56 protein-coding genes and 4 tRNA genes (2 of these 60 running past the window's edge) are annotated in these 55,413 nt (G+C 72.5%); 23 read left to right on the top strand and 37 right to left on the bottom strand.

The genetic code is table 11. The annotated features are described in order from the left end of the window. Positions 1-448, top strand: the 3' end of a protein-coding gene (locus AC3A3L_RS20320) for a hypothetical protein (protein ID WP_487641855.1). 638 nt of this gene lie to the left of the window's left edge; the window shows 448 of its 1,086 coding nt (coding positions 639-1,086); its start codon lies beyond the left edge, outside the window; the stop codon is at positions 446-448. A 7-nt stretch (positions 449-455) separates the two neighbouring features. On the opposite strand, the gene AC3A3L_RS20315 is transcribed toward AC3A3L_RS20320, so the two are convergent. Together AC3A3L_RS20315 and AC3A3L_RS20310 are read right to left on the bottom strand one after the other, a co-directional pair. Then, positions 456-620, bottom strand: coding sequence for a hypothetical protein (locus AC3A3L_RS20315; RefSeq protein ID WP_268111464.1), 165 nt, complete (start codon positions 618-620; stop codon positions 456-458). 198 nt (positions 621-818) lie between these two features. After that, entirely contained in the window at positions 819-1,022 is a 204-nt protein-coding gene (locus AC3A3L_RS20310; protein ID WP_045548871.1) for a cold-shock protein, read from the bottom strand. A 283-nt stretch (positions 1,023-1,305) separates the two neighbouring features. Here AC3A3L_RS20310 and AC3A3L_RS20305 point away from each other — a divergent pair, with 283 nt between their 5' ends. Then, the gene (locus AC3A3L_RS20305) at positions 1,306-2,832 is read left to right on the top strand and encodes a M81 family metallopeptidase (protein ID WP_487641854.1); all 1,527 of its coding nucleotides are present in this window, start codon (positions 1,306-1,308) and stop codon (positions 2,830-2,832) included. On the opposite strand, the gene AC3A3L_RS20300 is transcribed toward AC3A3L_RS20305, so the two are convergent. Next, on the bottom strand, positions 2,815-3,543 hold the full coding sequence (locus tag AC3A3L_RS20300) for a copper homeostasis protein CutC (RefSeq protein WP_487641853.1): 729 nt from the start codon (positions 3,541-3,543) through the stop codon (positions 2,815-2,817). The genes AC3A3L_RS20305 and AC3A3L_RS20300 overlap by 18 nt on opposite strands. A 23-nt stretch (positions 3,544-3,566) precedes the next feature. Beyond that, positions 3,567-4,733 (bottom strand): enolase C-terminal domain-like protein, encoded by a 1,167-nt coding sequence (locus tag AC3A3L_RS20295; RefSeq protein ID WP_487641852.1) that lies wholly within the window; start codon positions 4,731-4,733, stop codon positions 3,567-3,569. Between the two features lie 85 nt (positions 4,734-4,818). Here AC3A3L_RS20295 and AC3A3L_RS20290 point away from each other — a divergent pair, with 85 nt between their 5' ends. Beyond that, a complete protein-coding gene (locus AC3A3L_RS20290) occupies positions 4,819-5,481 on the top strand; it encodes a GntR family transcriptional regulator (RefSeq protein ID WP_487641851.1) in 663 nt (220 codons plus the stop codon). 1 nt (position 5,482) lies between these two features. Here the strand turns inward: AC3A3L_RS20290 and AC3A3L_RS20285 are convergent, their stop codons facing one another. After that, positions 5,483-7,261 carry a thiamine pyrophosphate-requiring protein gene (locus AC3A3L_RS20285; RefSeq protein WP_487641850.1) on the bottom strand — a complete coding sequence of 593 codons (1,779 nt, stop codon included), beginning with the start codon at positions 7,259-7,261 and terminating at the stop codon, positions 5,483-5,485. A 174-nt stretch (positions 7,262-7,435) separates the two neighbouring features. Here AC3A3L_RS20285 and AC3A3L_RS20280 point away from each other — a divergent pair. Next, a tRNA-Lys gene (locus tag AC3A3L_RS20280) sits at positions 7,436-7,511 on the top strand. Between the two features lie 12 nt (positions 7,512-7,523). On the opposite strand, the gene AC3A3L_RS20275 is transcribed toward AC3A3L_RS20280, so the two are convergent. From AC3A3L_RS20275 to AC3A3L_RS20265, 3 genes are read right to left on the bottom strand one after another with little or no spacing between them, the layout of a single operon-like run. Continuing rightward, entirely contained in the window at positions 7,524-8,180 is a 657-nt protein-coding gene (locus AC3A3L_RS20275) for an RES domain-containing protein (protein WP_487641849.1), read from the bottom strand. Continuing rightward, positions 8,177-8,764, bottom strand: a complete 588-nt coding sequence (locus AC3A3L_RS20270) for a hypothetical protein (protein ID WP_487641848.1) — start codon at positions 8,762-8,764, stop codon at positions 8,177-8,179. Before AC3A3L_RS20270 ends, AC3A3L_RS20275 begins: the two co-directional genes overlap by 4 nt. Positions 8,765-8,783: 19 nt before the next feature. Further along, positions 8,784-11,504: a hypothetical protein gene (locus AC3A3L_RS20265; RefSeq protein ID WP_487641847.1), complete on the bottom strand. Its 2,721-nt coding sequence runs from the start codon at positions 11,502-11,504 to the stop codon at positions 8,784-8,786. Positions 11,505-11,721: 217 nt separating this feature from the next. Here AC3A3L_RS20265 and AC3A3L_RS20260 point away from each other — a divergent pair, with 217 nt between their 5' ends. After that, a complete protein-coding gene (locus AC3A3L_RS20260; protein WP_487641846.1) occupies positions 11,722-12,789 on the top strand; it encodes a phosphatase PAP2 family protein in 1,068 nt (355 codons plus the stop codon). A gap of 18 nt (positions 12,790-12,807) precedes the next feature. Here AC3A3L_RS20260 and AC3A3L_RS20255 read toward each other — a convergent pair whose 3' ends face one another. Next, positions 12,808-14,295, bottom strand: coding sequence for an NAD(P)/FAD-dependent oxidoreductase (locus AC3A3L_RS20255; protein WP_487641845.1), 1,488 nt, complete (start codon positions 14,293-14,295; stop codon positions 12,808-12,810). A gap of 224 nt (positions 14,296-14,519) precedes the next feature. Between AC3A3L_RS20255 and AC3A3L_RS20250 the strand changes: the two genes are divergently transcribed. The 3 genes from AC3A3L_RS20250 to AC3A3L_RS20240 are packed head-to-tail and all read left to right on the top strand — an operon-like array spanning position 14,520 to position 16,199. Further along, on the top strand, positions 14,520-15,455 hold the full coding sequence (locus tag AC3A3L_RS20250; RefSeq protein ID WP_487641844.1) for an ATP-binding protein: 936 nt from the start codon (positions 14,520-14,522) through the stop codon (positions 15,453-15,455). After that, positions 15,452-15,853, top strand: a complete 402-nt coding sequence (locus tag AC3A3L_RS20245) for a fluoride efflux transporter FluC (protein ID WP_487641843.1) — start codon at positions 15,452-15,454, stop codon at positions 15,851-15,853. Before AC3A3L_RS20250 ends, AC3A3L_RS20245 begins: the two co-directional genes overlap by 4 nt. A 10-nt stretch (positions 15,854-15,863) precedes the next feature. After that, positions 15,864-16,199 carry a fluoride efflux transporter FluC gene (locus AC3A3L_RS20240; protein ID WP_487641842.1) on the top strand — a complete coding sequence of 112 codons (336 nt, stop codon included), beginning with the start codon at positions 15,864-15,866 and terminating at the stop codon, positions 16,197-16,199. Positions 16,200-16,203: 4 nt separating this feature from the next. On the opposite strand, the gene AC3A3L_RS20235 is transcribed toward AC3A3L_RS20240, so the two are convergent. The 3 genes from AC3A3L_RS20235 to AC3A3L_RS20225 all read right to left on the bottom strand — a co-directional run bounded on the left by AC3A3L_RS20235 (position 16,204) and on the right by AC3A3L_RS20225 (position 16,909). Continuing rightward, positions 16,204-16,557, bottom strand: a complete 354-nt coding sequence (locus AC3A3L_RS20235; RefSeq protein ID WP_487641841.1) for a metallopeptidase family protein — start codon at positions 16,555-16,557, stop codon at positions 16,204-16,206. Between the two features lie 103 nt (positions 16,558-16,660). Then, a tRNA-Asp gene (locus tag AC3A3L_RS20230) sits at positions 16,661-16,737 on the bottom strand. Positions 16,738-16,836: 99 nt separating this feature from the next. Then, positions 16,837-16,909 (bottom strand) — tRNA-Glu (locus tag AC3A3L_RS20225). 172 nt (positions 16,910-17,081) lie between these two features. Here AC3A3L_RS20225 and AC3A3L_RS20220 point away from each other — a divergent pair. The 7 genes from AC3A3L_RS20220 (at position 17,082) to AC3A3L_RS20190 (ending at position 23,712) form a co-directional block, all read left to right on the top strand. Then, entirely contained in the window at positions 17,082-17,471 is a 390-nt protein-coding gene (locus AC3A3L_RS20220; RefSeq protein ID WP_487641840.1) for a response regulator, read from the top strand. 212 nt (positions 17,472-17,683) lie between these two features. Further along, a complete protein-coding gene (locus AC3A3L_RS20215) occupies positions 17,684-18,802 on the top strand; it encodes a cytochrome P450 (protein ID WP_487641839.1) in 1,119 nt (372 codons plus the stop codon). Next, positions 18,799-20,133 carry a sensor histidine kinase gene (locus AC3A3L_RS20210; protein ID WP_487641838.1) on the top strand — a complete coding sequence of 445 codons (1,335 nt, stop codon included), beginning with the start codon at positions 18,799-18,801 and terminating at the stop codon, positions 20,131-20,133. The genes AC3A3L_RS20215 and AC3A3L_RS20210 overlap by 4 nt, the downstream gene beginning before the upstream one ends. 46 nt (positions 20,134-20,179) lie before the next feature. Then, positions 20,180-20,253: transfer RNA gene (locus AC3A3L_RS20205), tRNA-Phe, on the top strand. A gap of 110 nt (positions 20,254-20,363) precedes the next feature. Further along, positions 20,364-21,158 carry an alpha/beta fold hydrolase gene (locus tag AC3A3L_RS20200; RefSeq protein WP_487641837.1) on the top strand — a complete coding sequence of 265 codons (795 nt, stop codon included), beginning with the start codon at positions 20,364-20,366 and terminating at the stop codon, positions 21,156-21,158. A 30-nt stretch (positions 21,159-21,188) separates the two neighbouring features. Beyond that, positions 21,189-22,502: a hypothetical protein gene (locus AC3A3L_RS20195; protein WP_487641836.1), complete on the top strand. Its 1,314-nt coding sequence runs from the start codon at positions 21,189-21,191 to the stop codon at positions 22,500-22,502. Positions 22,503-22,614: 112 nt separating this feature from the next. Then, positions 22,615-23,712 (top strand): Glu/Leu/Phe/Val family dehydrogenase, encoded by a 1,098-nt coding sequence (locus AC3A3L_RS20190; protein ID WP_487641835.1) that lies wholly within the window; start codon positions 22,615-22,617, stop codon positions 23,710-23,712. 184 nt (positions 23,713-23,896) lie between these two features. On the opposite strand, the gene AC3A3L_RS20185 is transcribed toward AC3A3L_RS20190, so the two are convergent. From AC3A3L_RS20185 to AC3A3L_RS20135, 11 genes are all read right to left on the bottom strand, one after another. Beyond that, entirely contained in the window at positions 23,897-24,085 is a 189-nt protein-coding gene (locus AC3A3L_RS20185; RefSeq protein ID WP_268113867.1) for a DUF3073 domain-containing protein, read from the bottom strand. A gap of 153 nt (positions 24,086-24,238) precedes the next feature. Then, complete coding sequence (purM, locus tag AC3A3L_RS20180) at positions 24,239-25,324, bottom strand: phosphoribosylformylglycinamidine cyclo-ligase (RefSeq protein WP_487641834.1); 1,086 nt, start codon at positions 25,322-25,324, stop codon at positions 24,239-24,241. Between the two features lie 33 nt (positions 25,325-25,357). Next, positions 25,358-26,896, bottom strand: a complete 1,539-nt coding sequence (gene purF, locus AC3A3L_RS20175) for an amidophosphoribosyltransferase (RefSeq protein WP_487641833.1) — start codon at positions 26,894-26,896, stop codon at positions 25,358-25,360. A 61-nt stretch (positions 26,897-26,957) separates the two neighbouring features. Further along, complete coding sequence (locus AC3A3L_RS20170; RefSeq protein ID WP_487641832.1) at positions 26,958-27,998, bottom strand: NAD(P)H-binding protein; 1,041 nt, start codon at positions 27,996-27,998, stop codon at positions 26,958-26,960. Continuing rightward, positions 27,995-28,468, bottom strand: coding sequence for an SRPBCC family protein (locus tag AC3A3L_RS20165; protein WP_487641831.1), 474 nt, complete (start codon positions 28,466-28,468; stop codon positions 27,995-27,997). The genes AC3A3L_RS20170 and AC3A3L_RS20165 overlap by 4 nt, the downstream gene beginning before the upstream one ends. A 107-nt stretch (positions 28,469-28,575) precedes the next feature. After that, positions 28,576-29,922 carry a M20/M25/M40 family metallo-hydrolase gene (locus AC3A3L_RS20160; protein WP_487641830.1) on the bottom strand — a complete coding sequence of 449 codons (1,347 nt, stop codon included), beginning with the start codon at positions 29,920-29,922 and terminating at the stop codon, positions 28,576-28,578. Between the two features lie 23 nt (positions 29,923-29,945). Beyond that, positions 29,946-30,752: a GNAT family N-acetyltransferase gene (locus tag AC3A3L_RS20155; protein WP_487641829.1), complete on the bottom strand. Its 807-nt coding sequence runs from the start codon at positions 30,750-30,752 to the stop codon at positions 29,946-29,948. Between the two features lie 9 nt (positions 30,753-30,761). Beyond that, complete coding sequence (locus AC3A3L_RS20150) at positions 30,762-33,179, bottom strand: phosphoketolase family protein (RefSeq protein ID WP_487641828.1); 2,418 nt, start codon at positions 33,177-33,179, stop codon at positions 30,762-30,764. A gap of 73 nt (positions 33,180-33,252) precedes the next feature. Continuing rightward, positions 33,253-33,585, bottom strand: coding sequence for a sterol carrier family protein (locus tag AC3A3L_RS20145; RefSeq protein WP_487641827.1), 333 nt, complete (start codon positions 33,583-33,585; stop codon positions 33,253-33,255). Positions 33,586-33,594: 9 nt separating this feature from the next. Then, positions 33,595-34,422, bottom strand: a complete 828-nt coding sequence (locus AC3A3L_RS20140; RefSeq protein ID WP_487641826.1) for an alpha/beta hydrolase — start codon at positions 34,420-34,422, stop codon at positions 33,595-33,597. Further along, entirely contained in the window at positions 34,419-35,030 is a 612-nt protein-coding gene (locus AC3A3L_RS20135; RefSeq protein WP_487641825.1) for a winged helix-turn-helix domain-containing protein, read from the bottom strand. The genes AC3A3L_RS20140 and AC3A3L_RS20135 overlap by 4 nt, the downstream gene beginning before the upstream one ends. A gap of 68 nt (positions 35,031-35,098) precedes the next feature. On the opposite strand from AC3A3L_RS20135, the gene AC3A3L_RS20130 reads away from it, so the two are divergent. After that, on the top strand, positions 35,099-36,355 hold the full coding sequence (locus AC3A3L_RS20130) for an MFS transporter (RefSeq protein WP_487641824.1): 1,257 nt from the start codon (positions 35,099-35,101) through the stop codon (positions 36,353-36,355). A gap of 86 nt (positions 36,356-36,441) precedes the next feature. Here AC3A3L_RS20130 and AC3A3L_RS20125 read toward each other — a convergent pair whose 3' ends face one another. Next, the gene (locus AC3A3L_RS20125) at positions 36,442-37,389 is read right to left on the bottom strand and encodes a helix-turn-helix transcriptional regulator (RefSeq protein ID WP_487641823.1); all 948 of its coding nucleotides are present in this window, start codon (positions 37,387-37,389) and stop codon (positions 36,442-36,444) included. Between the two features lie 62 nt (positions 37,390-37,451). On the opposite strand from AC3A3L_RS20125, the gene AC3A3L_RS20120 reads away from it, so the two are divergent. Together AC3A3L_RS20120 and AC3A3L_RS20115 are read left to right on the top strand one after the other, a co-directional pair. Next, entirely contained in the window at positions 37,452-38,486 is a 1,035-nt protein-coding gene (locus tag AC3A3L_RS20120; RefSeq protein ID WP_487641822.1) for an ATP-binding cassette domain-containing protein, read from the top strand. Then, positions 38,483-39,229 carry an ABC transporter permease gene (locus AC3A3L_RS20115; RefSeq protein ID WP_487641821.1) on the top strand — a complete coding sequence of 249 codons (747 nt, stop codon included), beginning with the start codon at positions 38,483-38,485 and terminating at the stop codon, positions 39,227-39,229. Before AC3A3L_RS20120 ends, AC3A3L_RS20115 begins: the two co-directional genes overlap by 4 nt. A 115-nt stretch (positions 39,230-39,344) precedes the next feature. Here AC3A3L_RS20115 and purL read toward each other — a convergent pair whose 3' ends face one another. Beyond that, positions 39,345-41,642, bottom strand: coding sequence for a phosphoribosylformylglycinamidine synthase subunit PurL (gene purL / locus AC3A3L_RS20110; RefSeq protein WP_487642024.1), 2,298 nt, complete (start codon positions 41,640-41,642; stop codon positions 39,345-39,347). Positions 41,643-41,761: 119 nt separating this feature from the next. Further along, the gene (locus tag AC3A3L_RS20105) at positions 41,762-42,310 is read right to left on the bottom strand and encodes a TetR/AcrR family transcriptional regulator (protein WP_487641820.1); all 549 of its coding nucleotides are present in this window, start codon (positions 42,308-42,310) and stop codon (positions 41,762-41,764) included. A gap of 120 nt (positions 42,311-42,430) precedes the next feature. Between AC3A3L_RS20105 and AC3A3L_RS20100 the strand changes: the two genes are divergently transcribed. After that, entirely contained in the window at positions 42,431-43,906 is a 1,476-nt protein-coding gene (locus tag AC3A3L_RS20100; RefSeq protein ID WP_487641819.1) for an MFS transporter, read from the top strand. A gap of 82 nt (positions 43,907-43,988) precedes the next feature. Here AC3A3L_RS20100 and AC3A3L_RS20095 read toward each other — a convergent pair whose 3' ends face one another. Then, entirely contained in the window at positions 43,989-45,215 is a 1,227-nt protein-coding gene (locus AC3A3L_RS20095) for a hypothetical protein (protein WP_487641818.1), read from the bottom strand. A 2-nt stretch (positions 45,216-45,217) separates the two neighbouring features. After that, complete coding sequence (locus AC3A3L_RS20090; RefSeq protein ID WP_487641817.1) at positions 45,218-45,598, bottom strand: hypothetical protein; 381 nt, start codon at positions 45,596-45,598, stop codon at positions 45,218-45,220. Between the two features lie 146 nt (positions 45,599-45,744). Between AC3A3L_RS20090 and AC3A3L_RS20085 the strand changes: the two genes are divergently transcribed. The 3 genes from AC3A3L_RS20085 to AC3A3L_RS20075 all read left to right on the top strand — a co-directional run bounded on the left by AC3A3L_RS20085 (position 45,745) and on the right by AC3A3L_RS20075 (position 48,720). Then, a complete protein-coding gene (locus tag AC3A3L_RS20085) occupies positions 45,745-46,833 on the top strand; it encodes a WXG100 family type VII secretion target (protein WP_487641816.1) in 1,089 nt (362 codons plus the stop codon). A gap of 9 nt (positions 46,834-46,842) precedes the next feature. Beyond that, the gene (locus AC3A3L_RS20080; protein ID WP_487641815.1) at positions 46,843-47,235 is read left to right on the top strand and encodes a hypothetical protein; all 393 of its coding nucleotides are present in this window, start codon (positions 46,843-46,845) and stop codon (positions 47,233-47,235) included. A gap of 150 nt (positions 47,236-47,385) precedes the next feature. Next, positions 47,386-48,720 carry a glycoside hydrolase domain-containing protein gene (locus tag AC3A3L_RS20075; RefSeq protein WP_487641814.1) on the top strand — a complete coding sequence of 445 codons (1,335 nt, stop codon included), beginning with the start codon at positions 47,386-47,388 and terminating at the stop codon, positions 48,718-48,720. 100 nt (positions 48,721-48,820) lie between these two features. On the opposite strand, the gene AC3A3L_RS20070 is transcribed toward AC3A3L_RS20075, so the two are convergent. The 3 genes from AC3A3L_RS20070 to purS are packed head-to-tail and all read right to left on the bottom strand — an operon-like array spanning position 48,821 to position 50,210. Next, complete coding sequence (locus AC3A3L_RS20070) at positions 48,821-49,264, bottom strand: DUF3817 domain-containing protein (protein ID WP_487641813.1); 444 nt, start codon at positions 49,262-49,264, stop codon at positions 48,821-48,823. Then, positions 49,261-49,929 carry a phosphoribosylformylglycinamidine synthase subunit PurQ gene (gene purQ / locus AC3A3L_RS20065; RefSeq protein ID WP_487641812.1) on the bottom strand — a complete coding sequence of 223 codons (669 nt, stop codon included), beginning with the start codon at positions 49,927-49,929 and terminating at the stop codon, positions 49,261-49,263. The genes AC3A3L_RS20070 and purQ overlap by 4 nt, the downstream gene beginning before the upstream one ends. Further along, positions 49,926-50,210, bottom strand: coding sequence for a phosphoribosylformylglycinamidine synthase subunit PurS (gene purS / locus AC3A3L_RS20060; protein WP_487641811.1), 285 nt, complete (start codon positions 50,208-50,210; stop codon positions 49,926-49,928). The genes purQ and purS overlap by 4 nt, the downstream gene beginning before the upstream one ends. 138 nt (positions 50,211-50,348) lie before the next feature. Here purS and AC3A3L_RS20055 point away from each other — a divergent pair, with 138 nt between their 5' ends. Next, complete coding sequence (locus AC3A3L_RS20055) at positions 50,349-51,179, top strand: DUF72 domain-containing protein (protein ID WP_487641810.1); 831 nt, start codon at positions 50,349-50,351, stop codon at positions 51,177-51,179. A gap of 106 nt (positions 51,180-51,285) precedes the next feature. Here AC3A3L_RS20055 and AC3A3L_RS20050 read toward each other — a convergent pair whose 3' ends face one another. The 6 genes from AC3A3L_RS20050 to AC3A3L_RS20025 all read right to left on the bottom strand — a co-directional run. Then, positions 51,286-51,471 carry a hypothetical protein gene (locus tag AC3A3L_RS20050; RefSeq protein ID WP_487641809.1) on the bottom strand — a complete coding sequence of 62 codons (186 nt, stop codon included), beginning with the start codon at positions 51,469-51,471 and terminating at the stop codon, positions 51,286-51,288. Continuing rightward, positions 51,471-53,036, bottom strand: a complete 1,566-nt coding sequence (locus AC3A3L_RS20045) for a long-chain-fatty-acid--CoA ligase (RefSeq protein ID WP_487641808.1) — start codon at positions 53,034-53,036, stop codon at positions 51,471-51,473. Before AC3A3L_RS20045 ends, AC3A3L_RS20050 begins: the two co-directional genes overlap by 1 nt. Before the next feature lie 62 nt (positions 53,037-53,098). Next, positions 53,099-53,536, bottom strand: coding sequence for an SRPBCC family protein (locus AC3A3L_RS20040; protein ID WP_487642023.1), 438 nt, complete (start codon positions 53,534-53,536; stop codon positions 53,099-53,101). Next, on the bottom strand, positions 53,533-54,429 hold the full coding sequence (locus AC3A3L_RS20035; protein WP_487641807.1) for a phosphoribosylaminoimidazolesuccinocarboxamide synthase: 897 nt from the start codon (positions 54,427-54,429) through the stop codon (positions 53,533-53,535). Before AC3A3L_RS20035 ends, AC3A3L_RS20040 begins: the two co-directional genes overlap by 4 nt. Continuing rightward, positions 54,414-54,911, bottom strand: a complete 498-nt coding sequence (locus AC3A3L_RS20030; protein WP_487641806.1) for a hypothetical protein — start codon at positions 54,909-54,911, stop codon at positions 54,414-54,416. Before AC3A3L_RS20030 ends, AC3A3L_RS20035 begins: the two co-directional genes overlap by 16 nt. A 21-nt stretch (positions 54,912-54,932) precedes the next feature. Beyond that, positions 54,933-55,413, bottom strand: partial view of an antibiotic biosynthesis monooxygenase gene (locus AC3A3L_RS20025; RefSeq protein WP_487641805.1) — the 3' portion only. Its footprint extends 68 nt past the window's final position; 481 of the gene's 549 nt are visible here — the last part of the coding sequence; its start codon lies off the right edge, out of view; it ends in the stop codon at positions 54,933-54,935.

The following is a 55,413-nucleotide window of genomic DNA, read 5'->3' as shown; positions in this document are numbered from 1 at the left end:
GGGCGACGGAGCCCCCGACGACCTGGGCGACCTCGCTGCGTCGCTGGACGACCCGCTGGCCGCGGCGGTGTACGACGGCGACTACGCCTGCGAGCAGCTCGCGATGGCGCAGGCCGACGACGACGCGCAGGCCGAGGCCGAGCAGCTCGTCGCGGCGGCGGGCGAGGTCCACCCCCTGACCGGCTACGCGATGGGGGTGCTGCCCGGGGGCGACGTGCGCGCGGTGATGCAGGTCGAGGACGCGGACGACGCCCGGGGCGATGCGGAGACGCGGGCCCGGCTGGCGGCGGGACCGGCGCCCGGGCAGGGCGGCGACTTCGCCGACCGGTTCTCCGTGGAGCGGGCCGGCTCGGAGGGGCGCGAGGTCGTGCTCGACCTCCGCCCGACGGAGGGCAGCTACGTGCTCTCGGACCTCACCAGCGGACCGGTGCTCTTCGCGACGTGCTGAGCCGCGCTCAGTCCTCGGAGGGGCGGCGCGGGGTGACGCCGAGGAGACGGTCGATCTCCTCCTGCGACAGGTGGTCGTCGGACTCGCTCGCGGCGATGATCAGCGTGGTCGTCAGCTCGACCTCGCCGAGGAGGTCGCCGTCCTCGAGGGTCACGTCGAACTGGTCGTGCATCCGTCACCCTCCTGACATCCTCGGTTATTAGTTGGGCCACCCGACTTTATGCGCGCACGCCAAGTCTGACGGACTCGCGGGCTCCGGAAAATGACCCGAATGTGTCAAGTGTGCCCCGAAATCGAGTCTGGCCCCACCCCACTGAGGGGGAGGAGCCAGACTCTTGATCAGATCTGGAACAGGTCCAGCGTCAGCCGATCAGAGCGGACGGACGTTCTCCGCCTGCGGGCCCTTGGGGCCCTGGGTGACGTCGAACTCGACCTTCTGGTTCTCGTCCAGCGACTTGTAGCCGTTGGTCTGGATGGCCGAGTAGTGCACGAAGACGTCGTCGCCGCCGTCCTCCTGCGCGATGAAGCCGAAACCCTTCTCGGCGTTGAACCACTTAACGGTGCCCTGAGCCATGGTGCTCGTTACTCCTCTGTAGGGGCGGGAGTCGCCACTTCGACGACCCGCACCAGATGCGGTGACACGCCGCTTGAGACTCACGAGCTGGCAGGGCCCGAAGAACAAACGCCGTTGGATCACAAACTCCGCGGGCGTCGACCTGCTGGAACTTGCACCTGTTGCACGGCAGACACTACCAACAAATCGCCGCTCGTCACTGGTCGAGAACCACGTGCTGGTGAACAGTCGGCCAACGGGCCTGCCGACCGGCCTGCCGGAGGCCCCTGACACCATCGGGGAAGTGACCAGCGACGTCGTCCCTCCGCACCTCCCACGCGTGGCCGTCTGCGGCATCAGCCTCGAGGCGTCCACCTTCTCCCCCGCCCTCACGACGGCCGCGATGCTCGCTCCGCGGCGGGGCCGGGAGGTGCTCGACGCATGGGAGTTCTGGCGGCCCGGCGGCGCCCTCGCGGACCGGGCCGAGTGGCTCGGCATCCTGCAGGCGCGCAACATCGCAGGTGGGGCGATCCCCGCCGACGACTACGCCCTGCTCAAGGCCGAGATCCTCGCCGGCCTCGTCGCCGCCGTCGCCGAGGCGCCCCTGGACGGCGTCGTCCTGGACATCCACGGCGCGGCGAGCGTCGTCGGCCTCGACGACATGGAGGGCGACCTCGCGGTCGCCGTGCGCGAGGTGGTGGGACCCGACTGCCTCATCAGCAGCGGGATGGACCTCCACGGCAACGTGTCGCGCACGCTCGCCGAGACGGTGGACCTGCTGACGACCTACCGCACGGCGCCGCACGTCGACTGGCAGGAGACGAAGGAGCGGGCCGCCCGCAACCTGGTCGACCGGCTCGCGCTGCCGCCGGGGCGGCGCCGTCCGGCGAAGGCCTGGGTGCCGGTGCCGATCCTGCTGCCCGGCGAGATGACCAGCACGCGCCAGGAGCCGGCGACGAGCCTCTACGCCCGGGTCCCCGCGATCGAGGCGCTCGACGGCGTCCTCGACGCCGGGATCTGGATCGGCTACCCGTGGGCCGACGAGCTCCGCAACGGGGCGGTCGTCATGGTGGTCGGCGACGACGCCGAGCTGGCGATGTCCGAGGCGACCGCGCTGGCCACCGAGCTGTGGGAGCGACGCGAGGAGTTCGGCTTCGTCGCGCCGACCGGCTCCCTCGACGAGGTGCTCGCCGCCGCACTGGCGTCACCCGTCACGCCGTACTTCGTGTCCGACTCCGGCGACAACCCCACGGCCGGCGGCGCCGGCGACGTGACCTGGACGCTCGCCGAGCTGTTGGCGAGCGAGGAGCTGGCCGCGAGCGGCAGGCGCGCGATCTACGCGTCCATCCCCGACGCCGCGGGTGCGCTCGCGGCCGCGGAGGCCGGGGTCGGCGCCGACGTACGCCTCACGGTGGGCGCGCGGGTCGACGCACGCCCGGCGCCGCCGGTGCAGCTCAGTGGCGAGGTGGTGGCGGTCGTGCCGTCCGCCGACAACCTCGAGGTCGTCGTGCGCACTTCGGCGATCGACGTCGTCGTCACCCGGCGTCGACGCCCGTACCACCGCGAGCAGGACTTCACCCGGCTCGGCCTCGACCCGCGCACCGCCGACCTCGTGGTGGTCAAGATCGGCTACCTCGAGCCGGAGCTGTTCGACATGGCGGCGGACTGGATGCTGGCGCTCACCCCGGGCGGCGTGGACCAGGACCTCGCGCGGCTCGGGCACCGGCGCGTGCGGCGGCCGATGTTCCCCCTCGACGACGTGAGCGGCGTCGACCCGCTGGCGGACGCCGTGCTGTTCCCCGGCGACACCCGCCTACCTGCCGAGGGCTGACATCACTTCGGCCACCACCTCGGCGCTGGTCACGCTGCGGCGCCCGTCGTCGTAGCCGGCGGACGACCCGGCGGCCACGACCGTGCCCGGTGCCCGCAGGTGCACCTCGCGCGCCCCGGTCTCCGCGATGACCCGGGCGACGTTCGCCGGCCGTACGCCACCCCCGACCGCGATGCGGACGTCCTCGCCGCCGCGTCGCACCAGGTCGACGAGCTCGCGGAGGTGGTCGAGCGCCGGGCCGGGGCCACCGGAGGTCAGCACGCGGGTGACCCCGAGGTCGCCCAGCAGCGCCAGCGCGGCGCGCTTGTCGGGCACGGAGTCGAAGGCCTTGTGGAAGGTGACCGGTGCGTCGCCGCTCGCGGCCACGAGCCGTCGTACGACGTCCGCGTCGACCTCGCCGTCAGGCGTCAGGGTGCCGACGACGAACCCCAGCCGGGCGGTGCCGGCGAGCGCCTCCCGCACCGCCTCGATGTCCGTGACCATCACGTCGACCTCCTCCGGCGAGTGGACGAAGTCACCGGGCCGGGCGCGCACCAGCACGCGGATCTCGAGTCCCGGCGCCGCCGCGGCGCAGTGCTGCACGAAGCCGAGCGTCGGCGTCGTCCCTCCGTCCGCCAGCCCGGCGCACACCTCGAAGGCATCCGCGCCCCTCGCCGCGGCCACCGCCGCGCCGCCGACGTCCTCGAGGCAGATCTCGACGAGAGTGGTCATGGGGCCACGCTAGGGCGCGGGGCTCAGGCGTGCAGGTCGCGGAGCACGCGGTGGAACGCGGCCTTGCCCTCGAGGCCGATGCCGGGACGGTCGTCGAGCCGCACCCGTCCGCCCTCGATGACGGCGTCGTCGGCGAAGCCGCCGGTCGGCTGGAACTCGCCCGGGTAGGACTCGTTGCCGCCGAGCCGCAGGGCGGCCGCGATGTGGAGGGAGAACTGGTGGCCGCCGTGCGGGATGCATCGGCGCGAGGACCAGCCGTGCTGGGCGAGCATGTCCTGGATCCGGCGGTACTCCACGAGGCCGTAGCTCAGCGCCGGGTCGACCTGGATCCAGTCGCGGTCGGGCCTCAGCCCGCCGTGGCGGACGAGGTTGCGGGCGTCCTGCAGGGAGAACAGGTTCTCCCCCGTGGCGATCGGGCCGCGGTAGTGCTCCGCGAGGGTCGCGTTGAGCCGGTAGTCCAGCGGGTCGCCGACCTCCTCGTACCAGAACAGGCCGTAGGGATCGATCGCCCGGCCGTAGGCCAGCGCGGTGTCGAGGTCGAAGCGCCCGTTGACGTCGACCGCGAGCCGCGACCCGTCGCCACCGAGCACCTCGATGACGGCCTCGATGCGCCGCAGGTCCTCGGCCAGGTCGGCGCCGCCGATCTTCATCTTGACCACCTCGTAGCCCGCGTCGAGGAAGCCGCGCATCTCGTCCTGCAGGTCGCCCAGCGTCTTGCCGGGCGCGTAGTAGCCGCCGGCGGCGTAGACGAAGACGGACTCGTCGGACCCGCCGTCGCCGTAGTGGTCGGCGATCCAGCGGTGCAGCGGCACACCGGCGACCTTGGCCGCGAGGTCGTGCAGGGCCATGTCGACGACACCGACGGCGACCGACCGCTCGCCGTGCCCGCCGGGCTTCTCGTTGCGCATCATCACGTCCCAGGCAGCACTGGGCGACAGGCCGCCCGCCTCGTCGAGGAGGCTGTCCGGGTCCGCCTCGAGGAGGCGCGGCAGGATGCGGCGGCGCAGGATCTCGCCGGCCGAGTAGCGGCCGTTGGAGCTGAAGCCGTAGCCCACGACCGGCTCGCCATCCACCACGACGTCGCTCACCAGGGCGAGGACCGAGCAGTCCATCGTGGAGAAGTCGATGAAGGCGTTGCTCATCGACGAGCTGATCGGGATGACGCCCTCGTGGGCGGTGACGATCCTCATGACGTCTCCAATTCTTATAAGATGCGAGATCTGCACCTTACGCACGTCGCGCCGCCGTTGGCCAATCGTCTTATAAGATCCGTCCGTGGCCGAGACCCTCTTCACCAGCAAGGCCGACGTCGCCTACGCCCGCATCCGCCAGCAGATCCTCGACGGCTCGCTCGAGGCCGGCTCGCCCCTGGCGCAGTACGAGCTCGCGGCCGAGCTGGGCATCAGCATCACGCCGCTGCGGGAGGCCGTACGACGCCTCAGCGGCGAGGGGTGGATACGGCTCGACACCCACCGCAACGCCCGCGTCGCCGAGCTCGACCTCGCCGAGGCGCGGCAGCTGCTCGAGGCCCGGCGAGCCCTCGAGCCCGCCGCCGTGGCGCTCGCCGCCGAGCGCCGCACGGACGAGGACGTCGTACGGATGCGGGCAGCGCTGAAGCGGCTCAAGCCCGTCACGAGGAAGTGGGGCGAGACGGCGCTGGCCGCCCACCGCGAGGTCCACCGTGCGCTCTACTCCGCGTCGCACAACGACGTCGTGGTCCGGATGCTCGACGACCTCTGGGACAAGTCGGACCGCTACCGCCGCGTCGGGCTGCAGCTGCCGCCCGGCGGCGAGGACCGCACCCGGGACTTCGAGGAGCACCACGAGCTCGTCCGGCTCGTCGTCGACGGCGAGGCCGGCGCCGCGTCCGCGCTGATGGCAGGACACATCGACAGGAGCCTCGCCGCGGCCGTCCTCGCGACCGACGGCACCGACTGAGTCAGTCGCCCTCCTGCCGCGCCTGCTGGTCGAGCAGGGCTCGGGCGTGCTCGCCGTCGTCCTCCTGGTCGAGGGCTCGACGGAAGCTGTCGAGCTTCTCCCGCCCGGCCGGGAACGGAGGCAGGAGCGGGACGTCGGGGTCGACGACGGCCTCGATGAGGACCGGTCGGTCGGCCGCGAGCGCGCGGTCCCACGCGGCGTCGACGTCCTCGGGACGGTCGACCCGGATGCCGGCGAGGCCGAGCAGGTCGGCGTACGCCGCGTAGGGGAAGGTGGGCAGTGCCTGGCTGTCGTCGAAGCGGGGGTCGCCCTCGGTCTCGCGCTGCTCCCACGTGACCTCGGCGAGGTCCTGGTTGTGCAGCACCAGCACCACGAACCGCGGGTCGGCCCAGTCGCGCCAGCGGTGCGCGACGGTGACCAGCTCGGAGATGCCGTTCATCTGCATGGCGCCGTCACCGACGAGCGCGACGACCGGCCGGTCGGGGGCGTGCAGCTTGGCGGCGAGTCCGTAGGGGATGCCCGAGCCCATGGAGGCGAGGGTGGACGACAGGTGGGCGGGGACACCCGGCGGCAGGGTGAGGTGGCGGGCGTACCAGTAGGTGACCGACCCGACGTCGACGCTGACCTGGGCGTCCGCCGGGAGTCGTGGGGTGAGGGCGCGCACCACCCGCTCGGGGCTCAGCGGGTCGGCCGGCCCGTCGGCCCGCTCCCGGGCGAGCGCGTGCCAGGCGCTCACCCGCTCGGCGACCTCGGAGCGCCAGCCGTCCCGCTGCTCGAGGAGGGGAAGGAGCGCCACCAGCGTCTCGGCGGCGTCGCCGACGAGCCCGACCTCGACGGGGTAGCGGTTGCCGAGGTGCCGGCCGTCGATGTCCACCTGTACGGCTCGCGCCTGTCCCGGCGCGGGGTAGAACTCGGTCCAGGGGTCGTTGCTGCCGACCACGAGGAGGGTGTCGCAGGAGTCGAGCAGCCACCCGGACGCGGTGGTGCCGAGGTGGCCCATCACCCCGCAGCTGCAGGGCAGCGTCTCGTCCCACCAGGGCTTGCCGAGCAGGCTGGTGGTGACGCCCGCGCCGAGGCGCTCGGCGACGGCACGGACGTGCTCGCCGGCATCACGCGCTCCCTGTCCGACGAGGAGGGCCACCCGCTCCCCCGCGTTGAGGACCGCGGCGGCCTCGGCGAGGTCGCCGTCGGTCGGCAGCACCCGCGGCCGGCGCCACTGCGGCGTGGTGGGTACGACGCCGTGCTCGTGCGGCACCTCCTCGGGCGCGGCGGACACCTGCAGGTCGTGCGGGACGATGACGACGCACGGCGAGCGCGTCGCGAGCGCCGTCCGGAAGGCCCGGTCGAGCACCATCGCCGCCTGCTCGGGCGCGAGCACCGTCTGGACGTACTGCGCGGCCACGTCCTTGAAGAGCGCGGCCAGGTCGATCTCCTGCTGGTACTCCGCGCCCAGCGCCGTCGTGGGCTGCTGCCCGACGATGGCCACGACGGGCTGGTGGTCGAGCTTGGCGTCGTACAGGCCGTTGAGGAGGTGGACGGCGCCGGGACCCTGCGTGCTGGTCATCACCCCGACCTCGCCGGTGTACTTGGCGTGGCCGACGGCCATCAGCGCGGCGTTCTCCTCGTGGCGCGCCTGGACGAACTCCGGGTCTCCCCCGGCCCGCCGCAGCGCCCCCATGAAGCCGTTGATGCCGTCGCCGGAGTAGCCGAAGACGCGGTGCACGCCCCACGCCAGCAGGCGCTCGACGACGAGGTCGGCGACCAGCTTGTCGCCGGCCACGTCAGGCTCCCGCCTCGTGGGGACGGATCCGTCGTACGCCGTGCCGGACCGCTGCTCGCATGTCGTCGCTCTCCTCCGATGGGTGAGCAGGTCCAGTGCCCATCGGCGTGAGGGGCATGTGCTTCTGAGAGGATGCACGCCACGTGCGCGGGCGGCTCGACGCCGTCCGGTCGCGGGCCTCTAGCTCAATTGGTAGAGCAGCGGACTTTTAATCCGTTGGTTCAGGGTTCGAGCCCCTGGAGGCCTACCAGTCGCCGATTCTTCACGAGGCCGGCTCGGCCCGGCTCGATGCGACCAGGCCGTAGCCGAGCTCCTCGACCGCGAGGTCGATCGCCGGGACGAGGTCGTCGTGGTGGAGCGGTCGCGAGATCGCCGGCGCGCTCGGGAAGGAGTCCCGCGCGGGACCGTGGAGCACGACCACTGGCCGGTTCGTGATCGTCGAGGTCACCCACAGCCCGTCGACGCGCGGACCGTCGAGGACGAGCTGGTCGAAGATGGTGGGCGCCCACTCCAGGCACACCGGCTTGGGTGCGGCGGTCAGTGCCGCCGCAGCGCCCTGGCGGGACGGCCAGGTGTCGGTCAGGTCGAGCAGCCGCAGCTCGCGGGCCGGCCGCCAGCCGGTGAGGTACTGGTCGGGGTCGGTCAGGTCGACGCGCCGGCGTCGCTGGAACACCTCACCGAACGACGTCGTCGGGTGGGTCGCCACGTAGGCCACGCCGTGCGCGGGGTGGTCGCCGCGCGGTCCGGGGTGCGGGTCCCAGCGGGAGTCGAGAGGCCCGAAGGTGCGCAGCTCGTCCCAGCGCGCGGGGTGGTCGCCGCCGACGGTGTGGATGCGCCACAGCTGGCCGCTGTAGGGCACGACGTCGTCGTCGGTGTGGCTGAGCTCGTGCGGTGGAGTGCGGGGGACCTTCGGGCTCACGTGTGCGCTTCGGTCTCCGCAAGCTCCACGACGGCGCTGACGTCGCCTCCCGTGGCCAACCACTCGACGGGCGTACGACCGTCGAGCTCGTCCTGCGGCGCGGTCATGAAGCCCTCGACCGACAGCGGGTGCATCCGCTCGGGCAGGGCGGCGACGACCTCGCGGAGCCCGCGCAACGGCCTGCGGTCGACGAACTGCCAGGCGGGGAGCTCGCGCTCACGGCCGGGGGCCGACGGGATCGCGTAGAGGTCGCCGTTGCCGACCGAGCGACGCACGTTGGCGGCGTCACGGCCGAGCATCGCCGCCACCTTCGAGGTCGGCAGCAACGGGGCCGCCTCAGCCTTGGTCGCCTCGGCGCGGGCGGCCAGGCGGGCACGTGCCAGGGCCTGCGTGTGCGGGTCGAAGGAGTCGGCGGGCAGGCCGGCCTCGACCAGGAACTCGCGTTCGCCGGCCGTCATCGTCTCGTGCGGCGCGAAGGCGGTGTAGACGATCAGTCGCAGCTTCTCCGGGTCCGCCTCGACCCCGTGCTGCGCGGCCGCGCGGGCCAGCGCCTCGTCGACCTCGCGGTGCTGCAAGCTGGTCATACCACGATGATACGCCGTATCACCTCGGGTCACCAGCGGGCACGGGTGCCGCGAAGTCGAACCGCTCCACCCGCAGCGTCGCCCTGCCCGTCGCACGAGGCCCGGCATAGGCGAAGAAGGTCAGGTCTTCGTGGATGAAGCTCGGTGACAGCGAGAAGTCGTCAGCGGTGCCCGGCACTCCGACGAACATGCCCGGTGAGTCAGTGATGTTCCAGCCGACGTTGAACAACGTGTCGGCCGCGAAGGAGGACTCGGCGAACGTCACGTCGACGCGGTCGCCTCTCTGGGAGGGGTCGGCGTCGTACGGGACGACGGTGACCTGGCCGGGCACCGTGGCCGCGATGTCGACGTCGGTGGTCCACACGATCCCCACGTCGCCCAGGGGTGTCGGGACCGGTGCCGTCTCGGGCGCGACCGCGGCCGTCACGATCCGGAGCGAGCCGGTGCTGCCGCACGGGTTGACGGCCAGGACCAGGTCACCGGTGCGGTAGGTCCACAGCACGGGTGGGTGCTGTGCGTTGATGTTCATGTCAGAGACCACCGTCCACAGCGGCGTCTCGTCCACGAACCCGAGGCGCCGGCCGCACAGCTCGCCGTCCGCGTCGAGCACCTCGACGGAGAAGACCTGCTCCGCGGTCGTGACCGGCACCCGGACGAGCGCCGACGCGTCGGGGGCGTCGCCCACGTCGAGCGGCACCCGGGGTCCGTCGACGGTCGCCGTCAGCGTCCCGGGAACGGAGGCGAAGTAGCGCGCCTCGGCCGAGCCGAAGGGGTAGGACACGAGCTGGGTGTAGGTGCCGGCGACGGTCGGCGAGACCTTCGGCGACGACGTGTAGGTCTCGATCAGCCGGCCGTCGGGCGCGAACAGCTCCTCCTGCAGGTGCGCCGGGCCGTTGTCCGAGAACGTCACCGTCAGCCCCGCCGGGACCGTGGTCCGCACCACGGCCACCCGCCCGGGCTGCTCGAGCGAGATCACGTCGGTGCGGTCGAGGGACACGTCGGCGACCCGCGCCGACAGCACGACCTGGCCGGGCCGGTCGACCACGTCGAGGAACCCGGGCGTGAAGCGCAGGGTGTACGAACCCGTCTCGGGCAGGCGCCACACGTGGCCCTCCCGCTGCAGCCGCCCCCAGCGGGGTACGACGGCGCCGGACGGCGCGACCAGCGTCGGCGTGCTGCGCGGGAGCGCCCCGGTCTCGGGTGGGCGTGCGTACTCCGAGACGACCGACCCTGCCTCGCCGTCGAACACCACCTCCACCAGCTGCCCGCTCAGCGAGCTGACCAGGTCGCGGGCCGGCCCGTCGACCTCGACGGGAACCACGCGGGGCGTGGACAGGGTGACGCTGCCGGTGGCCGCCGACCACACGTCGTCGCGGCTCAGCCGGACCACGTGGTCCCCGGACTGCGCGGCCGTGCTGGTGACGGCGTCGCCGGTGAGCGGCACCGGCTCGCCCGTCGGCGGCACGAGCGTGGCGGTCGCGACCGGCGTGCCGACCCAGGTCCAGCGCTGACCGGCGTCCAGCTCGACGACCAGGTCGAGGACGCGCTGGCCCGGCAGGAAGGTCACGGACGTGGTGGCGTCGAGGGGGACGGTCCGCGGGCCGGGCGAGGCGAAGCCGAAGGCCTCGGACACCGCACCGAGGCGCTCGTCGGTCGCCGCCACGGCGTAGCGGTAGGACAGGCCGAGCTCGATGCGGAAGAGGTCGGAGAAGCTGCCGTCCGTGTCGACCTGCACGGGCGACCCGTCGGCTGCCCACACCCCGCCTCGCCGCACCTCGCGCTGCACCTCGTCCCCGCTCGACAGCCCGGTGCTCGCACCGGACACCTGGGCGAAGCCGGAGGACGCGTAGTGGATCGCGCTCGCGGTCAGGGTGGGGACGACGTCCGGCTCGGGGTCCGGGTCCGGGTCCGGGTCCGGGTCGGGATCGGGCGTGGGGTCGGGATCGGGCGTGGGATCCGGATCGGGCGTGGGATCCGGATCGGGCGTGGGGTCCGGCGCCGGGTCCGGCCCGGGCTCGGGCGCGGGCGGGACCGGCACCGCCGCGACCGTCACCTCCGAGGTGGACGCCTGCTGGCGGGCGCCGTCGGCGGGCGCCACCCAGCGGAGCTGCCACCCGGCCTCGCCGGTCGTGGCGTCCGCCCAGGAGCCGTCGGCCAGCACGGGCGTCGTACCCGCAGCCGCCCAGGCGCCGTCGGCGAGCCGTCGTTGCCGCTCGAGGAGGACGCCGGCCAGGTCGGGCGCCGTGCCGGCCACCCGGGTCACCACCCCGCCTCCGGCGGCGGCGTCGTATGACACCCGGGTGAGCGCCAGCGCCGGGGTCCAGGTGGCGCGCACGGTGACACGGCTCGACCGCGCCTGCGGCTGTCCCTTCCGGCGCGGGAGGACGACCCGGAAGACGGTGTCGCCGCGCGGCGGGACGGTGCGGAGGTCGTAGCGTCCGAACCTGTTGGTGCGGTCGACGGCGACCCGCCGCCAGCCCGTTGCGGCTCGCCTCTCGAGGCGCACCGCCGAGCGCGGGGCCGCGTGCCGCACGGTGCCCGAGAAGACGACCGGTCGCCCCACGGCCACGGGCTTCGACGGCCGGACCCTGATCCCCACCGACGGTGCAGGCGCCCGGTCGGCGGCCCTGTCGATGGAGGGCTCCTGCACCGGGACGGCGTACGACGGCACCGAGACCGACGGCACCGCGACCGACGCAGCCACCAGCGTGGTCACCCACCACGTCGTCAGTCGTCCCACCGCACACCCCCGAGCCGGGCGCACCTGACGCGGGTCCCCGATCGTCGGGCCGGTGGGCGCTGGCTGATTCCAGCACGCGCGGGGGCCGGCGACAAGACCCCCTTGACAGGGGTCGGCTCGGGCACAGGCCCGAGATCACACCCGAGCGGGTTGGGCAGGTTTGGCGCGAACCGCGAGAATGGCTCCTCACGCCCGCCGCCTGCACGACCGGAGTCACATGTCCGCGCCAACTCCCGCTGCCCTCGACGCACCGACCGGGAGCCAGGGCACGGGGCGCCGTCCCTACACGTTCCTGGTGGCCAACGCCGCCCTGATCGGTGCCGTCACGTTCGTCGCCAGCTGGATGCTGGACCGCCCGGTCGCCGACCCCGAGGGCAGCTTCCTCGGGCCGTCGTGGGTGCGGCTGCCGGTGCTCTGCGCGACCGCGATCGTGCTGGACCTGCTCCCCCGCGCGCTGTGGCAGGGACGACTCGACCCGGCCCGCACGGTCGCGGCCGTCCGGCACCGCCTGCGCACCCACTGGACCCGCGCCCGCCTGCAGCTCGTCGTCGTCGGGATCTCCGGCTTCTACGTGGTCTACGTCGCCTACCGGAACCTCAAGTCGCTGCTGCCGCTGGTGCGCGACGTGAAGTACGACAGCGAGCTCCGCGTGCTGGACCGCCTCCTGCTGCTCGGGCACGACCCCGCGACCTTCACGCAGGACCTGTTCGGGACCGGGCTGTCCGCGCACGTGCTGTCCGCGGTCTACCTCGCCTACATCCCCCTCGTGGCGATCCTCGTGACCGTGTGGCTCGTCTGGTCGCGCAACATCGGCCACGGCTGGTGGTTCGTCACCGCGCAGGGGATCGCCTGGACGCTCGGCACGGTGTCCTACTACCTGCTCCCGACGCTGGGCCCGGGAATCATGTACCCCTGGCTGACCAGCGACCTGGTGCCCAACGGCACGTCCGACCTGATGGACTCGCTGGTCTACTCACGCCACGGCTTCCTCTGGGGCGAGGGTGACTACCAGGGCGTCGCCGGCTTCGCCAGCCTGCACACCGCGATCGCGCTGCTCTGGGCCCTCATGGCCCAGCACACGGTCCGCAGCCAGGTGATCCGGGCCGTCTTCTGGGTCAACTTCGCCCTCACGGTCGTCGCCACGCTCTACTTCGGCTGGCACTACATCGCCGACGACCTCGCCGGCGCGGCCATCGCGATCATCGCGTTCCGGGTCGCGGCCCGGGCCACCGGGCACCGGATCCCGTCCCGGCGCAGGCCCGCCGTGCCCGAGCCCGTCGCCTGAGCGCGACGGCGTACGACGTCAGGCGCCGCCGACGCGGTCGGCCGGCACGCCGCGCACGCCGGAGTCGGTGAGCTCGGCCTCGTGGGCCGCGGCTGCCTCCAGCTCCTGGCGGCGGGTCTCCTCCATCATCGCGCGGGTGGCGTCGTAGATGCCCGGATCGGACACCAGGTCGGCAGCGCCGCCGCGCAGCCGCGCGAGGGCCGCGCGGGCGAAGATCTGCTGCTCCGTGGTGGTGCGCTCCGACCGGTTGTTGCTGACGAAGGTGATCGCCCAGCGCATCAGCGCGGAGACCTGGTTCTTGAAGCCGGTGAGGTAGACGAGGTGGACGCCGAGCCACATCAGCCAGGCGACGATGCCGGTGAGCCGGAGCTTGCCGACCATCGCGACCGCGCGGAAGCGGCTGATGATCGCCATCGAGCCCTTGTCGAAGTACTTGAACGGCGGCTGCGGCGCCTTGCCCTCGACCCGGTTGCGGATCTCCTTGGCGGCGTACTTGGCGCCCTGGATGGCGACCTGCGCGACGCCCGGGAGGTTGTCGAGGGCGATCATGTCGCCGACGACGAACACCTCGGGGTGCCCGGGGAGCGTGAGGTCGGGGTTGACCCCGATCCGGCCGGCGCGGTCGAGCGGGGCGCCGGTCTGCTCCGCCAGGATCTTGCCGAGCGGGTTGGCCTGCACGCCGGCGGCCCAGATCTTGGCGACGGAGTTGATCCGCTCGACGCGACCGTCCTTGAACTTCACGTCGAGGCCGCGCTCGTCGACGTCGGTCACCATCGCGCCGAGCATCACCTCGACGCCGAGCTTCTCGAGCTCCTTCTTGGCCTTCTCACCCAGCTTGCTGCCGAAGGGCGGCAGCACCTGGCCAGCGGCGTCGACGAGGACGACGCGGGCGTGGCGGGTGTTGATCGCGCGAAAGTCCTTGCGCAGCGTGTTGTGCGCGAGCTCCGCGATCTGACCCGCCATCTCCACGCCGGTCGGGCCGGCACCCACGACCACGAAGGTCAGCAGGTGGTCGACGTCGTCGCCGCGCGTGGCGCCGAGCTCGGCCATCTCGAAGGCGCCGAAGATGCGGCCGCGCAGCTCGAGGGCGTCGTCGATGCTCTTCATGCCCGGAGCGAACTCGGCGAAGTGGTCGTTGCCGAAGTAGGACTGGCTGGCGCCTGCGGCGACGAGCAGCGAGTCGTACGACGTCACGGTGTCGCGGCCCAGGACGCGCGAGGTGACCGTCCTGGCGGTGAGGTCGATGTCGGTGACCTCGCCGAGGATCACCTTGGCGTTGTCCTGCCCGGCGAGCACCTCGCGGGTGGGCGGGGCGATCTCGCCCTCCGACAGGATGCCGGTCGCGACCTGGTAGAGCAGCGGCTGGAAGAGGTGGTGCGTGGTCTTCGCGATGACCGTGACGTCGACGTCCGCGTGGCGGAGCGCTTTGGTGCCGAAGAGACCGCCGAAGCCGGACCCGATCACGACCACCTTGTGTCGGGAGGACTGCGTCGCGGGCGAGGTCATGGAAGCTCCTGAGGTCGAAGGTGCGTCGTGCCGTCCACTGCCACGTCCATTCTCCTCCTCGGGAGTGCGCGGTGCGAAACGCCGGGCGCGTCTGCTTGCTCACACCACTACCCAGACTCGTGAAGAACTATGGTGATGGTCGATGTTTGAACCACCCGTGCATGGGTAATCATCGCTCCACTGGACTGTCCACCCCCGGCCCTCACCTGTTGAAAAGAGTCCCAGTGCCGCTGAGCTCCGAGTTGACGCTGGCGTCCTCGCCGCGCGCTGCGGCCGACGCGCGTCGCTGGGTGGGCGACGTGTGCCACCGTCTCGACCGGCACGACCTCGTGGAGTGCGCCGAGCTGGGGGTCTCCGAGCTGGTGGCCAACGCGATCCTGCACGCGGCGGCCCCCTACAAGGTCCGGGTCCGGGGCACCGCCTCCCACCCGCGCATCGAGGTGGTCGACGGCTCGCCCCGGCCCCCGGTGCCGCCCCCGCCGGCCGAGGGCGACGACCTCGACCTGCTGCTGACCTTCGGCCGCGGCCTGTCGATGGTCGCCCAGTGCGCCATCGCCTGGGGCGCGACGATCGAGGCGGACGGCAAGATCGTCTGGTTCGAGCCCGCGCCCGAGATGACCGACGCCGGGTCGGTCGAGTGGGTCATCGACCACCACGACCGTCACTCGCCCGAGCCGACCAGCGAGGGCGCGGTCGACGTGCGCCTGCTCGGCATCGACGTCCCCCTCTACACCTCGCTCAAGCGGCAGTACCACGAGCTGCGCCGCGAGCTGCGGCTGCTGTCGCTGTCCCACCAGTCCGACTACCCCCTCGCCGGCGACCTGACGTCGATGTTCGCGAACTTCGAGCGGCAGTTCCCCGACACCTTCCGCGACCAGGTCGTCGAGGCCGAGGCCAGCGGGCTGTCGCGGGTGGACATCGCGTTCCCGATGGTCCGCGAGGCAGGCCCGATCTTCGTGACCATGACCGAGATGTTCGACGTCGCCGACGCGTTCTGCCGGGCGGAGCGGTTGTTGTCGATGGCGCGCACGCCGCGCCAGCGGGCCCTCCACAACTGGCTGCTCGCCGAGCTCGTCCACCAGCTCGACGGCGCGCCCGCCCAGCCCTGGGACGGTGCCCAGGGCTCGTCGTCCACCTCGTCCACGAGCCGGGTCGGGTGACCCACCCCCCGATCCGCGCCGTCGACGTCCTGCTCGTCGCTGTCGGTGGTGCCGTCGGAGCGGTCCTGCGCCACCTCGTCGACGTCGCCGCGCCCGACACGTTGTTCCCCTGGCCCACCCTCGCCATCAACGTCGTCGGGGCGTTCGTCCTGGGGGCACTCCCGGTCCTCGCGGTCGTACGCCGGTCCCGCCGGGTCGCGGCCGCCCTCGGTCCGGGCCTCCTGGGCGGGTTCACCACGGTGTCGGCGTGGGCCGGGCAGACGCGCGACCTCGCCGGCGGCGGCCACGTCGGCCTCGCCGGCGCCTACCTCGCCCTCACCCTCGCGGCCGGGCTGTCCGCCGCCGCGCTGGGCCAGCACCTGTCCCGCCGCCCCGAGCCGGAAGACGCACTGGCATGAGCGCCCCAGCATGAGCACGACGCTCCTCGTCGCGCTCGGCGCCGCCGTGGGCGCCCCACTGCGCTACGTCATCGCCCGGCGTGACGGCTACGTCCCGCGCGGGATGCTCGCGGTCAACACGGTCGGGTCGGGACTGTTCGGGCTCTTCGCCGCCCTGTCCCTCGGCGAGGCCGCGTGGGCGTTGCTCGCGACGGGCTTCTGCGGAGGGTTCACGTCGTTCTCGACCTTCGCCGTGCAAGCGGTCGAGCGCCAGACCCGGGCGGCAACGGGCTACGTCGTCGCCACCACCGTGCTCGCCGTCGGTGCCTGCGTGCTCGGCTGGGTGGTGGGCGCGGCCCTGTCCTGAGCCGCTAGCCCCAGCCGAGGTCGTGGAGGCGCCGGTCGTCGAGCCCGAAGTGGTGGGCCACCTCGTGGACGACGGTGATCCGCACCTCCTCCTCCAGGTCCTCGACGGTGTCGGCCATGTCGAGCAGCGGTCCGCGGAAGAGCAGGATCCGGTCGGGCAGCATGCCGGCGTGGTTGGCCGGTCGCTCGGTGAGCGCCAGCCCGTCGTAGAGCCCCAGCAGGTCGGGGTCGTCCGCCGGCGCCTCCGGCTCGACGAGCACCACGACGTTGTCGACCAGACGGGCCAGGTCGTCGGGGAGGCCGTCGAGGGCCCGCTCCACCATGGCGTCGAACGCGGCAGGGTCGAGGTCGATCGGCATGGCGCCAGCCTAGGAGCGCCGTCGAAACGGCCACCGGGTCGTCGTACCACCCCTGAAATGATCGGAAGGGTGAGCCTGGTGGCTCACCCTTCCGGTCATGCGTTGGCGACCCCGACGGGACTCGAACCCGCGGCCTCCGCCGTGACAGGGCGGCGCGCTAACCAACTGCGCTACGGGGCCAGGATGGTGCTGCTCCTCCGGTCGTGCTGGTGAAGCGGGTGGAACTCTAACCCATGCTCTTCGGTGACACCCAATCGGCGTCGACGCCCGGCCGGATCGCACCCCCAACCGGATTCGAACCGGCGCTACCGCCGTGAAAGGGCGGGGTCCTGGGCCGCTAGACGATGGGGGCCAGCTCGTCCGGGACGGACCCGATCGAGCAGCGCCCAGCATAGGGGCAGCGGCCGTCGGGCTCCCAACCTTCGCCCGGTCCGCGGTCGGAGCGACACGGATCACTGCCCGACCTGCGGACAAGTTTTCGCAGACGCCACACGACTTGCCAAACGTTTGACTAATCTTGACTCGTGAGCAACGAGCGGCAGCTGCGTTTCCTCGTGGTCGATGACAACGAGGACATTCGCGACGTCTTCTGCCGCCTGGTCGAGCGGGCCGGTCACGTCGCGTCGACGGCGTACGACGGCCAGGACGCAGTGGAGACCCTGGAGCGCGAGCGCTTCGACGTCATGCTGCTCGACCTGACCATGCCTCGGATGACGGGCGTCGAGGTGGTGCGCTGGTTGCGCGACCGACCCGACGTGGCGCCTGCGCTGCGCATCGTCGTCATCTCCGCCTGGGCCGGCGAGAACCGCGCGGTCCTCCAAGAACTCGGCATCACGACAGTCATGCAGAAGCCGCTGCGCATCCAGCAGCTGACCGACCTGATCGCCGAGACGCTGCGCGACCTGGAGTCCTGACCCCGACCCCTGTCATCACCACGGGCAACGGACTCCTGCGTAGTGACCCTGTACGCCGCCCGGCGTGCACCGTCCACCCCACCCTGGAGAAACATCATGATGAACCGCATCCGCACCGCCATCGAGCGCAAGCGCGCCGTGAACCACATGCCGTACGCCTGGCGTCCGGCGCCCCCGCGTCGCTGACGACGGGGCATCATCACAGTCCTGTGATGCACATGGACAGCGTCGAGTCGGCCGGTGGCCAGCTCGGCGCAGTCCTCTCGGCACCACGGTCCGCCGCGGCCGCTCTCGGTCCCGGCGGACCGTGGCTCGCCACCAGCCTCGACCAGGCCCGGCAGGTCCTCACCGACCCCGGGGCCTTTGACTTCCCGGGCAACGTCAACCGCACCGACGACCTGTCCGGCAGCCGTGGGGACACCCGCTCCGGCCACACCGTCTTCGCCCCGGTCGGGCCCGCGCAGGTGGCTCGCGGAGTCGCGACCTTCGAACGCGAATGGGCCGCCGCGCTCGCCGAGCACGCCCGGTCGCACCCGACCGAGCCGTACGACGGGATGCTCCTCCTGCGACGCCCCGTCGCCCGGTCGACCACGACCGCTGTCCTGCCCGCCGCCGCCGACGAGGTGCGCGACCGAATCGGCGACCACGTCCTGGCGTGGATCGACGCGCTCGCCCCGATCATCGCCGCCCACCGCCGTCCGTGGCGGTGGAGCCGCACCCGCCGCGCGGAGCACGACACGCGTGTGGCGCTGGAGGACGTCCTCGCGGAGGCGCTCTCTGCAGAGCCCGACGTCGACCTGTCTCCCCAGGAGGCGGCGACCATCCTGGCCGCCGGCATCCAGGTCCCCATCGCCGCCGGCGCGTTCCTGCTGGCGTGGCTCGCCCAGCAACCCCGTGACGTCGACCCGACCAGCGCCGCCTGGGAGACCCTGCGGCTCACCCCGCCCACCTGGCTCACTGCGCGCGTCACCACACGCGAGGTCGAGCTGGGCGGGACGACGATCCCCGAGGGTCGCGTCGTCTTCGTCAGCCCTCTGCTGCTCGGCCGACTGGCCGACCTCGTCCCCGGGGACCCCGACGCGCTGGACAGGTTCGACGCCGACCGGTGGCAGACCGGAGCGCGCCGACCCGGCGCGTGGCTGCCCTTCGGGGCGGGACCCCACGCCTGCCCCGGACGCAACCTGGGTATGGGGATACTGGTCGCTCTGGCGGGATGGGGTGCGCGACACCGATTGCGCTTGAGCGAAGATGTACGGATCGACCAGAGTCGGGGGATCTCGCCCGAACCGTGCCGGTTCACTGCTACCCCCCGATCGGAGCCCTTCCCGTGATCGAGCACCCCGTCCTCCAGGACACGTCGGCCCCTGCGGCGACGTCGCCGGAGGCCGCGGAGCTCGCGAGGGCGATCGCATCGGGCGAGACGAGTGTCGTCGAGTCGATCGACCTGGCATCCAGGCACCTGCTGACCTATGGCCGCGTGGACGTCGTCGTCTCGGTGCTCACCAGGTACCGGCCCGAGGACACCCACGGTTGGAAGGAGCTCGGCGGTCGCGCCTGGATCCGGGAGTGGGCAGCACCAGGGGCGAGGGTGAGCATCCTTCCTCCGCCCGACGCCGGGCCGGAGGCCGCCCTGACCATGCCGTGGATGTCGCGGCACGCGCGCGCCGGTGAGCTCGTCGTGATCCTCGACCGTGACCAGCTCCCGGACGAGGCAGCCCAGGACCGCTCCGAGCTCCTCCGCACGGGAATCTGCAGCCTCGCCGCGTCGGCATTCACGTCGAAGAGCGACATGTACGGCAGCTTGTCCGCCGCGAGCGGCACCGCCGGGGAGTGGCCAGCCGAGCTCGTCGCCGACTTCAAGCTGCTCAACGCGGTCATCGTCTCCCGGCTGACCCTCGAGCAGTCGCGTCGCTCGTTGGCCGAGGCCATCGAGGCGGGCGCGGAGGCCCAGCTGGCGACCCAGCAGCTCTTCGGCGCGGTGGGGCACGAGCTGCGTACGCCGCTGTCCGCGATCCTGGGCTACACCGAGGTCCTGCTCGACGACGCCGAGCACGGGTCCGCCGATGACGTCACGAGCGGCATGAAGCGCGACGGTCCTGTCATCGTGCGTTCCTGCGAGCGGCTGCTCACCATCGTCGACAGCCTCCTGGGCGCCGGCCGCGCCCTGTCGACCGACGACCAGCGCCAGGAGATCTCGCTGGCCGACGCGGTCGCCGACGTCATCCACTGGCACCGGACCCCCGCCCGCACGGCCGGGGTCGACATGCAGGCGGTGGTCGACCCCTCCCTCGCGGCGTGGGGCCACCCCTCCGCGGTCCGCCAGGTCCTCGCCAACCTCCTGGGCAACGCGATCGCCCACCACCGGCCCACCGGAGGCACCGTGCACCTCACCGCCGAGAGGCTGGTGGGCGAGAGCGCGAAGCCGATGGTGCGGGTCGTCGTGCGCGACGACGGCCCCGGTCTCACTCCCGAGCAGCTCCAGCACGCCTTCGAACCGTTCGTACGCTTCGCCGCCCCGACCACGCAGGGCAGCGGGCTCGGCCTGTCGCTGTCGCGCACCATCGCCGAGCGCGAGGGCGGCGCAGTGCGCGGCGAGTCGACACCGGGCACCGGGTCGTCGTTCTGGCTGGAGCTGCCGGCCTACGTCCCACGCAGCGACTGAGCCGATTGCCGACCCACGGCGGGGCTCATGTATCCTCGTCCCGCTTGGGCAGGTAGCTCAGTTGGTACGAGCGATCGCCTGAAAAGTGATAGGTCGGCGGTTCGACCCCGCCCCTGCCCACAAGCACCGAAGGGCCCCGGTCACGTCCCGACCGGGGCCCTTCTGCGTGCCCCGACCAGTGCGGTCTGGTCCGGGCGGACGGATCCCCGCGTGACGCCTACGGTGGAGGGGTGCCGCAGGTCGAGGAAGGCACGTTCAGCAACGGAGTGCCCTACCTGAGGACCGGCCACGGGCCGGTGCTCCTGGTGGCGGCCGGGCTCACGACCGAGCACGCAGCCCCCAAGGGGACGGCCCGGCGGTCGTCGCTGACCTGGGCGGAGCCGTTCGCCGACCACTTCACCGTCTACCTCGCCAACCGGCGCCCCGGCCTCCCCACCGGGACGACGATGTCCGACCTGGCAGCCGACTACGCGACGATCATCGAGGACGACCTCGGCGAGCCGGTGCACCTGCACGGGACGTCGACCGGCGGGTCGATCGCGCTCCAGCTCGCGGTGGACCGTCCTGCGCTCCTACGACGTCTCGTGGTCGCCGCCGCCGCGTGCCGGCTCTCGCCGCAGGGTCGCTCCGTGATGGCGGAGGTGGCCCGGTTGACCGAGGCAGGTGACGTCCGTGCCGCGACCTCGACCATCGTGGCCGCCGGCACGCCTCCCCAGCTGCGCATCCTGACGCGCCCGGCGGGCTGGGTGATGGGGCAGTTCACCGCCAAGGACCAGCGCGACATGCTCGTCGTCATCGCCGCCGAGGACGTGTTCGACGTCGAGGGACAGCTCGACCGGGTGACGGCTCCGACGCTCGTGCTGGGCGGGTCGGCCGACGGGTTCTACACCCGCGACCTCTTCGAACGGACCGCCGCCGGCATCCCGCACGGCCGGGCGGTCGTGTGGGAGGGCCGGTCGCACGTCGGCGTGGCGGGCGGCAGGGTGCCGGCCGGGGTGGCACTGGGGTACCTGCTGGCTGACTGAGGTCCGGGAGAGGTCCGGCAGGATGTCGGGGTGCTCCCCCGCCTCGAGATCGTCCGCCGGCTGCGCCCGGTCGACCTGGTCGCCTCCGGTGCCATGCAGGTCGAGACGGACGCGGCGGGCGAGGTCGCGATGCCGGCCGTGGCGCCCTACGTCGCGGCGACCACAGTCGGTCTCGACGGTCCGGTGACGCTCCACCTCGGCGAACACCGCCTCGCGGCGTCCCTCGACGACGGTTCTGTGTCCCTCGATGTCCCGGAGGCGGGAGCGCTGCGCAGCCGCCGCTTCCACCGCGCCGAGGAGCCGACCGGTCTCGGGCTCAGCCTCACCGGCACCCACGTGACCGCGTGGAGCCACGAGGCCTCGGGGTGGGTCGCCCGTGCGCGGCACGACCTGCGCGACACCTTCGACACCCGCGACGAGGCCGTCCTGGCCGGGCTCCGGGTCGAGCTGCCCGCCGGTGGAGGGACGGCCGGACGGTTCGGCCAGCTCGGCCTGCGCGACACCCGCTTCGTCACCGGCGGGGACGGCCGTCCGATCCACCGGGAGGGGGCCCTGTGGCTGACGGCGACGTCGGCCGGGCCGGGGTTCTTCGACACCGCCCACACCAGCGTGTGGCGCTTCGACCCCGACGCGCTCGACCTCACCCACTCCGCCGACCTGTTCTTCCGCAGGCCGGACCGGCCGGGGGTGTTCGGCGACCACGCCACGCACGTCGTCCGGACCGACGACGGGTGGCTGGTGGCGACCAGCACGTGGGGCGACTTCGAGGCCCCGACGACGCGCGCGGGTCGACGTACTCCGGCGGGGCTGCGGGTCACCCTCGCGGAGACCGACAGCGACCTGCTGCGCGGCGCGCACGTACTCGACACCCGAGAGCTGCCGCTGCCCGTCGAGGGACTGGACTCGATCGCCACGTGGGACCCCCACCTCGTCGGGCGCGACGGCGAGTGGCTGGTCGGGTTCGTCAGCGCACGCCGCTTCTTCGACTTCCACCCCGCGCTGGCCGCCGGGCCGGCGCTCGACGACCTGCGCCTGCTCGGGGCGGCCACGGACCGTACGTCGACCGAGGGCACGACGCTGGTCGAGGTCGACGGCGAGACGGTGGTCCTGGCGAGCGACGGGCGCGACTCGCCCCGCGGCCTGCGCGCCCGCTTCCCGGCGTACGACCTCACCATGACCGAGAGGGGGACGCTGGACGCGCCGTACCCGACCAACCTGCCGTGGCCGACGGTCGCGCAGGTCGACGGCCGGTGGCTGATGGTCACGTTCGACGGCAGGTCCGCCGGCGGCAAGCTGCTCGGCTACGGGACGCACGGCGACCTGGTCGTGATGCGGTCGCGGTGATGCGGTCCGGACCATCTCCGCGGACTACTCTGGAGGTGACGGCGGTCACCACCCCTCGACCGCGCTGACCAGGTCCGCACACCCCGCGGCCGCACCCACCAGAAAAGGACCCATGAGCATGTCTGGAGTACCCAGTTCCGGCGTCGACGTCTTCGAGCTCGGCAGCGAGCACGAGCAGGTCGTCTTCTGCAACGACCGCGCGACCGGCCTGAAGGCCATCATCGCGATCCACTCCACGGCACTGGGCCCGGCCCTCGGCGGGACGCGGTTCTACCCCTACGCCAGCACCGACGACGCGATCGTCGACGTCCTCAACCTCTCGCGCGGCATGTCGTACAAGAACGCGCTGGCCGGCCTCGACCTGGGCGGCGGCAAGGCCGTCATCATCGGCGACCCGGCCGAGCTCAAGACCGAGGCGCTGCTGCGCGCCTACGGCCGCTTCGTGCAGTCGCTCGACGGGCGCTACTTCACCGCCTGCGACGTCGGCACGTTCTCCGAGGACATGGACCACATCGCGCGCGAGAGCGACTACGTCACCGGACGCACCGTCGCCCACGGCGGCGCGGGCGACAGCTCGGTGCTGACGGCGTTCGGCACCTTCCAGGGCATGCGCGCCGCCGCCGAGCAGGCGTGGGGCGAGCCCACGCTCGCCGGCCGTACGGTCGGTGTCGCGGGCGTCGGCAAGGTGGGTCGCCACCTGGTCCGCCACCTGATCGAGGACGGCGCCACGGTGGTCGTCACCGACGTGCACGCGCCGTCGGTCGAGGCCATCCGCGAGCAGTTCCCGCAGGTCACCGCGGTCGCCACCACCGAGGAGCTCGTCGCGAGCGAGATCGACGTCTACGCCCCGTGCGCCATGGGCGGTGCGATCAGCGACGACGTGCTCGACGTGCTCCGCGCCACGATCATCTGCGGCGCGGCCAACAACCAGCTCGCGCACGCGGGCATCGAGAAGCAGATCGAGGAGCGCGGTGTCCTCTACGCGCCCGACTACTGCGTGAACTCCGGCGGCGTGATCCAGGTCGCCGACGAGCTCGAGGGCTTCTCCTTCGAGCGCGCGCAGCAGCGCGCCACCGGCATCTTCGAGACCACCCGCAAGGTGTTCGAGCTCGCCAAGGCCGACGGGGTCACCACCGCCGAGGCCGCCGACCGGCTCGCCGAGCGTCGCATGCGCGAGGTCGGCCGCCTGCGCGGCATCCACCTCGGCTGACGCCGACCGGGCGGTTCCTCGCGGATCAGCACGCTGACCGGGCCCGTTCCTCGCGCTGGAGCGCGAGGAACTGCCCGGTCGCTGCGTTGTAGCGCGAGGAACTGCCCGGTCACCTGACCGCCCCAGGGCGCGCTCGTACGCCGCGCCACCCGGTCGCCCGGGTGGGGGGATCGGGTGCGATCAGTCAGTCTGCGCGACGACGCGGGTCGGCATAGTCCGCCCACTCGTCGTCATCGGTATCGACCTCACTCGTGGAGTGAGTGTCTTCTCCGTGCAGCTCCTTCGCCAGCGCGCCGAAGTCCGTCTCGTGAGTCCGGTACTTCAGGTCGCGGGCAACCTTCGTCTGCTTCGCCTTCGCTCGGCCGCGCCCCATAGGGTCGACCCCCTCGCACACTTGGCCGGGGCTGTCGGAGAGCTGCCCGACGCGCCCGGTCTGATCGGTTACATATCGTGGGGACAACGCTACCTGAGCGGTGGCTGTTCCCGCACACCAAGACCACGGTTTTCGTGCTCGAAGTGCCGAATCTCATCCCCAGCCGGGGTGCTGGCCCTCCAGCAGGACCCGTCCGCCGTTGTCGGCGTCCGCCCGGGCCTCGCCGGCCACCCAGGCGCGGATGCCGTGGCCGGCCAGTACGGAGATGGCCGCGTCGACCGACTCCGGCGCGGTGAGCGACACCATGCCGACGCCGCAGTTGAGGGTCGCCTCGAGGTCGGCCTGGGGCACCTCGCCCACGCGGCGTACGACGTCGAAGACCGGCTGCGGGGTCCACGTCGAGCGGTCGATGCGCACCGACAGCTCCTCGGGGAGCACCCGCTCGAGGTTGGCGGCGAGGCCGCCCCCGGTGACGTGTGACATGGCGTGGGTCTCGGTGCGCGCAGCGAGGTCGAGGCACGCCTTGGCGTAGATGCGGGTCGGCTCCAGCAGCTCCTCGCCCAGCGTGCGGCCGAAGTCGTCGACCTGGCGCTCGACCGTCCAGCCGGCCTTCGCCAGCAGCACGTGGCGCACGAGGGAGTAACCGTTGGAGTGCAGGCCGCTGGCCTCCATCGCGATCACCACGTCGCCGGGGCGGACGCGGCCGGGACCGAGCAGCTTGCTGGCCTCCACGACGCCGGTGGTGGCGCCCGCGACGTCGTAGTCGTCCGGGTCGAGCAGGCCGGGGTGCTCGGCGGTCTCGCCGCCGATCAGCGCGCAGCCGGCGACGACGCAGGCCTCGGCGATGCCCTTGACGATCGCCGCGATGCGCTCGGGGACGACCCGGCCGGTGGCGATGTAGTCGGTCATGAAGAGCGGCTCGGCGCCGCAGACGACGAGGTCGTCGACGACCATGCCGACGAGGTCGAAGCCGATCGTGTCGTGGACGTCCATCAGCTGTGCGATCGCGACCTTGGTGCCGACGCCGTCGGTCGAGGTCGCGAGCAGCGGCCGCTCGTAGCGGGTCAGCGCGGAGGCGTCGAACAGGCCGGCGAAGCCACCGAGACCGCCGATCATCTCGGGCCGACGGGCCTTCTCGACCCAGCCCTTCATCAGGTCGATGGCGCGGTCGGCCGCCTCGATGGAGACCCCGGCGGCGGCGTAGGCCCCCTCGGACTGGGCGCGGTCAGCGTCGGACACGTGGCTCCTCGGAAGGTGGCGGCGGGGTGCGGGTCAGGGGTTGTTGAGGACCGGCAGGGCCCGCCCCATGGTGGGCGACTGGAGGGTCGCCTCGAGCAGGTGCTTGCCGAGCAGGCTCTCGTCGGGCAGCTCGATGGGGTACTCCCCGGTGAAGCAGGCTTGGCAGAGGCGCTCGGCCGGCTGCCCCGTCGCCTCGACCATGCCCTCCAGCGAGATGTAGCCGAGGCTGTCGGCGCCCACGCTGGCGGCGATCTCGTCGACGTCGAGCCCGTTGGCGATCAGCTCGGCGCGGGTCGCGAAGTCGATGCCGTAGAAGCACGGCCACTTCACCGGCGGGCTGGAGATCCGGACGTGCACCTCCAGGGCCCCGGCCTCGCGCAGCATCCGCACCTGGGCGCGCTGGGTGTTGCCGCGCACGATCGAGTCGTCGACCACGACGATCCGCTTGCCGCGGATCATGTGCTCGAGGGCGTTGAGCTTGAGCCGGATGCCGAGCTGGCGCAGTGTCTGGCTGGGCTGGATGAACGTGCGGCCGACGTAGGCGTTCTTCACGAAGCCCTGGCCGAACGGTATGCCGGACTCGGCGGCGTACCCCGACGCGGCCGGCGTGCCGGACTCGGGGACGGGCATGACGAGGTCGGCCTCGACGGGGAACTCGCGGGCGAGCCGCCGGCCCATCTCGACGCGCGCCTCGTGGACGTTGCGGCCGGAGATGGTGGCGTCGGGACGGGCGAGGTAGACGTACTCGAAGACGCAGCCCTTGCGCGCGGGCTCGGCGAACTTGTGGGATCGCAGGCCGTTCTCGTCGATGACGATCATCTCGCCGGGCTCGACCTCGCGGACGACGCTGGCGCCGATCGTGGCGAGGGCGGCGTCCTCGCTCGCCACGACCCAGCCGCGGTCGAGGCGGCCGAGGACCAGCGGGCGGATGCCCTGCGGGTCGCGGGCGGCGTAGAGGGTGTTCTCGTTCATCCAGACGAAGCAGAAGGCCCCCCGCAGCTGCGGCAGGACCTCCAGCGCCCGCTGCTCGAGCGTGGTGTCGGGGTGGTGGGCGAGCAGCGCGGTGACCAGGCTGGTGTCGTTGGTCGCGCCCTCGACGCCCTTGATCTCGAGCTCGCCGGCCGGACCGGGCAGCTCGCCGACCATGCCGCGCAGCTCGTGGGTGTTGATCAGGTTGCCGTTGTGGCCGAGCGCGATCGAGCCGTCGGCGGTGGGCCGGAAGGTCGGCTGGGCGTTGTGCCAGGTCGACGCGCCGGTGGTGGAGTAGCGCGAGTGGCCGATCGCGAGGTGACCCTTGAGCGACTCGAGCGTCGACTCGTCGAAGACCTGCGAGACCAGGCCCATGTCCTTGTAGACCAGGATCTGGCGCCCGTTGCTGACCGCGATGCCCGCCGACTCCTGGCCGCGGTGCTGCAGGGCGTAGAGCCCGAAGTAGGTCAGCTTCGCGACGTCCTCGCCCGGCGCCCAGACGCCGAAGACGCCGCAGGCGTCCTGCGGGCCCTGGTCCTGGGGGTCGAGTGCCGTGGTGAGACGGCCGTCGCCGCCCGTCCGCCTGCTGCTCTGGTAGGGCACGGCCAGCAGTCTACGGGCGCCCGGGCCGATCGCCCCAGTCGCGACCGCCCGCCGATACCGCTCAGGCGTCGGGGAAGAAGCCCCGCATCCGGTGGAGGGCGAGCCGGGCGGCCGCCTTCCCGGCGGCAGGGATGGGTACGACGTCCAGCAGCGGCAGCGGCCGGGTCCAGTCCGGGTCGGAGGGCAGCGCGCCCTCGGGGCCGGCGTACGACGGTGTGAGCGCCCGCTGCACCGCCTCCTCGAGGCCGAGGAGCGGACCGCCCGAGCGCGGCTCCCAGGTGTGGCCGGGCCGGCAGACCATGTCGTGCCGCAGCGACTCGATGAGCGCGGTGACGGTGTTGAACGGCGCCGTGGTGGCCAGTGCCGCGCCGAGGCCGACGAGCCCGGTGGGGGCGACGGGCGCGGGCACGCGCACCCGCGACAGCCCGGCCTCGCCGCCGACGACGTGCAGCAGGTCGGGGTAGGCGACGACGTCGGGGGCGCCGAGGTCGACCGCACCGGTCGGGCCGTCGTCGGCCAGTCCGTCGGTGATCGCGCGCAGGACGTCGGAGGCCGCCACCGGCTGGACCGAGCTGTTCATCCACGTCGGCACCGGCTGCACGAGGAAGAGCGTCGCGATCTGCCGGATGATCTCGAACGACGTCGACCCGGCGCCGACCACGACGCCGGCGCGGAGCGCGACCGCTCCGTCGGTTGCGCCGAGGAGGATGCGCTCGACCTCGAGCCGCGAGGCGATGTGCGCCGACAGGTGGTCCTCCGGCACCTGCGGCACGAGACCGGAGAGGTAGACGAGGCGTCGTACGTCGCTCTCCGCCACGGCAGCCGCGACGGTCTCCGCCGCCACCCGGTCGCGGTCACCGAAGTCGCTGCGGTCCAGCGAGTGCACCAGGTAGACGACGGCGTCGGCGTCGGCCACCTCACCTGCGACCGCCGCGGGATCGGTGACGTCGCAGCGGATCGCACGGACCCGGTCGTCCCAGCCGAAGTGCTCGGGCCGCGGCGGCGAGGACGAGGCGGCCACGACGTCGTACCCCTGCTCGAGCAGGTGCGGGACGAGGCGCGAGCCGATGTAGCCGGTGGCGCCGAGGACGAGGACCCTCATGCGGCCTGCTCGCCGAGGTGCTTGAGGAGGTTGCGCGAGAAGACGGTGCCCATGTGCTTGACGACCCCCGCCATCACGCGCTCGACCGCAGGCCTGGCCAGGCCCGGGAGCGGGAGGTTGCAGGCGATCTGGAGGTCGATGCTCACGTCGGTGCCGCCGTCGGCGTGGTCGGCGAGGTCGTAGGTGCCGTCGACGGCCGTCATCTCGTCGGGCCGGTCGGGGTCGTGGGTGAAGACGATCCGGTCCTCGGGGTGCAGCTCCATCACCTCGGTGAACTTCGGCGCCACCGAGAGGCCGAGAACCGGGATGGTGCCCATCCGCCAGACCCAGCGGTCACCCTCGACGTCGATGCTGGTGACGTAGGGCGTGATCTGCGCGATCAGGTCGGCGTCGGTGAGGGCGGCCCACACCTCGCTGCGCGGTGAGCGCAGCACGGCCGTCGAGCGGTCGCGGGCACGGAAGGTCGCCATGGCGCGAGGCTACCGACGGCGCCCACACGCCCGGACCACCCGCCCGAGCGGTGGGTGGGACATCTTCCGGCGGCCCAGAAGCTGCGTCACCCACCGCTCGAGCGAGATCAGCGGGGCAGCTCGCCGAGGTTGCGGAGGAGCAGCGCCTCGGCCTTGACGACCTTCTCGAACTCGGCGAGGTGGAGGCCCTCGTTGGCGCCGTGGGCGCGGGTGTCGGGGTCCTCCACGCCGGTGACGAGCACGCTGGCCTGCGGGAACGCCTCGAGGAACTCGGCGATGAACGGGATCGAGCCGCCGACGCCCATGTCGACGGGCGCGGTGCCGTCCCAGGCCTCGGCGAACGCGGCGCGCGCGGCGTCGTACGCCGGACCGCTGGCGTCGATCTGCGTCGCCTCGCCGGTGTCGACGACGGTCGTCGTGAGGGTCGCGCCCCACGGGGTGTGCTTCTCGAGGTGCGCCTGCAGGCACTGCACGGCGTTGGCGGTCGTGTCGCCGGGTGCGATGCGCATGCTGATGCGGCAGCGCGCGGCAGGGACGAGGGTGTTGGAGGCGCCCTCGACCTTGGGGGCGTCGAGGCCGGTGATGCTGATCGACGGCTTGGTCCACAGTCGCTCGACGACGGAGCCGGAGCCGATCCACTCGATGCCCTCGGCGGCGCCGGACTCGGCGCGGAGGCGGGCCTCGGGGTACTCCACGTCGGCGGCGGGGCCGGAGTGGAGGCCCTCGACGGCGACGTTGCCGTCGTCGTCGTTCAGCGAGGCGATGACGCGACTCAGGGTCATGATCGAGTCGGGGACGAGGCCGCCCCACATCCCGCTGTGCACGGCGTGGGTGAGCGTGCGGACCTCGACGTCCATCCGCACCAGGCCGCGCAGCGAGGTGGTGAGGGCGGGCTCGCCGATGTCCCAGTTGCCGGAGTCGGCGATGACGATGACGTCGGCGGCGAGGCGCTCCTTGTGGGCCTCCAGCAGCTCGACGAGGGTGTCGGAGCCGACCTCCTCCTCGCCCTCGATGAACATCACCAGGTTCACCGGCAGGTCGTCGCCGAAGACCCGCACCGCACCGAGGTGGGCGGCGATGCCGGCCTTGTCGTCCGCCGCGCCGCGGCCGTAGAGCCGGTCGCCGCGCTCGGTGGGCTCCCACGGCGGGGAGTCCCAGTCGGCGTGGTCGTTCTCGGGCTGGACGTCGTGGTGGGCGTAGAGCAGCACGGTCGGGGCGCCCTCGGGGCCCGACTTCTTGGCGATCACGGCCGGCGGGGCACCGTCGTGCGCGCGCACGATCTCGCACTCGAAGCCCTCCGCCGCGAACAGGTCGCGGGTGGCCTCGGCGCTGCGCTCGACCTCACCGGCGCGCGCCGGGTCTGCGGAGACGGACTGGATGCGGACGAGGTCCTCGAGGTCACGGCGGATGCCGGGCATGACCTCGGCGAGGCGGGCGGGGATGTCGACAGTCATTCGGCCACCCTAGGGCCCACCGCTCAGCCGTCGAGCGACGACCGGTCGCTCTGCCGGCGCTCCAGCATCAGCTGGCGCTCGGAGTCGACGAAGCCGAGCCGCCGGTAGATCCCGATCGCCTCGCCGTCGTCGTCGGCGACGATCACGAGCGTGCGCGCACCGAGGTGCTCGAGCGCGTAGCGACCCGCCGCGTGCACGGCCGCGGCGGCCAGCCCCTTGCGGCGGTGGTCGGTGTGCGTCTCGACGCTCTGGAACCGCGCGACGCCCTTCTCGGTCGTGAAGACGGCCGCCGTGCTGACGACCTCGTTGTCGACGAACGCGCCGAAGCGGGTGCCGCGGCCGGCGTCGATGAGCGCCTGCTCCTGCACGTTGCGCCCGCGCGCGAACCGCAGGTGCGACTCCTCGTCGTCGCGCTCCTCGATCGCGAGGCTCAGCCGGGCGCGGCTCTCCCAGTCCGACACGGACTGCAGCGGGCGGACCTCGGCCTCGACCTCCCGGGGGGCCTGCAGCCCCGACGCGGTGAGCACCGACGCCACGTCGACCACGAGCCCGGCAGCCTCGAACGCGGCACTCGCCTCCGGGGCGAGGTCGGGGGTGTCGATGCCGATGCTGACGTGGCGCGCCTCGGGGAACTCGGTGTGGAAGGCGCCCACCACCTCCCGCTCCCCGCCCGGCGCGGGCGGCTGCGCGAGGAGGATGAAGTTGCCCCAGTAGTACGTCGGGTTGGCCGGCGTACGGACCACGAGGTGGGTGCCGCGGTCCTCCACGGTGCTGCCCGACGCGGTCAGCAGGGCCAGGTCGGTGCGGAAGCCGAGCGAGGTCACGTCCATGGGCGCAGGCTAGAGGTTGTCCGCGCCCGTGTCGGGGTCGGCCGTCGTGGAGGGCGAGTCACCGTGCCCGGGGTCGGCGTCGGCGTCCCACCGCCAGTCGCGCACCTCGGGCAGGTCGTCGCCGTGGTCGCGGGTCCACTGGCGGGCGCGGCGACGCGTGTCGACCATCTCCTGGCGGACGGCGGCCGCCCGCGTGCCGAGGTCCGGCACACGGTCGATGACGTCCATGACCAGGTGGTAGCGGTCGGTGTGGTTCATCATCACCATGTCGAACGGCGTGGTCGTCGTGCCCTCCTCCTTGTAGCCACGGACGTGGATGTTGTCGTGGTTGGTGCGCCGGTAGGTCAGCCGGTGGATCAGCCACGGATACCCGTGGTAGGCGAAGATGACCGGCTTGTCGGTGGTGAAGACCGCGTCGAACTCCCGGTCGCTCAGGCCGTGGGGGTGCTCGCGCTCGTCCTGGAGCCGCATCAGGTCGACGACGTTGACGAAGCGGATCCGCAGCTCGGGCAGGTGCTCGCGCAGCAGCGACACCGCGGCGAGCGCCTCGAGGGTGGGTACGTCGCCCGCTGCCGCCACGACCACGTCGGGATCGCCCTCGTCGTTCGAGGCCCAGTCCCAGATGCCGAGGCCGCGGGCGCAGTGCAGGTCGGCCTGCTGGGCGTCGAGCCAGTCGAAGCTCGGCTGCTTGCCGGAGACCACGACGTTGACGTAGTGCTCGCTCTCCAGGCAGTGGGCCATCGTGGACAGCAGCGTGTTGGCGTCCGGCGGCAGGTAGACGCGCACGACCTCGGCCTTCTTGTTGACCACGTGGTCGATGAACCCGGGGTCCTGGTGGGAGAAGCCGTTGTGGTCCTGGCGCCACACGTGCGAGCTGAGCAGGTAGTTGAGGCTGGCGATGCGCGGGCGCCACTCGATCTCGCGGGTGGTCTTGAGCCACTTGGCGTGCTGGTTGAGCATCGAGTCGACGAGGTGGATGAACGCCTCGTAGCAGCTGAAGAGCCCGTGCCGCCCGGTGAGCAGGTAGCCCTCGAGCCAGCCCTGGCAGGTGTGCTCGGAGAGGATCTCCACCACCCGGCCGGACCGGGCGAGGTGCTCGTCGACGTCGGCGAGCTCGCCCGCCCAGACCTTGTCGGTCACCTCGTAGACGGCGTCGAGGCGGTTGGAGGCCGTCTCGTCGGGCCCGAAGATGCGGAAGTTGGTGTCGTTGTCGCGGACGACGCCGACGAGCCACTGACCCAGCACGCGGGTGGGCTCGTGGATGGACGAGCCCGGACGCTCCACCTCGACCGCGCTGTCGCGCCAGTCGGGCAGCCGCAGCGGCCGCTTGAGCAGGCCACCGTTGGCGTGCGGGTTGGCGCTCATCCGGCGGGTGCCCGCGGGCGACTGCCGGCGTACCGCCTCCACCGGCTTCCCGTCGTCGCCGAAGAGCTCGTCGGGAGCGTACGAGCGCAGCCATTCCTCGAGCTGCGCGCGGTGCTCGTCGTTCTCCCGGGTGCCGGCGAGCGGCACCTGGTGGGCCCGCCACGTGCCCTCGACCGGCTTGCCGTCGACCTCTGCCGGGCCGGTCCAGCCCTTCGGCGTGACGAGCAGGATCATCGGCCAGGGCCGTCGCTCGACGTCGCCGTCCTCGCGAGCGGCGCGCCAGGTCTCGCGGATCATGTCGTGGGCCTCGTCGAGCGCCGCGGCCATCTGCTGGTGGACGTCGGCGGGGTCGTCGCCCTCGACGGTGATGACGTGGTGGCCGTAACCGCGCAGCAGGCTCTCGAGCTCCTCGCGCGGGATGCGGGCCGGGATGGTCGGGTTGGCGATCTTCCAGCCGTTGAGGCTCAGGATCGGCAGCACCGCGCCGTCGTTGACCGGGTCGACGAACTTGTTGCCGTGCCAGCTCGCTGCCAGCGGACCGGTCTCGAACTCGCCGTCGCCGACGACGGCGGTCACGACGAGGTCGGGGTTGTCCATCGCGGCGCCGTAGGCGTGGGAGAGCACGTAGCCGAGCTCGCCGCCCTCGTGGATGGAGCCCGGGGTCTCCGGGGCGACGTGGCTCGGGATGCCGCCGGGGAACGAGAACTGCCGGAACAGCCTCGACATGCCGTCGCGGTCGGCGCCGATCGCGGGGAACACCTCGGAGTAGGTGCCCTCCAGCCACGCGTTGGCGACCGCCGCCGGCCCGCCGTGGCCCGGCCCGCAGAGGATGATCGCGTCGACGTCGCGCTCCCGGATCAGCCGGTTGAGGTGGGTCCACACGAGGTTCAGCCCGGGCGTCGTGCCCCAGTGGCCGAGCAGCCGGGGCTTGATGTCCTCGCGCTGGAGTGGTCGCTCGAGCAGCGGGTTGTCGAGGAGGTAGATCTGCCCGACGGAGAGGTAGTTGGCCGCACGGAACCAGAGGTCGAGCTCGCGGACCTGGTCATCGGTGAGGGTCGCCATGCTCCTTCACTACCGGAAACCGGCGCCGGTGTGAATCACCTGCTGCGGGTCTCCCCTTCCACGCCGGGTGTGCTCAGAGCGGGAGGTACGGCGACAGGTCGGTGCGCTCGCCGCTCGCGAGCACCCGGCCCGCGTCGAGCGCCTCGCCCCACGTCGTACGGCCCGTGGCGAGGTCGAGCCAGGTCTCGCCGTCGGTCTCGACGACGGCGGGCGGGGTGCCCCGGGTGTGGCGCACGCCGGGCACGACCTGGACGGCCGCGAACGGCGGCACCCGGACCTCGACCGACCGGCCGGGGGCGCGCAGCTCGAGGCGGGCCAGGTAGTGCTTGACCAGCGCGCGGGTGTCGCCCGCGGCCTCGGCCGTGGCGAGCTGCTCGGGGGTCAGGACCTTGAGTCGGGCGGGCACGCACCGAGGCTAGACCGACTCGAGGATCTCCACGCAGGCCGCCCAGGCGGGGCTGTCGGTGTCGATCACGCCGAAGTGGCCGCCGCTGACCTCGACCAGGGTGGCGTCGGCGCCCGCCGCGGTCGCCGCGTCGACGTAGGCCTCGGCCTGGCTGAACGGGACCGTGTCGTCGTCGCGCGCGTGGACCGCCCAGACCGGGACGTCGAGGGGCACCTGGGTGAGCGGGTCGGCCCGGTCGTACGCCGACTCGCCGGCGTCGCCGAGGAAGGCCACCGCGGCGTCGTCGCCGAGGTGGTCCGCGACCGCGGCGCGCAGGTCGAGCACCCCCGCCTGGCTGACGACGTGGGTGAGGGCCGGGCCGTCGGCCCAGCGGTCGAACCGCAACCGGGCGCCGGCCCAGGTGGCGAGGTGCCCGCCGGCCGAGTGGCCGAGGGTGACGACCGGCCCCGTGGCGTCGGCGGCGACGGCCCCGATGGCGGCGTGCACGTCGTCGAGGGTGGCGGGGAAGCCTCCGCCGTTGCCGACCCGGCGGTACTCCACGTTGGCGGCCGTCCAGCCGCGCGCGACCAGGTCCTCGGCGAGCGGGGCGCCGTAGTCGGCGCCGTACTGCGCCTTCCAGAAGCCGCCGTGGATCACGACCACCAGCCCGCGGCTGGCGCCGCCGGGGACGTGGAGGTCGACCCACTGGCTCGGGTCGTCGCCGTAGGTGATCCGCCGGGGTTCGCTCGCCACGTCACCCACCCTGCCGGACGGCTCCTCGGCGCACCCGCCGAGGGCGGCCGACACGCCGACCGCCCCGGCGGCGGCCAGCACGGCGCGGCGGCTCGGCCCGGTCACCCGTCGGTCGTCTCGTCCGGCTCCGTCGGCCCGGGCCCGTCAGCCGGCTCGTCGGGGTAGGGCTGCACCATCTGCACGAGCAGGTACGTCCGGCGCTCCGGGTCGCGGCCGCGGGTGCGGTCGGCCCACGACTCGACCAGGTCGTCGATCTCCTGGCGCAGCTGGTGCGCCTCGTCGTCGGAGAGCCTGATCGCGTGGTCGGAGGTCGAGAAGACGCCGCGCCCCTCCTCGCGGCTCATCGCGAAGGTGCGGTCGACGACCTGGTGCAGCCACGCCAGCTTGTTCGAGCGGAAGACCTCCACCGCCGCCCGCCCGCCGGGCGCCGCGGCGAGCTCGCTGAGATTGACCGTGTAGCCCGCGTCGGCCGTCGCGCGCCACACGCGGTCGCGCTTGTCGCGCGCCTGCTCCGGCGCCTCCTCGACCAGGCCGTACTTCGCGAGCTGGCGGAGGTGGAAGCTCGCCTGGTTGGCCGGGATGTCCATCTCCCGCGCGAGGTCGGCGGCCCGGGCAGGCCCGGAGGCGTAGAGCTCGTCGAGGATCCGGGTGCGCACCGGGTGCGCGATCGCACGCAGGACACGGGGGTCGCTCAACGGCTGTGACTCGGCCATGCGACCACCCTACCGAATTGCGCACGCACTATTGCGCAACAGTACTTGCGCAACATATGGTGCGGAACATGCCCGGGTACCGACAGCTCTCGAAGAACCGCGACTTCACCGTCCTCTGGATCGGCGACACCGTCAGCGAGCTCGGCAGCGCGCTGTCGACGTTCGCGTTCCCGCTCATCGCCTACGCGCTCAGCGGCTCGGCGCTCACCGCGGCCACCGTCGAGGCGGCCTACCTCGGCGGCCTCTGCGCCACGCTGCTGCCGGCCGGCGTGCTCGCCGACCGCGTCGACCGCAAGCGGATCATGCTGGCCTCCAGCGTCACCGGGTGTGCGGCGTACACCTCCCTCGCGGTCGCGGGCGCGACGGGGACCCTCACGCTCCCCCACCTGGTCGCCGTCGCACTCGTCGCCGGCGTCGCAGCGGGAGCGTTCAACCCGGCCCAGCTCTCAGCCATCCGCTCGGTCGTGGCCACCGACGACCTGCCGACCGCCCTCAGCCAGAACCAGGCCCGCCAGCACGTCGCCTCGCTCCTCGGCGGGCCGCTGGGAGGTGCGCTGTACGCCGTCACACGGTGGCTGCCGTTCGCGGTCGACGCGATCACCTATGCGGTCGCGTGCGCGACGGTCAGCCGCGTGCGCACCGACCTGTCGGCACCGCGCCGTCGCCGCGAGCCGCTGCGCCGGCAGCTCGCCGAGGGCTTCCGGTTCATCTGGCAGCGCCCGTTCTTCCGCACGCTGATGGTCTGGTCCTCCCTGACCAACCTGGTGACCAACGCGATCTTCTTCGTCGTCCTCCTGCGCATGGTCGCCGAGGGCGTGCCCGCCGCGCAGATCGGCCTCGTCTCCATGGCCGCAGGCCTCGGCGGCATCCTGGGAGCGCTGCTCGCGCCGAGCCTGATCCACCGCATGCCCACCGGGCGGCTGACCGTCCTGATCGGCTGGATGTGCTGCCTGCCCCTCGTGCCGCTGACCGTCTCGTCGAGCGTGTGGACCGCGTGCGCCAGCACGTTCTTCCTGCTGCTGCTCAACCCGGTCGGCAACGCCGGCATCAGCTCGTACCGGATGGCCGTCACCCCCGCCCACCTGCAGGGCCGCATCGGGTCGACGAGCCAGTTCACGTCGATGTCGGTGATGCCACTCGCTCCGCTGCTCGGCGGCTACCTGCTCGAGCACCAGGGCGGCGCCACGGCGATCAGCGCGCTGGTCGTCGCCTCAGCCCTCCTGGCCGTCCTCCTCACCTCGAGCCGGTCGATCCGCTCGGTGCCCCGCCCCTCGGAGTGGGTCACCCACGAGGAGGGGGCTCCTGCCCCGGCGCTTGCCGCGTGATCGTGGGAGTCACCGGATATCCGGTGACTCTCCCGCTTGTCACACAAGACCTGGGGCACAAAGCAGGAAACTCGGGTGCACAGTCCTCAACCGACGCGGGAGAAGCGGGCGCCGACCTCGGCGACCTTCTCCACCAGCTCGGGCGGCGACTCGACGACGAAGTCGGCACCCGACGACGCCAGCACCATCACCGGCCAGTCGAGGTCGTCGACGTTCATCTCCAGCACGCACCCCTCCCCGTCCGCGCTCACGGTGCCCCATCGGCCCACCGTGGCGGCGAGCTCCTCGGCGGGCATCGCCAGCCGAACACGTACGGCGTGGCGCTGCGGCATCCGGCGGATGCCCTGCTGCACGAAGGCGAGGGCGTCGTCGGCCGGGAGCTCGCGCGGGCGGAAGCGCTGGCCGGTGGGCTCGGGGGCGCTGACCCGGTCGAGCCGGAAGCTGCGCCAGTCGGTGCGGTCGCGGTCCCAGGCCACGAGGTACCACCGTCGGCCTAGCGAGACGAGGCGCAGCGGCTCGACGCGGCGGTGGCTCACCTCGGCCTCGCGGGCGGCGTAGTCGAAGCGCAGCAGCTCGCTGTCGCGGCAGGCCTGCGCCAACGTGGTCAACACGGTCGCGTCGACCACTGGCGCCCCCTCCCAGGGGCCGGGAGCATCGGTCTGCGACGCGACGGCGTCCATCTGCCGGCGCAGCCGCGGCGGCATCAGGGACAGCACCTTCGACAGCGCCTGCACCGACCGGTCGTCGGTGCCGCCGACCGCACCCACGGCGGCAGTCCGCAGACCGACCGCGATCGCGACCGCCTCCTCGTCCTCGAGCAGCAGTGGCGGCAGCGACCCGCCCGCGCGCAGCTGATAGCCACCGGCAGCACCTCGTACGGCGTCCACCGTGTAGCCGAGGTCGCGCAGCCGGTCGACGTCACGACGCAGGGTGCGGGGGCTCACCTCGAGCCGGTCCGACAGCTCCGGGCCGGGCCAGTAGCGGTGGGTCTGGAGCAGGGACAGCAGTCGCAGCATCCGTTCGCTCGTGCTCATGGATCCAGAATAGGTACGAATGCGGACAGGAACTGACCGCATGGGTCCCTAGCGTCGGGGACATGACCTACCACCAGCACACCGGACCGGCGATCGTGACGCGTGGCCTCACCCGCCACTTCACCTCGCGCAAGCAGACCGTCGAGGCCGTCACTGGCCTCGACCTCGAGATCGGGCAAGGCGAGCTCGTGGCCTTCCTCGGGCCGAACGGGGCGGGCAAGTCGACCACCCTGCGCATGCTGACCACGCTGATCGCTCCCACGGCGGGCTCGGCGAGCGTCGCCGGCCACGACGTCGTCACGGGGCAGCGCGACGTGCGCCGGGCGATCGGCTTCGTCGGGCAGGGCAACGGCGCCGGGCACCGGCAGCTCGGCCGGGACGAGCTGATCAGCCAGGGCCGCGCCCACGGCCTGTCCCGCACCGACGCCCGGCGCCGCGCCGCCGAGCTCGTCGAGGACCTCGACCTCACCGCCGTCGCCGACCGCAAGGTGTCCTCGCTCTCCGGTGGCCAGCGGCGCCGGCTCGACATCGCGATGGGGCTCGTGCACCTCCCGCGGGTGCTCTTCCTCGACGAGCCGTCGACGGGCCTCGACCCGCAGAACCGCGCGAACCTCCAGGACCTGATCCGGCGGCTGCACGCCGAGAGCGGCAGCACCGTGGTGCTGACCACCCACTACCTCGAGGAGGCCGACGCCCTCGCCGGTCGCGTCATCGTGGTCGACCACGGGCGGATGATCGCCGACGACACCGCGGCCCGCCTCAAGAGCGGGCTGGGCGACCTGGTCCGCCTCGGCTTCGGCTCGCCGGGCGACTCCGCCCGGGCCGCCGCCCGGCTGGAGCGGGTCCCCGACGCCCGGGTCGAGGTCGACGGACCGTCCGTCGACCTGCGGGTCAAGGACGGCTCCGCGATGGTCGGTGAGCTGCTGGCCGACCTCGCCGCGGACGGCGTACCCCCGACCCGGGTGGAGGTCGCGCGACCCACCCTCGACGACGTCTTCCTCGACCTCACCGGTCGCAGCCTGCGCGAGACCCACCAGTCCCCCACCACCGATGCGGACGCCCAGTCCGCCGAGACCGAGAGCGAGGTCGCAGCATGAGCACCTTCGTCGCCGACACCGTCAACGTGATGAACCGCGAGCTCAAGCCCGTGTGGCGCGAGCCGATGGCCGTGGTCTTCGCGATGATCCAGCCGCTGGTCTTCCTCGGCCTGTTCGCGCCGCTGCTGCCCGAGATGGCCGACGGCTCGGCGTTGCAGTGGTTCGTGCCTGGCATCGTCGCGATGACCGCGCTGATGGGCGCCTCCTTCACCGGCTCCAACCTGATGGAGGAGATGCAGTCCGGCTCGCACGAGCGGCAGCTCGTCTCGCCGCTGGGCCGGCCGGCACTGCTGGTCGGACGGGCGCTCAAGGAGGTCGTGCCGATGCTGATGCAGGTCGCGATCATCGTCGCGGTCGTCACGCCGTTCAGCTTCGACCTGCACCTCGGCGGCGTGCTGGCGGCGGCGCTGGTCCTGTCCGTCTTCAGCATCGGCGTGGGCGCGCTGTCGTTCGCGCTGGCGCTGGCGTCGAAGGGCGAGGACTGGATGTTCTGGACCGTCCAGCAAACGCTGCTCTTCCCGACCCTGCTGACCGCGGGCGTGCTGCTGCCGATGGACGGGGCACCGCAGTGGCTCGAGGTCGTCTCGATGCTCAACCCGATGACGTACGTCGTCGACGCGGTCCGCGCGCTCTTCGCCGGCACCTTCCCGGTGGACGTCGTCCTCCAGGGCGTGCTCGGCGCGGGTGTCGTCGCGGCCCTCGGCCTCGTCGTCGGGGTGCGGGCGATGCGCCGCTCGAGCTAGTCGAGTCGGCGAGTCTGTTCGCTCCCAACGGGTCGAGTCGGCGCATCTGCACACGCCTCACGTGCAGGTGCGCCGACTCGGCGCGATTTCAGTGTGCAGATGCGCCGACTCGACGTCAGGAGCCGAGGGCCGCCGGAAGGGTCGCGCGCCAGGCCGCCTTGGCCTCGGCGACGGGCAGGTCGAAGGCGCCCTCGACGGAGATGGTGTCGCCACCGGTGCGACCCAGGGGCACCAGCGGTACGCCGTGGCGCTGGGCGAGGTCGACCAGGGTGTCGGCCTGCGCGTCGGTCACCGTGACGAGCACGCGGGCGGTCGACTCCGAGAACAGGGCGACGAACGCGTCGTCGGCGACCGGGGCGAGGGAGACCGAGACCCCGATGTCCCGCGCGAAGGTCGACTCGGCGAGCGCCTGGGCCAGGCCACCCTCGGAGAGGTCGTGGGCGCCGGTCAGGACGCCGTCGCGGGCCGCGTCCTGCAGCAGCGCGGCGAGCGCCTGCTCGGCCGAGAGGTCCAGCGCCGGCGGGAGGCCGCCGAGGTGGCCGTGCACGACGTGGGCCCACTCCGAGCCCGAGAGCTCGTCACGGGTCTCACCGAGGAGGAACACCCGCTCGCCCGCGGCCGCGAAGCCGGTCGGCGTACGCCGGGTGACGTCGTCGATGACCCCGAGGACCGCGACGACCGGGGTCGGCAGGATCGCCGTCTCGCCGGTCTGGTTGTAGAGGCTGACGTTGCCGCCGGTGACCGGGACGCCGAGCTCGAGGCACGCGTCCTTGAGGCCGCGGCACGCCTCGGCGAACTGCCACATCACGTCCGGGTCCTCGGGCGAGCCGAAGTTGAGGCAGTCGGAGACGGCCAGCGGGCGGGCGCCTCCCGTGGCGACGTTGCGGTAGGACTCGGCGAGCGCGAGCTGCGCACCGGTGTAGGGGTCGAGCTTGGCGAAGCGGCCGTTGCAGTCGGTGGACACCGAGACGCCGAGGTTGGTGTCGGCGTCGACGCGCACCATGCCGGAGTCGGCCGGCTGGGCCAGGACGGTGTTGCCCTGGACGTAGCGGTCGTACTGGTCGGTGATCCACGACTTGTCGGCCAGGTTGGGGGACGCGACGAGCTGGAGCAGGGTGTCGCGGAGCTCGTCGCCGGACTCCGGACGCGCCAGGCCGGAGGCGTCGTCGGCCTGGAGCGCGTCCTGCCAGTCGGGCCGGGCGTACGGCCGCTGGTAGGTGGGGCCGTCGTGCGCAACAGACCGCGGAGGTACGTCGACGACGCGCTCGCCGTGCCAGTCGATGTGCAGGCGGCCGGTGTCGGTCACCTCGCCGATGACGACGGCCTCGACGTCCCACTTCTCGCAGATCGCCATGAAGGCGTCGACGTCCGCGGGCTCGACGACGGCCATCATCCGCTCCTGCGACTCGCTCATGAGGATCTCCTCGGGAGCGAGCGTGGAGTCGCGCAGGGGCACGCGGTCGAGCTCGACGTGCATGCCGCCGTCGCCCGCCGAGGCGAGCTCCGAGGTGGCGCACGAAAGCCCGGCGCCGCCGAGGTCCTGGATGCCCGCGATCACGCCGGCGGCGAAGAGCTCGAGCGTGCACTCGATGAGCAGCTTCTCCATGAAGGGGTCGCCGACCTGGACGCTGGGCCGCTTGGCCGGGCCCCCGGTGCCGTCTGAATGGGCGTCGAAGGTCTCGCTGGCGAGCACCGAGACGCCGCCGATCCCGTCACCGCCGGTGCGGGCGCCGTAGAGCACGACCTGGTTGCCGGCGCCGGAGGCCTTGGCGAGGTGGAGGTCCTCGTGGCGCAGCACGCCCACGCAGAGGGCGTTGACCAGCGGGTTGCCGGCGTAGGTCTCGTCGAAGACGGCCTCCCCGCCGATGTTGGGCAGGCCGAGGCAGTTGCCGTAGCCGCCGACGCCGGCCACGATCCCGGGCAGCACGCGCGCGGTGTCGGTGGCGTCGAGCGGGCCGAAGCGCAGCGGGTCCATCACCGCGACCGGGCGGGCGCCCATCGCGAGGATGTCGCGGACGATGCCGCCGACGCCGGTGGCGGCGCCCTGGTAGGGCTCGACGAACGACGGGTGGTTGTGGCTCTCGACCTTGAACGTCACGGCGTAGCCCTGGCCGATGTCGAGGACGCCGGCGTTCTCACCGATCCCGGCGAGCATCTTGCCCACCGGCGTCTCCTGGGGGATCTCGCCGAACTGCTTGAGGTGCACCTTGGTGGACTTGTAGGAGCAGTGCTCGCTCCACATCACGCTGTACATCGCGAGCTCCGAGCTAGTCGGGCGACGCCCGAGGATCTCGCGGATCCGGGCGTACTCGTCGGCCTTGAGGCCGAGCTCGGCCCACGGCTGCTCGCGCTCGGCGTCGGTGGCCGCCAGGGCCACCGTGTCGAGGGTGCCGGTCGCACCGGAGGTCGTCAGACCGGCGTTCGTGGCGGGGCGGGACTGCGGGGCGGCGCTCGTGTCGGGCACGGCGCCAATCTACCGGCGTCGCGCCCGAGGTCGGCCGCCGGTCCACCCGGGCCGCGACCGCCCCACGACTACGCCAGCAGCCCGTCGGCGATGACCTCGAGCATCGGGCGCACGGTCTCGACCTCGAGGCCGGAGGTGTCGGCGACCGTGGCGACGCCGCCGACGAGCCGCGCGACCTGGAGGGGAGTGACGTCGTCGCGTACGGCGCCCTGCTCCCGCAGCTCGTCGAGCACCCGTCCACTCGCCGTCTGCAGCACCTCGCACTTGCTCCGGATCGGCGAGCTCTCGTCGCCCATGGCGCCGGTGATCTTGGCCGGGCCGCCCTTGTGCACGCTGATCAGCCGGACGTACTCCTCGAACCAGTTGAGGAGGACGTCGCGCGGGGCTCCCTCGTGGGCAAGCGCCTTGTCGGTCGTGTCCTGCACATGGTCGACCCAGGCCTGCATGACCGCATCGATGAGGTCGTCACGGGTCGGGAAGTGCCGGTAGAGCGTGCCCGGCCCCACCCCGGCCTGCTTGGCGATGAGGTCGAGGGACGCGTCGTAGCCCTGTTCGCGGAACACCTGGCGGGCCACCTCGACGATGCGGTCACGGTTGCGCTGAGCGTCGGCACGCACGGACTTTCCCTTTCGGTCTTGCTAAACGGAGACAGTCTCCGTATTGTCACCGAGGAAGCGGAGTCATCCTCCGGATCTACTGTACCTCGGCTCCACAGAGTCAGAACAGGACTGCACCTCATGTCATCCACCACCTCCCTGCTCCCGCAGGGATCCCGGCGCGAGCTCCCGACCGACCTGCCACCGCAGGCCGGTCGCGCCGCCGCCGGCATCGCGATCGTCCTGGTCGCCCAGCTGATGATCGTGCTCGACGCCACGGTCGTGAACGTCGCGCTCCCGCGCATCGACGCCGACCTCGCCTTCGGGCCCGCATCCCTGTCGTGGGTCCTCAACGCCTACACCCTCGCCTTCGGCGGGCTCCTCCTCCTCGGCGGGCGCCTCGGCGACGTCCTCGGCCGCCGCCGCACCTTCGAGGCCGGCCTCGCCGTCTTCACCGTCGCCTCCGCGCTCGGCGGGCTCGCCCAGACGCCCGGCCAGCTCGTGGCGACGCGCGCGCTCCAGGGCGTCGGCGCGGCCCTGGCCGCACCGAGCGTGCTGGCCCTGCTGACCACCAGTGCTCCCGACGAGGCGGCGCGCAACCGGGCCCTCGCGCTCTTCGGCGCGGTCTCCTCGGGCGGCGCCTCCATCGGCCTCGTCCTGGGCGGGCTGCTCACCGACGTCGGGTCGTGGCGGTGGACGCTCTTCATCAACGTCCCCCTCGGCATCGCCGTGCTGCTCCTCGTGGGCCGGTTCGTCGACGAGACCGCACGTCGTCCCGGACGCTTCGACCTCGTCGGCGCTGCGAGCGCGACGGTCGGCGCCGTGTCCCTCGTCTGGGCCCTCATCGGAGCTCCCGAGCACGGCTGGGGGTCGGCTCGCACCGTCGGCGGCTTCGTCCTCGGCGCGGCACTGCTGCTGCTGCTCGCCCGTACCGAGACCCGGCACCCGCACCCGATGGTGCAGCCGCGCCTGGTCCGCAACCGGCGACGCGTCGGCGCCCTCGTCGCGATGGCGCTCGTCGTCGGCGCGAACCTGTCGATGTTCTTCCTCGTCGTCCAGTACGCCCAGACGGTGCTCGGCTTCGGACCGCTGATGTCGGGCGTGGCCTTCCTGCCCTTCAGCCTCGGCATCTTCGCGATGTCGCGGGTCACCCCGTGGCTCATCGGCAGGGTGGGCCCGCGCGCGATGGTGATGACCGGCACGGCCGCGCTCACGCTCGGCTACGCCTGGCTCAGCGACGCGGGCACGGACGGTACCTACCTCGGCACCGTCTTCGGGCCGATGGTCATCGCCGGCCTGGCCACCGGCCTGGTGTTCATGCCGATCACGGTCACCGTCCTGGCCGGCGTCGAGCCGGAGCACGCGGGCGCGGCGTCCGGCCTCCTGCAGACCACCCAGCAGCTCGGCAGCGCGATCGGCGTCGCCGTGATCGTCTCGGTGTACGCCGCCGGCGCGGTGCCTGGCCAGCTGGTCCCCGGCTTGCAGGCGGCCTTCCTCACCTCGGCCGGCTTCGCGGCGCTGGCGCTGCTCGTCACCGCGGCCCTGCTCCGGGCGCCTGCACCGCAGGTCGTGGAGCTGGTCGACGACCGCGAGCAGCCCGTCGCCGAGGCGGCCTGACCTCGGGCCCGACCTCGGGCTCGACCTCGGGCCTGACCTCGGGCCCAACCCAGGAGGAGCCCCGTCCGCGTCGGCCGCGCGCCTACCGGCGGGGCTCCTGCGCGTGTCCGCCCGGGGTCGGCTCGTGGACGACCCGCACGGCCTGACGACGCTCGCCACCGTCCGCCTGGTCGTCGGCCTCGGTCCCCACCTCCAGGGCCTCGACCTCCGCCGACTCGTCGGCCTGGTCCTCATCCTCGCGCTCGTCGTCGCGCCGCGACTCCTTGCCGCCGGCGCGGACCCCCGCCTCGCGTGCCGCCTCCCGCTCGGCCTTGCGGGCGGCGCGCTCGGCGCGCTTCTCCTCGAGGGCCGCGCGCTTGGCCTCGCGCACCTGCTCCTTCTCCCGCGCGGCGCGGGCAGCCGCCTCCTCCGAGGAGGTGCGCTCGAGCCGCGGGGTCTGCATCCGGGCGGGGCCGCCGCGACCGCTGGCCATGCCGCGCGACATCGTCCCGGCCCGCGCGGCCATGCCGCCGGCCATCCCGCCGATGGGTGGCGTGCCGGTGACCGGACGCCTCCCCCCGCCCGCGCGGCTGCCGAGGAGCCCGCCCGCGGCGGCCGCGGACAGTGACGTCAGCCCCGCCGCGGAGAGTCCGGTCAGGTCGGGGACGGAGACCGCGACCGGGGCGAGCGGCGGGAGCCCCGCCACACCGGCGACGCCGGACTGGGCGGCTCCCGGCACCGAGGTCGACGGGGGCGCGACGGTGCCGACCCCCGACTCCTCCCCGCCGGAACCGCCGAACCCTGCGAAGCTGCCGCCGGTCAGCGACAGCAGCTCGGTGCGCACCGTGACCAGCTCGGCACGGGCCGACCGGAGCCGGGCGCTCTCCTGGTCGAGCGCCACCGTGAGCCGGTGGCGGATGTCGTCGGTCTCGGCCTGGCCGCGCGTGACCTTGCCGCGTTCCTCGTCCTCGGAGGGCTTGAAGACCAGGTGGCGCGACTCCCCGACCACCTCGTGCGGGACCGCGGCCACCGTGGTCCAGGCGCGGTCGAGCTCCTTCTGCGAGGACGTCATGACGGTGGCGGCCGCCCGCAGGCAGTCGGCGATCCGGTCGGCCAGCGAGGTGAAGCGGTCGAGGTGCGCGAGCACCTGCTTGCGGTGCTCCTCGTAGCTCTCCGCGGAGGCCGCGTCCCACCCCTCGGTGGCGCGCCGCGCGGCGTCGACGAGCTCGTCGCCGCGACGTGACACGAGCGCGCTCACCTCGGTCCACCGCTGGGCGGCCGCCTCGAGCGGCCGGACGTCGGCACGCAGCTCCCACGGGTTGGCCGGCACGGTCAGCGCCCTCCCGGTCCCGGGAGCATGCCGAGGGGCCCCTCGCCCAGCAGGTGGGTGGCGCGCTCGAGCTCCGACGCGACGGCGTCGTCGGCGCGCACGGCGTCGCGGGCCGCATCGACCAGGCCCGCGACGCCCAGCTCGAGGGCACCGGCGAGCGACGTCAGGACCTCGTCGGCATCGGTCAGCGCATCGGAGTACGACGCCGCGAGGTTGGCGGTGCCGGCCGCGTCGCCGAGCGCCACGCAGGCCCCGGCGAGCTCGTCGGCGGCGTCGGCCCAGTCCTGCCTCATCGCGTCGAGGACGCGCTCGGACGTGCCCGCCAGCTCCACCAGCCGGGCCGGCTCGACCTGCATCAGGGATCGCTTGCCGCGTGCGTTCACCTCAGCGGGATACCCGCGCCCGCGCGAGCCAAACACGACGGCGACCGGCCTGTGGGCAAAGATCGGGTCCGAGGCGGTTTCGCGGGACCCCGGACGGGGAAGTCGAACGGCAAGCACCCGCCCTCTCGGACACTGCAGGAGCCGCGATGAACGCCGTGATGACCGTCGACCTCTCCGAGCTCGACGCCTGGTCCGCGCAGGTCCAGCGCGCGAGCGACGACCTGTCGGGCATCGCCCGCAACGGCGGCCACGCCCTCGTCCAGACCGACTTCGGTCCCATCCTCGAGACCATGATGGGCGCCTACAACGCCTTGCTGCCCTCGGTGCACCAGTCGCTCGAGGACAACGGCACCGGGATGCGCGACCACGCCGAGGCGCTGCGCGCGACCGCCCGCGACTTCACGCTGACCGAGGACGGCGTCGTACGCCGCCACAACGCCGCAGGCGTCGACGGCCGCGACGGGTCGAGCAGGTTCTGGGACGTCGCCGACACCACCATCCGGCGGGCGGGCCCCACCGAGAGCAGCCTCCCCCGGATCAGCTTCGGCTTCCCCTACGACACCGTGTGCGACCTGGTGCGGATGCTCACCGGCTTCGACATCCGCGCCGAGCTCGCCGAGAAGATCGGCGGCGACGTCGTCAGCGCGTCCACCCAGGGGTCGTCGTTCGGCGCACTCGGCCAGTCGATGCACGGCGTCGCGGCCAACCTCGAGAGCGGCAGCCGCACCATCACGCAGACCTGGCAGGGCGGCGCCTCCGACGCCGCGGTCAGGCAGATCGGCACCTGGGTCGGCTCGCTCGACAGCCAGGCCGGCCAGCTCGTCCAGATGGGCCAGACCGTCGTGCAGATCTGTCGCGACGCCTGGCAGACCGCGCTGTCGGTCGTGCAGTGCGTCAAGGTGGCGGTCCAGACCGTGTCCGCCGCGCTCGCGACCATGAGCATCCCGGGCGTGGGCTGGGCCCGGGTCGTGCAGGCCGTCTTTCAAGCGTTCCAGGCGGTGATGAAGGCCTACAAGGCGCTGATGAAGCTCATCAACATCCTCCAACAGGTGAAGTCGCTCATCACGACGGTCAAGAACTTCTTCGACGGGGACAAGGCGCCCGTCTCGACGCCGGGGGTCGAGGTCTCGACCGGCACGCCGGGCAGCGTGACCCGCGACCCGAGCACCATCACCACCCCGACGGTCGGCCAGCGCCCCGCGCCGGTCGCGCCGGTCGCGCCCGCCCCGGCGTAGCCTCCACCCATGAGCGAACCACGCAGCCAGGCCGAGATCCTGGCCGCGATCTCCGCCGCCCGCGAGGACCTGACCTCGAGCCTGGCCGACCTGCAGGCGACCGTGGAGGAGCTCAACGCACGCCCGCTGCTCTCCGACGACGAGCGGCAGGCCCTCGAGGAGCAGGCCGAGTCGGGCGAGCTCGGCGACGACATGAAGACGCTGGTGGAGAAGATCAGTGGCGGCGAGGACACGTGGGAGCGCGTCTTCGCCGGCGAGTCACCCAACGGCGCGCTCCTGCAGGGCCACCTGACACGCATGGTCGACGAGCACCAGGAGGACATCGCGCTCGCCTTCGAGGAGCTCGTCGAGGAGGAGGAGGCGAAGGGCAACTTCCTCCTCGACGACGTGCCCAGTGACTGATGCCTCGAACTACAGGCATGTAGTTCCGGCGAACGTCTGTTACCCGTGTGACTCCTGTGATTCCCTGAGGTCGCCTCGCCCTTCCCCGCCCTGCTGGAGTCACCCATGCGCCGCGCCTGCCAGACCCGACCTCGTACGCTCCTCCGGACCGTGACGGCCGCCCTCGCGCTGGTGCTCGCCGCGCCGCTCGTCGGATCGACCGCCGCGACTGCCGAGCCCGCGCCCCAGGCCCGCAAGCTGGCCTCGCAGCGCCAGGTCGCCCTCGCCACGCCCGGCGACTTCACCGGCTACGGCTTCGACCAGTGCGTCGCACCGACCCAGTCGGCGATGGACGCGTGGTGGAAGAAGTCGCCGTTCACGGCCGTCGGCATCTACATCTCCGGCGACTCCCGCGCGTGCCGCACGCAGCCCAACCTCAGCTCCACGTGGGTCGCCGCCCAGGTCGCGCGGGGGTGGCGGCTCCTGCCCATCGCGCTCGGCCCGCAGGCGTCCTGCCAGCCGCGCTTCCCGCGCTACAAGGACGACTTCAAGATCTCCCCGCTCCCCACGGGCGGCTACGCGAAGGCCGCCGCGCAGGGTGCGGCCGAGGCGGACAAGAACGCCGCGGACGCGATGGCGTACGGCATCGGCGCGGGCAGCACGATCTGGTACGACCTCGAGGGCTTCAACCTCAGCGACACCCACTGCCGCGAGTCCGCCCTGGTCTTCACGTCGGCCTGGGTCACCCGGATCAAGGCGCTCGGCTACACCGCCGGCTTCTACTCGAGCGCGAGCTCGGGCATCAAGATGCTCGACGACGCCCGCACCCAGCGCCCGGGCCAGTTCGCCCTGCCCGACCGCATCTGGATCGCGCGCTGGGACGGCAAGGCCAACACGTCCACGACCTACATCCCCGAGGACGGCTGGCGACCCGGCGGCCGGATGAAGCAGTACCTCGGCGGCCACAACGAGACGTGGGGCGGCGTCACGATCAACATCGACAGCAACTACATCGACCTCGGCGCCGGCTCCCAGCCCCGTCCGGAGGGACGCTGCCCCGGCACGCGGCTCGGCTACTGGAAGTACCCCGCCCTCTCCCCCGGCTCCGCGCAGACGACGCGCGTCAAGGTGCTGCAGTGCCTGCTCACCGAGCAGGGCACCTACTCGGGGCCGGTCAACGGCTCGTACGACGCCGCCACCATCGCCGGTGCGCGCGCCTGGCAGGCCGCCCGCAAGTTCACGCCGAGCAACACCTTCTCGAAGCGGCACTGGACCGCGCTGCTCGCCGCCGGGGCGCGTACGACGATCAAGCGCGGCTCCGTCGACGAGTCGGTGCACCGGCTCCAGCGGGCGCTCAACGCGGCCGGCGCGGGACGCTTCCGGGCAACGGGGGTGTTCGACGCCAAGACCGAGGCGGCCGTGCGGACCTATCAGTCGCGCCTGAAGATCGGCGTCTCCGGCGTCGCCACCCGACAGACCTGGAACAAGCTGCAGCAGGGTCGCTGACCCGCGTCGAGGTCGCCGCTCGAGTGCCGCCGTTGACGCTGGACGCACGCCATGGCGTGCGTCGAGCGGACGTACGGCCGCTCGAGTCGGGCCGTGGAGGTCAGGCGGGCGGGCCGACGACGAGCGCCACGCCCGTCAGGCCAGCGACCGCGACGAGGCCGACGAGCGCACCCTGGGCGGGCCTGCGGACCAGCCAGGCGGTGAGCCGCTCGAGGAGGCCGTGCGGCGCGTCGGAGCGCAGACGCCAGGCGTCGCCCAGCAGCCCCGCGCGCTCGGCGTACCGCTCGAAGGGGACGGTCGCGAACGGCGGCACCGCCGCGCCGAGGCCCAGCGCCAGCCGGCTGACGGGCCACTTCTGGTCGACGAACAGCAGCGCCGTCACCAGGCAGTAGGCGATGAACACGACGCCATGGACCATGCCGAACACCTGCACGCCGAGCTCGGTGGTCTCGGTGACGTACTTGAGGAACATGCCCGTGAGGAGCAGCGCCCAGGTGACGGCCTCGGCGCGGGCGACGAGGCGGTAGAGGCGGGTGGGAGTCATGCGAAGACCTTTGATGCGAGGGAGGTGAAGAAGCCGAGCCCGTCGGTGCCGGGACCGGTGAGGTCCTCGACGGCGTGCTCGGGGTGCGGCATGAGGCCGACGACGTTGCCGCGCTCGTTGGAGATGCCGGCGATGTCGCGCAGCGAGCCGTTGGGGTTGTCGTCGAGGTAGCGCGCGACGACGCGGCCCTCGCCCTCGAGCACGTCGAGCGTGGCCTCGTCGGCGACGAAGCCGCCCTCACCGTTCTTGAGCACGATCGTGACCTCGGCGCCAGCGGCGTAGGCCGAGGTCCACGGGGTGTCGACGCGCTCGATGCGCAGGCGCTGGTCGCGGCAGACGAACTTGCGGTGGTCGTTGCGGATCAGGGCGCCGGGCAGCAGGTGCGACTCGCAGAGGATCTGGAAGCCGTTGCAGATGCCGAGCACGGGCAGTCCCTTGCCGGCCGCCTCGACCACCGACGTCATCACCGGGGCGAAGCGTGAGATCGCGCCGCAGCGGAGGTAGTCGCCGTACGAGAAGCCGCCGGGCAGCACGACCGCGTCGACGCCCTTGAGGTCGTCGTCGCCGTGCCAGAGCGCGACCGCCTCGTTGCCACCGATGGTGACGGCGCGACGCGCGTCGACGTCGTCGAGCGAGCCGGGGAAGGTGACGACACCGACCTTCACGAGCGACCGGCCTCGTGCGCGACCTCGGCCACCGAGTGCTCCTCGACGTGGACCTCGAAGTCCTCGATCACGGGGTTGGACAGCAGCGTCCGGGCGACGTCCTCGATCTCGGCGAGCACCGCGTCGGTGATCTCGCCGTCGACCTGGAGCTCGAACCGCTTGCCCTGCCGGACGTCGGTGACGAGGTCGAACCCGAGGCGGGGCAGCGCACCGAGCACCGCCTTGCCCTGGGGGTCGAGGATCTCGGGCTTGGGCATGACGTCGACGACGACTCGGGCCACGGGGATGCTCCTGGGTGACAGGGTGGGACGGGCAGGGCCGATTCTAGTGAGCCGCCGGGCGGGCGCGCCCGGCGGGCATGACGGTGGACGGAGCGGGTACGCGAGGGGCGGCGGCACGGCACGCGACGGGAGCACCAGATGGCACGGATCGGCATTTCCGGCTGGCGGTACGCCGGCTGGCGCGGCCAGTTCTACCCGCCCGGGCTGCCGCAACGGCGCGAGCTCGCCTACGTCGGCGAGCGGCTGACCAGCGTCGAGGTCAACGGCTCCTTCTACTCCCTGCAGCGGCCCTCGAGCTGGCGGGCGTGGGCCGCCGAGGTGCCCGAGGACTTCCTGTTCGCGGTGAAGGGGCCGCGCTTCGTCACGCACATGAAGAAGCTCAACGACGTCGAGGCTCCCCTCGCGACCTTCCTCGCCTCGGGCGTGCTGTCGCTGGGCGAGCGGCTGGGCCCGGTCCTGTGGCAGCTCCCGCCCAACCTGGGCTTCCACCCCGACCGCCTCGCCGCGTTCTTCGACCTGCTGCCGCGCACCACGGCCGCCGCGTCGTCGTACGCCGCCACCCATCACGACCCCGACAAGCTCAAGGAGCCCGCTGACACCGCCACGCCGGCCGACCGCCCGCTGCGCCACGTGCTGGAGGTGCGGCACACCTCCTTCCGCACGGCCGAGTTCTGCGAGCTGCTGCGCGCCCACGACATCGGGATGGTGGTGGCCGACTCCGCGGGCACGTGGCCGATGTTCGACGAGGTGACCAGCGGCGTCGCCTACGTCCGGCTGCACGGCGACACCGAGCTCTACGCCAGCGGCTACTCCGACGCGGCCCTCGACCGATGGGCCGAGAAGGTGCGCGGCTGGGAGGCCGACGGCCTCGACGTCTTCGTCTACTTCGACAACGACGCCAAGGTGCACGCCCCCTTCGACGCCCTCGCCCTCCAGGAGCGGCTGGGGATCAGCCCGCCGGGCGCGTGACGTCAGCCCGCCGCGAGCACCATGCAGGCAGTTCGGGCCGGAAGAGCTGGCGCTGAGCGTGTCATGGCCCGTGCTGGCCGCGAACTGCCTGCACGGTGCACGTCCCTCACTCCCGGCGGCGGGCGGCAGCAATCACCAGGCCGAGCCCGAGGCCGGCGACGAGGGGGCCGAGGATCGCCCAGATGCTCTGGTCGGTCATCGGGCTGCCCTCGAGGTAGCCGAGGCCCTGGAAGGTCCAGACCGCACCCGTGGCCACCATGATCACCCCGAGCGCGATGCCGAGGGCACGCATCAGGCGAGCTCGCGCTTGAGGATCTTGCCGGTCGCGGTCATCGGCAGGGCGTCGACGAACTGCACGATGCGGGGGTACTTGTAGGCGGCCATCTGCTCCTTGCCCCACGCGACGAGCTCGTCCTCGGTCACCGTGGCGCCGTCCTTGCGGATGACGACAGCCTTGATCTCCTCGCCGTGGCTGTCGTGGGGCACGCCGATGACGGCGGCGAGCGAGACGTCGGGGTGCGTGAGGAGGACCTCCTCGATCTCGCGCGGGTACACGTTGTAGCCGCCGCGGATGATCATGTCCTTCGACCGGTCGACGATGTAGTACCAGCCGTCGGCGTCCTTGCGGCCGAGGTCGCCGGAGCGGAACCACCCGTCCACGATCGCCTCGGCGGTCGCGTCGGGGCGGCCGTAGTAGCCCTTCATGATGTTGGGGCCCTTGATCGCGATCTCGCCGATGACGCCCTCCGCGTCCTCGACGTCCTCGCGCACCCCGGGCTCGGGGTTGATCAGCTTCATCTCGACGCCGGGGATCGGCTTGCCGATCGAGCCCACGCGCACGGGCTCGCCCCACACCGAGAAGCTCGCCACGGGCGACGTCTCGGACAGCCCGTAGCCCTCGAGGATCGTCACGCCGAAGCGCCGCTCGAACTCGTGGTGCACCTCGACCGGAAGGGCCGACCCACCCGCCACCGCGACCCGGACCTGGTCGGCGACCTTCTTCACGTCGACCCCTGAGTCGTCGAGCGCGCCGAGCAGGCCCCAGTACATCGTCGGGACGCCCGCGAAGAACGTCACGCCCTCCTGCTCCATCAGCGTCAGCGCTGGGCCGGCCTCGAAGCGCGGCAGCAGCACGACGGTGCCACCGAAGGCGAAGCCGGCGTTCATGATCACCGTCTGGCCGAAGGAGTGGAACAGCGGCAGCACGCACAGCAGCGTGTCGGGGTTGTCGGAGTCGGCGCCGAAGAGCGCGTCGCTGGCGAGCGCGTTGCTGATCATGTTGCGGTGCATCAGCTCGGCGCCCTTGGGCTGACCGGTGGTGCCGGAGGTGTAGAGGATGACGGCGGTGTCGTCGCCGGAGACCTCGCGCGTCTCGAAGACGGGCGACTGCCCCTTGAGCGCCTGGCCGAGCGTCTCGGTCCCCTCGATGGGCGACTCCGCGGCCGGGTCGGCGGTGACCACGAAGAAGTGCTCGCACGCGTCGGTCTGCTCGAACCCGGCGTGGCCCTCGGTGCCGATCGGCAGCTCGGGGGTGCCCTGGAAGCAGAAGTACGCCTTCGCGTCCGAGTCGTCGAGGTGGTAGGCGACCTCGCGCCCCTTGAGCAGCACGTTGAGCGGCACGACCGTCGCCCCGGCCTTGAGGATGCCGTAGTAGACGATCGGGAAGTACGGCAGGTTGGGGCAGCTCAGCGCGACCTTGTCGCCCGGCTCGATGCCGCGCGAGACCAGCAGGTTGGCGACCTGGTTGGCGGCGGCATTCACCTGGGCGTAGGTCAGGCGGGTGTCGCCGAGCACGACGGCCGTACGGTCCGGGTGGGCCTCGGCGGAGCCTTCGAGCAGCGAGGAGAGGTTCGGCATGGCGCCAACCTACTCAGCCACTCAGGAGGTCGTCACGGGTTGTCTGGTCGGGCTGAGGCGACTCAGTCGGCGCGCTGCGCGATCCGGTGGCCGGCGGTGCGGAGGTCGGCGGCGATCGCCCGCTTGGCCAGCACCCCCGAGCTGCCGGCGGCGACGGCGTACAGCCCCGAGCCGGACACCTCACCGTCGGCCACGACGCGGCAGCCCTCGCGGGTGCCGGTGAAGCGGAGGCGCAGCGTCGCCTCCACGCCGCGCCAGGTGCCTCGCTCGGCCCACGAGCGGAACGGCGCGAACTCGACGACCTCCAGGCTCGGGCGTACGCCGACCACGGTCAGCTCGGTCCAGGTCTGGCCGAGGTGCGGCTCCTCGTCCTCGGGCACGTCGACCGACAGCAGGCTCGACTGCCACTCGGGACGGCGGCGCGGGTCGACGAGGTAGGCGAACGCCTCCTCCGCCGGGTGTGGCAGCTCGACGGTCGCCGAGAACCGCCGCGTCGTCAGAACGTCTCCCCGGTCAGCAGCTCGTAGGCCTCGACGTAGCGCGCGCGGGTGCGCTCGACGACGGCCTCGGGCAGCGGCGGCGGCGCCTCCCCGGAGGTGCGGTCCCAGCCGGACTCGCCGGTGAGCCAGTCGCGCACGATCTGCTTGTCGTACGACGACTGGGCGCGGCCGGGCTGCCACTCGTCGGCGGGCCAGAAGCGGGAGCTGTCGGGGGTCAGGACCTCGTCGGCGAGGATCGTGGTCCCGTCCGGCCGGCGCCCGAACTCGAGCTTGGTGTCGGCCAGGATGATGCCACGCTCGCGGGCGACGAGGTGCGCCTTGCCGTAGACCTCCATCGTCAGCATCCGCAGCTCCGCCGCGGCGTCGTCGCCGACCTCCTCGACGACGGCCTCGTAGGCGACGTTCTCGTCGTGGTCGCCGAGCTCGGCCTTGGTGGCGGGCGTGAAGATCGGCTCCGGCAGCCGGCTGCCGTCCTGCAGGCCGGCGACGAGCGGGATGCCGCAGACCTCGCCGGTGCGCTGGTAGTCGAGCAGGCCCGAGCCGGTGAGGTAGCCGCGGGCGACGCACTCGACCGGGAACATCGCGAGCTGCTCGCAGATCACCGCTCGGCCGGCGACGGAGGCCGGCACGTCGGTCGACACCACGTGGTTGCCCACCAGGGCAGCCAGCTCGTCGAACCACCACAGCGACATCCGGGTGAGGATCTCGCCCTTGTCGGGGATGGTCGTGTCGAGGACGAAGTCGTAGGCGGAGATGCGGTCGCTGGCGACCATCAGCAGCCGACCCTCGTGCGTGCCCGAGTCGATGCGGTAGAGGTCGCGGACCTTGCCGGAGTGGAGGTGCGTGGTGCCCTCGATCGGAGGGGCTGCGGGGATGTTCAGCTCGGCTGCCACGCGCCGAGCCTAGTGGCCGAGCGCTGCATCAGCAGCGCGAGTCCGGCACCGACGGCACCGACCAGGACGGCGGGCACCGCCGTGATCGGGGCCGGCAGGCCCGGGGGCGCCGACGGATCGACGACCACGCCGAGCACGACGCCGATCACCACGACGAGGCCGAGCCCGAGACCCAGGCCCGTGAGGGCGCTGAGCGGGGCGGTCGCGCGGTCGTTGCGCACGAGCCCCTGCAGCGCGATACCGACGGCGAGACCCAGCAGCACACCGACCGGCAGCGACACTGCGGCGCCGACGATGCCGCCGAACACCGGGCCGACCTCCGGTCCCACCTCGTCGGGCGACTGATCGGACAGGCCCGACAACAGCGCGCCTCCCAGCACGCCGACCACGACCCCGGCCGCGGCACCGCCGACCACCCCGGACCCGACCCACCCGAGCCCGAGCCAGCCCGGACCGTCACGACCGGCAGCGGCGTCCCCCATGTGCGGACCCTACGTGCGGATCTAGCGGTGCAGCCACCAGATCATCCGGCGCGTCATCCACGGCAGGAAGACGTAGGTCATCAGCGGCGTCATCACCGACGTCACCAGCACGACGCGCGGAACCAGCGGCCAGCCGCCGATGGTCCTCGAGGCGATGAAGTTGGCGAGCAGGCTCAGCGGCAGGAAGACCATGAAGATCACGACCATCTGCTTCCAGCGCGGCGGGGCGACCGGGGCGGCGCTCAGCGCCTCGACCGAGGCCGGCTCGTCGAACCATCCCTCGATGCCGGTACGCCGCTCGCGCCGCCGCTCCTCCACGCTGCCGTGCGCCGCCTCGAGCCACCACTCGCGCTGCGGGGAGGCCTCCCAGGTCGCGAGCGAGTCGTTGTCGGCGAAGCGGTAGAGCATGTGCCACTCGGTCGAGTCCTCGCTCGGCCGTACCCACCCCGACCCGAGGAACCCGTCGAACTTCTCGGCCAGCGACGTGCCCGCCTGCACCCAC

It is taken from the genome of Nocardioides sp. Soil_C_8, assembly GCF_057656315.1.
Note: the sequence above shows the minus strand (reverse complement) of the source record. Positions and strands in the feature narration are given on the sequence as shown.

What these genes read in the sequence shown, in the direction of transcription:
- AC3A3L_RS20300 (WP_487641853.1), bottom strand. Translation starts at nt 3,543, where the DNA reads ATGACCACTCTCGTCGAGATCTGCCTCGAGGACGTCGGCGGCGCGGCG.
- AC3A3L_RS20165 (WP_487641831.1), bottom strand. Translation starts at nt 28,468, where the DNA reads ATGGCGACCTTCCGTGCCCGCGACCGCTCGACGGCCGTGCTGCGCTCA.
- AC3A3L_RS20155 (WP_487641829.1), bottom strand. Translation starts at nt 30,752, where the DNA reads ATGGACGTGACCTCGCTCGGCTTCCGCACCGACCTGGCCCTGCTGACC.
- AC3A3L_RS20160 (WP_487641830.1), bottom strand. Translation starts at nt 29,922, where the DNA reads ATGACTGTCGACATCCCCGCCCGCCTCGCCGAGGTCATGCCCGGCATC.
- AC3A3L_RS20170 (WP_487641832.1), bottom strand. Translation starts at nt 27,998, where the DNA reads ATGAGGGTCCTCGTCCTCGGCGCCACCGGCTACATCGGCTCGCGCCTC.
- AC3A3L_RS20125 (WP_487641823.1), bottom strand. Translation starts at nt 37,389, where the DNA reads ATGAGCACGAGCGAACGGATGCTGCGACTGCTGTCCCTGCTCCAGACC.
- AC3A3L_RS20270 (WP_487641848.1), bottom strand. Translation starts at nt 8,764, where the DNA reads ATGACCAGCTTGCAGCACCGCGAGGTCGACGAGGCGCTGGCCCGCGCG.
- AC3A3L_RS20150 (WP_487641828.1), bottom strand. Translation starts at nt 33,179, where the DNA reads ATGGCGACCCTCACCGATGACCAGGTCCGCGAGCTCGACCTCTGGTTC.
- AC3A3L_RS20260 (WP_487641846.1), top strand. Translation starts at nt 11,722, where the DNA reads ATGTCCGCGCCAACTCCCGCTGCCCTCGACGCACCGACCGGGAGCCAG.
- AC3A3L_RS20070 (WP_487641813.1), bottom strand. Translation starts at nt 49,264, where the DNA reads ATGACTCCCACCCGCCTCTACCGCCTCGTCGCCCGCGCCGAGGCCGTC.
- AC3A3L_RS20295 (WP_487641852.1), bottom strand. Translation starts at nt 4,733, where the DNA reads ATGAGGATCGTCACCGCCCACGAGGGCGTCATCCCGATCAGCTCGTCG.
- AC3A3L_RS20030 (WP_487641806.1), bottom strand. Translation starts at nt 54,911, where the DNA reads ATGGGGGACGCCGCTGCCGGTCGTGACGGTCCGGGCTGGCTCGGGCTC.
- AC3A3L_RS20190 (WP_487641835.1), top strand. Translation starts at nt 22,615, where the DNA reads ATGAGCATGTCTGGAGTACCCAGTTCCGGCGTCGACGTCTTCGAGCTC.
- AC3A3L_RS20085 (WP_487641816.1), top strand. Translation starts at nt 45,745, where the DNA reads ATGAACGCCGTGATGACCGTCGACCTCTCCGAGCTCGACGCCTGGTCC.
- AC3A3L_RS20100 (WP_487641819.1), top strand. Translation starts at nt 42,431, where the DNA reads ATGTCATCCACCACCTCCCTGCTCCCGCAGGGATCCCGGCGCGAGCTC.
- AC3A3L_RS20185 (WP_268113867.1), bottom strand. Translation starts at nt 24,085, where the DNA reads ATGGGGCGCGGCCGAGCGAAGGCGAAGCAGACGAAGGTTGCCCGCGAC.
- AC3A3L_RS20050 (WP_487641809.1), bottom strand. Translation starts at nt 51,471, where the DNA reads ATGCGTGCCCTCGGCATCGCGCTCGGGGTGATCATGGTGGCCACGGGT.
- AC3A3L_RS20235 (WP_487641841.1), bottom strand. Translation starts at nt 16,557, where the DNA reads ATGCCGATCGACCTCGACCCTGCCGCGTTCGACGCCATGGTGGAGCGG.
- AC3A3L_RS20055 (WP_487641810.1), top strand. Translation starts at nt 50,349, where the DNA reads ATGGCACGGATCGGCATTTCCGGCTGGCGGTACGCCGGCTGGCGCGGC.
- AC3A3L_RS20045 (WP_487641808.1), bottom strand. Translation starts at nt 53,036, where the DNA reads ATGCCGAACCTCTCCTCGCTGCTCGAAGGCTCCGCCGAGGCCCACCCG.
- AC3A3L_RS20130 (WP_487641824.1), top strand. Translation starts at nt 35,099, where the DNA reads ATGCCCGGGTACCGACAGCTCTCGAAGAACCGCGACTTCACCGTCCTC.
- AC3A3L_RS20240 (WP_487641842.1), top strand. Translation starts at nt 15,864, where the DNA reads ATGAGCACGACGCTCCTCGTCGCGCTCGGCGCCGCCGTGGGCGCCCCA.
- AC3A3L_RS20315 (WP_268111464.1), bottom strand. Translation starts at nt 620, where the DNA reads ATGCACGACCAGTTCGACGTGACCCTCGAGGACGGCGACCTCCTCGGC.
- AC3A3L_RS20310 (WP_045548871.1), bottom strand. Translation starts at nt 1,022, where the DNA reads ATGGCTCAGGGCACCGTTAAGTGGTTCAACGCCGAGAAGGGTTTCGGC.
- AC3A3L_RS20120 (WP_487641822.1), top strand. Translation starts at nt 37,452, where the DNA reads ATGACCTACCACCAGCACACCGGACCGGCGATCGTGACGCGTGGCCTC.
- AC3A3L_RS20255 (WP_487641845.1), bottom strand. Translation starts at nt 14,295, where the DNA reads ATGACCTCGCCCGCGACGCAGTCCTCCCGACACAAGGTGGTCGTGATC.
- AC3A3L_RS20080 (WP_487641815.1), top strand. Translation starts at nt 46,843, where the DNA reads ATGAGCGAACCACGCAGCCAGGCCGAGATCCTGGCCGCGATCTCCGCC.
- AC3A3L_RS20135 (WP_487641825.1), bottom strand. Translation starts at nt 35,030, where the DNA reads ATGGCCGAGTCACAGCCGTTGAGCGACCCCCGTGTCCTGCGTGCGATC.
- AC3A3L_RS20215 (WP_487641839.1), top strand. Translation starts at nt 17,684, where the DNA reads ATGCACATGGACAGCGTCGAGTCGGCCGGTGGCCAGCTCGGCGCAGTC.
- AC3A3L_RS20115 (WP_487641821.1), top strand. Translation starts at nt 38,483, where the DNA reads ATGAGCACCTTCGTCGCCGACACCGTCAACGTGATGAACCGCGAGCTC.